52 protein-coding genes and 2 pseudogenes (1 of these 54 only partly in view) are annotated in these 55338 nt (G+C 71.0%); 29 read left to right on the top strand and 25 right to left on the bottom strand.

Annotation, left to right across the window (positions count from 1 at the left end; all coding sequences use genetic code 11):
* The 7 genes and pseudogenes from ACLZOT_RS43950 to ACLZOT_RS43920 all read left to right on the top strand — a co-directional run.
* On the top strand, nt 1-1291 hold the 3' portion of the coding sequence (locus tag ACLZOT_RS43950; protein ID WP_416974859.1) for a 3-isopropylmalate dehydratase large subunit. It extends 86 nt beyond the left edge of the window; only the last 1291 of its 1377 coding nucleotides appear in the window; its start codon lies beyond the left edge, outside the window; the stop codon is at nt 1289-1291.
* Nucleotides 1288-1902 (top strand): 3-isopropylmalate dehydratase small subunit, encoded by a 615-nt coding sequence (gene leuD / locus ACLZOT_RS43945; RefSeq protein WP_416974858.1) that lies wholly within the window; start codon nt 1288-1290, stop codon nt 1900-1902. The genes ACLZOT_RS43950 and leuD overlap by 4 nt, the downstream gene beginning before the upstream one ends.
* Nucleotides 1903-1932: 30 nt before the next feature.
* A complete protein-coding gene (locus tag ACLZOT_RS43940; protein WP_416974857.1) occupies nt 1933-2640 on the top strand; it encodes a Sua5/YciO/YrdC/YwlC family protein in 708 nt (235 codons plus the stop codon).
* A 56-nt stretch (nt 2641-2696) separates the two neighbouring features.
* Complete coding sequence (locus ACLZOT_RS43935) at nt 2697-3245, top strand: nitroreductase (protein ID WP_416974856.1); 549 nt, start codon at nt 2697-2699, stop codon at nt 3243-3245.
* Nucleotides 3232-4398, top strand: a complete 1167-nt coding sequence (locus ACLZOT_RS43930; RefSeq protein WP_416974855.1) for a serine hydrolase domain-containing protein — start codon at nt 3232-3234, stop codon at nt 4396-4398. The genes ACLZOT_RS43935 and ACLZOT_RS43930 overlap by 14 nt, the downstream gene beginning before the upstream one ends.
* A gap of 62 nt (nt 4399-4460) precedes the next feature.
* Complete coding sequence (locus tag ACLZOT_RS43925) at nt 4461-5588, top strand: DUF2332 domain-containing protein (protein ID WP_416974854.1); 1128 nt, start codon at nt 4461-4463, stop codon at nt 5586-5588.
* Nucleotides 5539-6402: pseudogene (locus tag ACLZOT_RS43920) on the top strand (DMT family transporter); the annotation flags it as partial. The gene ACLZOT_RS43925 and the pseudogene ACLZOT_RS43920, both read left to right, overlap by 50 nt.
* 55 nt (nt 6403-6457) lie before the next feature.
* Here the strand turns inward: ACLZOT_RS43920 and ACLZOT_RS43915 are convergent.
* Nucleotides 6458-7531, bottom strand: coding sequence for a LuxR family transcriptional regulator (locus ACLZOT_RS43915; RefSeq protein WP_416974853.1), 1074 nt, complete (start codon nt 7529-7531; stop codon nt 6458-6460).
* Nucleotides 7532-8109: 578 nt separating this feature from the next.
* On the opposite strand from ACLZOT_RS43915, the gene ACLZOT_RS43910 reads away from it, so the two are divergent.
* Both ACLZOT_RS43910 and ACLZOT_RS43905 read left to right on the top strand, forming a co-directional pair.
* Nucleotides 8110-8499 (top strand): hypothetical protein, encoded by a 390-nt coding sequence (locus ACLZOT_RS43910; RefSeq protein ID WP_416974852.1) that lies wholly within the window; start codon nt 8110-8112, stop codon nt 8497-8499.
* Between the two features lie 369 nt (nt 8500-8868).
* Nucleotides 8869-10536: a DUF4157 domain-containing protein gene (locus ACLZOT_RS43905; protein WP_416974851.1), complete on the top strand. Its 1668-nt coding sequence runs from the start codon at nt 8869-8871 to the stop codon at nt 10534-10536.
* Between the two features lie 212 nt (nt 10537-10748).
* Here the strand turns inward: ACLZOT_RS43905 and ACLZOT_RS43900 are convergent, their stop codons facing one another.
* The 4 genes from ACLZOT_RS43900 to ACLZOT_RS43885 all read right to left on the bottom strand — a co-directional run bounded on the left by ACLZOT_RS43900 (nt 10749) and on the right by ACLZOT_RS43885 (nt 12122).
* Nucleotides 10749-10892 (bottom strand): hypothetical protein, encoded by a 144-nt coding sequence (locus ACLZOT_RS43900; protein WP_416974850.1) that lies wholly within the window; start codon nt 10890-10892, stop codon nt 10749-10751.
* A gap of 21 nt (nt 10893-10913) precedes the next feature.
* The gene (locus tag ACLZOT_RS43895; protein WP_416974849.1) at nt 10914-11159 is read right to left on the bottom strand and encodes a hypothetical protein; all 246 of its coding nucleotides are present in this window, start codon (nt 11157-11159) and stop codon (nt 10914-10916) included.
* 114 nt (nt 11160-11273) lie between these two features.
* Nucleotides 11274-11525: a hypothetical protein gene (locus ACLZOT_RS43890; protein WP_416974848.1), complete on the bottom strand. Its 252-nt coding sequence runs from the start codon at nt 11523-11525 to the stop codon at nt 11274-11276.
* 111 nt (nt 11526-11636) lie between these two features.
* Nucleotides 11637-12122: a MerR family transcriptional regulator gene (locus tag ACLZOT_RS43885; RefSeq protein ID WP_416974847.1), complete on the bottom strand. Its 486-nt coding sequence runs from the start codon at nt 12120-12122 to the stop codon at nt 11637-11639.
* A gap of 15 nt (nt 12123-12137) precedes the next feature.
* Here ACLZOT_RS43885 and ACLZOT_RS43880 point away from each other — a divergent pair, with 15 nt between their 5' ends.
* On the top strand, nt 12138-13079 hold the full coding sequence (locus ACLZOT_RS43880; protein WP_416974846.1) for an aromatic alcohol reductase: 942 nt from the start codon (nt 12138-12140) through the stop codon (nt 13077-13079).
* A gap of 35 nt (nt 13080-13114) precedes the next feature.
* Nucleotides 13115-13687, top strand: a pseudogene (locus ACLZOT_RS43875) (transposase family protein); the annotation flags it as partial.
* A gap of 490 nt (nt 13688-14177) precedes the next feature.
* On the opposite strand, the gene ACLZOT_RS43870 reads toward ACLZOT_RS43875, so the two are convergent.
* Together ACLZOT_RS43870 and ACLZOT_RS43865 are read right to left on the bottom strand one after the other, a co-directional pair.
* Nucleotides 14178-14366, bottom strand: coding sequence for a YbdD/YjiX family protein (locus tag ACLZOT_RS43870; RefSeq protein ID WP_416974845.1), 189 nt, complete (start codon nt 14364-14366; stop codon nt 14178-14180).
* Nucleotides 14363-16501 carry a carbon starvation CstA family protein gene (locus tag ACLZOT_RS43865; RefSeq protein WP_416974844.1) on the bottom strand — a complete coding sequence of 713 codons (2139 nt, stop codon included), beginning with the start codon at nt 16499-16501 and terminating at the stop codon, nt 14363-14365. Before ACLZOT_RS43865 ends, ACLZOT_RS43870 begins: the two co-directional genes overlap by 4 nt.
* Before the next feature lie 305 nt (nt 16502-16806).
* Between ACLZOT_RS43865 and ACLZOT_RS43860 the strand changes: the two genes are divergently transcribed.
* From ACLZOT_RS43860 to ACLZOT_RS43845, 4 genes are all read left to right on the top strand, one after another.
* Nucleotides 16807-18348: a sodium:solute symporter family protein gene (locus ACLZOT_RS43860; protein WP_416974843.1), complete on the top strand. Its 1542-nt coding sequence runs from the start codon at nt 16807-16809 to the stop codon at nt 18346-18348.
* Nucleotides 18345-18917, top strand: coding sequence for a sigma-70 family RNA polymerase sigma factor (locus tag ACLZOT_RS43855; RefSeq protein WP_416974842.1), 573 nt, complete (start codon nt 18345-18347; stop codon nt 18915-18917). Before ACLZOT_RS43860 ends, ACLZOT_RS43855 begins: the two co-directional genes overlap by 4 nt.
* On the top strand, nt 18914-19216 hold the full coding sequence (locus tag ACLZOT_RS43850) for a hypothetical protein (protein WP_416974841.1): 303 nt from the start codon (nt 18914-18916) through the stop codon (nt 19214-19216). The genes ACLZOT_RS43855 and ACLZOT_RS43850 overlap by 4 nt, the downstream gene beginning before the upstream one ends.
* Before the next feature lie 176 nt (nt 19217-19392).
* A complete protein-coding gene (locus tag ACLZOT_RS43845; RefSeq protein WP_416974840.1) occupies nt 19393-20106 on the top strand; it encodes an AfsR/SARP family transcriptional regulator in 714 nt (237 codons plus the stop codon).
* A 7-nt stretch (nt 20107-20113) separates the two neighbouring features.
* Here the strand turns inward: ACLZOT_RS43845 and ACLZOT_RS43840 are convergent, their stop codons facing one another.
* The 3 genes from ACLZOT_RS43840 to ACLZOT_RS43830 are packed head-to-tail and all read right to left on the bottom strand — an operon-like array spanning nt 20114 to nt 23646.
* On the bottom strand, nt 20114-21094 hold the full coding sequence (locus tag ACLZOT_RS43840) for an ABC transporter permease (protein ID WP_416974839.1): 981 nt from the start codon (nt 21092-21094) through the stop codon (nt 20114-20116).
* Nucleotides 21091-22626, bottom strand: a complete 1536-nt coding sequence (locus tag ACLZOT_RS43835) for a sugar ABC transporter ATP-binding protein (RefSeq protein ID WP_416974838.1) — start codon at nt 22624-22626, stop codon at nt 21091-21093. The genes ACLZOT_RS43840 and ACLZOT_RS43835 overlap by 4 nt, the downstream gene beginning before the upstream one ends.
* Nucleotides 22627-22635: 9 nt before the next feature.
* Entirely contained in the window at nt 22636-23646 is a 1011-nt protein-coding gene (locus ACLZOT_RS43830) for a sugar ABC transporter substrate-binding protein (protein WP_416974837.1), read from the bottom strand.
* 223 nt (nt 23647-23869) lie between these two features.
* Between ACLZOT_RS43830 and ACLZOT_RS43825 the strand changes: the two genes are divergently transcribed.
* Nucleotides 23870-24895: a response regulator transcription factor gene (locus ACLZOT_RS43825; protein WP_416974836.1), complete on the top strand. Its 1026-nt coding sequence runs from the start codon at nt 23870-23872 to the stop codon at nt 24893-24895.
* Between the two features lie 164 nt (nt 24896-25059).
* On the opposite strand, the gene ACLZOT_RS43820 is transcribed toward ACLZOT_RS43825, so the two are convergent.
* The 4 genes from ACLZOT_RS43820 to ACLZOT_RS43805 are packed head-to-tail and all read right to left on the bottom strand — an operon-like array spanning nt 25060 to nt 28469.
* Nucleotides 25060-25875 carry an ABC transporter ATP-binding protein gene (locus ACLZOT_RS43820; protein WP_416974835.1) on the bottom strand — a complete coding sequence of 272 codons (816 nt, stop codon included), beginning with the start codon at nt 25873-25875 and terminating at the stop codon, nt 25060-25062.
* Between the two features lie 13 nt (nt 25876-25888).
* The gene (locus ACLZOT_RS43815; RefSeq protein WP_416974834.1) at nt 25889-26671 is read right to left on the bottom strand and encodes an ABC transporter permease; all 783 of its coding nucleotides are present in this window, start codon (nt 26669-26671) and stop codon (nt 25889-25891) included.
* A 5-nt stretch (nt 26672-26676) separates the two neighbouring features.
* On the bottom strand, nt 26677-27498 hold the full coding sequence (locus ACLZOT_RS43810) for an ABC transporter permease (RefSeq protein ID WP_416974833.1): 822 nt from the start codon (nt 27496-27498) through the stop codon (nt 26677-26679).
* Nucleotides 27495-28469 (bottom strand): ABC transporter substrate-binding protein, encoded by a 975-nt coding sequence (locus ACLZOT_RS43805; protein ID WP_416974832.1) that lies wholly within the window; start codon nt 28467-28469, stop codon nt 27495-27497. The genes ACLZOT_RS43810 and ACLZOT_RS43805 overlap by 4 nt, the downstream gene beginning before the upstream one ends.
* 305 nt (nt 28470-28774) lie before the next feature.
* On the opposite strand from ACLZOT_RS43805, the gene ACLZOT_RS43800 reads away from it, so the two are divergent.
* Nucleotides 28775-29704, top strand: a complete 930-nt coding sequence (locus ACLZOT_RS43800; RefSeq protein WP_416974831.1) for a PaaX family transcriptional regulator C-terminal domain-containing protein — start codon at nt 28775-28777, stop codon at nt 29702-29704.
* Nucleotides 29705-29818: 114 nt separating this feature from the next.
* Nucleotides 29819-30484: a hypothetical protein gene (locus ACLZOT_RS43795; RefSeq protein ID WP_416974830.1), complete on the top strand. Its 666-nt coding sequence runs from the start codon at nt 29819-29821 to the stop codon at nt 30482-30484.
* Here the strand turns inward: ACLZOT_RS43795 and ACLZOT_RS43790 are convergent.
* From ACLZOT_RS43790 to ACLZOT_RS43780, 3 genes are all read right to left on the bottom strand, one after another.
* Nucleotides 30481-30939 (bottom strand): hypothetical protein, encoded by a 459-nt coding sequence (locus ACLZOT_RS43790; RefSeq protein ID WP_416974829.1) that lies wholly within the window; start codon nt 30937-30939, stop codon nt 30481-30483. The two genes, ACLZOT_RS43795 and ACLZOT_RS43790, sit on opposite strands and share 4 nt — an antisense overlap.
* Nucleotides 30909-31934, bottom strand: a complete 1026-nt coding sequence (locus tag ACLZOT_RS43785) for a helix-turn-helix domain-containing protein (protein ID WP_416974828.1) — start codon at nt 31932-31934, stop codon at nt 30909-30911. The genes ACLZOT_RS43790 and ACLZOT_RS43785 overlap by 31 nt, the downstream gene beginning before the upstream one ends.
* 156 nt (nt 31935-32090) lie before the next feature.
* A complete protein-coding gene (locus tag ACLZOT_RS43780) occupies nt 32091-32216 on the bottom strand; it encodes a hypothetical protein (protein WP_416974827.1) in 126 nt (41 codons plus the stop codon).
* A gap of 79 nt (nt 32217-32295) precedes the next feature.
* Here ACLZOT_RS43780 and ACLZOT_RS43775 point away from each other — a divergent pair, with 79 nt between their 5' ends.
* On the top strand, nt 32296-33027 hold the full coding sequence (locus ACLZOT_RS43775) for a nuclear transport factor 2 family protein (protein ID WP_416974891.1): 732 nt from the start codon (nt 32296-32298) through the stop codon (nt 33025-33027).
* 449 nt (nt 33028-33476) lie between these two features.
* On the opposite strand, the gene ACLZOT_RS43770 is transcribed toward ACLZOT_RS43775, so the two are convergent.
* Nucleotides 33477-34226: an IclR family transcriptional regulator gene (locus tag ACLZOT_RS43770; RefSeq protein WP_416974826.1), complete on the bottom strand. Its 750-nt coding sequence runs from the start codon at nt 34224-34226 to the stop codon at nt 33477-33479.
* Between the two features lie 140 nt (nt 34227-34366).
* Between ACLZOT_RS43770 and ACLZOT_RS43765 the strand changes: the two genes are divergently transcribed.
* Nucleotides 34367-37180, top strand: coding sequence for a BTAD domain-containing putative transcriptional regulator (locus ACLZOT_RS43765; protein WP_416974825.1), 2814 nt, complete (start codon nt 34367-34369; stop codon nt 37178-37180).
* Between the two features lie 195 nt (nt 37181-37375).
* Here ACLZOT_RS43765 and ACLZOT_RS43760 read toward each other — a convergent pair whose 3' ends face one another.
* Together ACLZOT_RS43760 and ACLZOT_RS43755 are read right to left on the bottom strand one after the other, a co-directional pair.
* Complete coding sequence (locus ACLZOT_RS43760; protein WP_416974824.1) at nt 37376-37939, bottom strand: hypothetical protein; 564 nt, start codon at nt 37937-37939, stop codon at nt 37376-37378.
* 66 nt (nt 37940-38005) lie between these two features.
* On the bottom strand, nt 38006-38794 hold the full coding sequence (locus ACLZOT_RS43755; protein WP_416974823.1) for a hypothetical protein: 789 nt from the start codon (nt 38792-38794) through the stop codon (nt 38006-38008).
* 230 nt (nt 38795-39024) lie between these two features.
* Here ACLZOT_RS43755 and ACLZOT_RS43750 point away from each other — a divergent pair, with 230 nt between their 5' ends.
* The 3 genes from ACLZOT_RS43750 to ACLZOT_RS43740 are packed head-to-tail and all read left to right on the top strand — an operon-like array spanning nt 39025 to nt 41532.
* On the top strand, nt 39025-39768 hold the full coding sequence (locus tag ACLZOT_RS43750; RefSeq protein ID WP_416974822.1) for a sugar phosphate isomerase/epimerase family protein: 744 nt from the start codon (nt 39025-39027) through the stop codon (nt 39766-39768).
* 1 nt (nt 39769) lies between these two features.
* Complete coding sequence (locus ACLZOT_RS43745; RefSeq protein WP_416974821.1) at nt 39770-40429, top strand: ThuA domain-containing protein; 660 nt, start codon at nt 39770-39772, stop codon at nt 40427-40429.
* Entirely contained in the window at nt 40414-41532 is a 1119-nt protein-coding gene (locus ACLZOT_RS43740; protein ID WP_416974820.1) for a Gfo/Idh/MocA family protein, read from the top strand. Before ACLZOT_RS43745 ends, ACLZOT_RS43740 begins: the two co-directional genes overlap by 16 nt.
* Nucleotides 41533-41585: 53 nt before the next feature.
* On the opposite strand, the gene ACLZOT_RS43735 is transcribed toward ACLZOT_RS43740, so the two are convergent.
* A complete protein-coding gene (locus ACLZOT_RS43735) occupies nt 41586-42041 on the bottom strand; it encodes an acyl-CoA thioesterase (RefSeq protein ID WP_416974819.1) in 456 nt (151 codons plus the stop codon).
* Nucleotides 42042-42145: 104 nt separating this feature from the next.
* A complete protein-coding gene (locus tag ACLZOT_RS43730) occupies nt 42146-43066 on the bottom strand; it encodes a LysR family transcriptional regulator (protein WP_416974818.1) in 921 nt (306 codons plus the stop codon).
* Nucleotides 43067-43116: 50 nt separating this feature from the next.
* Between ACLZOT_RS43730 and ACLZOT_RS43725 the strand changes: the two genes are divergently transcribed.
* Together ACLZOT_RS43725 and ACLZOT_RS43720 are read left to right on the top strand one after the other, a co-directional pair.
* Nucleotides 43117-44067 carry a nitrilase-related carbon-nitrogen hydrolase gene (locus ACLZOT_RS43725; RefSeq protein WP_416974817.1) on the top strand — a complete coding sequence of 317 codons (951 nt, stop codon included), beginning with the start codon at nt 43117-43119 and terminating at the stop codon, nt 44065-44067.
* Nucleotides 44068-44185: 118 nt separating this feature from the next.
* Nucleotides 44186-44860: a response regulator gene (locus tag ACLZOT_RS43720; protein ID WP_416974816.1), complete on the top strand. Its 675-nt coding sequence runs from the start codon at nt 44186-44188 to the stop codon at nt 44858-44860.
* Between the two features lie 20 nt (nt 44861-44880).
* Here ACLZOT_RS43720 and ACLZOT_RS43715 read toward each other — a convergent pair whose 3' ends face one another.
* Complete coding sequence (locus ACLZOT_RS43715; RefSeq protein WP_416974815.1) at nt 44881-46098, bottom strand: sensor histidine kinase; 1218 nt, start codon at nt 46096-46098, stop codon at nt 44881-44883.
* 167 nt (nt 46099-46265) lie between these two features.
* Between ACLZOT_RS43715 and ACLZOT_RS43710 the strand changes: the two genes are divergently transcribed.
* The gene (locus ACLZOT_RS43710; RefSeq protein WP_416974814.1) at nt 46266-48467 is read left to right on the top strand and encodes an MMPL family transporter; all 2202 of its coding nucleotides are present in this window, start codon (nt 46266-46268) and stop codon (nt 48465-48467) included.
* A gap of 99 nt (nt 48468-48566) precedes the next feature.
* Here the strand turns inward: ACLZOT_RS43710 and ACLZOT_RS43705 are convergent, their stop codons facing one another.
* Nucleotides 48567-49472, bottom strand: coding sequence for a LysR family transcriptional regulator (locus tag ACLZOT_RS43705; RefSeq protein WP_416974813.1), 906 nt, complete (start codon nt 49470-49472; stop codon nt 48567-48569).
* Between the two features lie 117 nt (nt 49473-49589).
* Between ACLZOT_RS43705 and ACLZOT_RS43700 the strand changes: the two genes are divergently transcribed.
* The 3 genes from ACLZOT_RS43700 to ACLZOT_RS43690 all read left to right on the top strand — a co-directional run bounded on the left by ACLZOT_RS43700 (nt 49590) and on the right by ACLZOT_RS43690 (nt 54340).
* Nucleotides 49590-50324: a hypothetical protein gene (locus ACLZOT_RS43700; protein WP_416974812.1), complete on the top strand. Its 735-nt coding sequence runs from the start codon at nt 49590-49592 to the stop codon at nt 50322-50324.
* A 74-nt stretch (nt 50325-50398) separates the two neighbouring features.
* Entirely contained in the window at nt 50399-51625 is a 1227-nt protein-coding gene (locus ACLZOT_RS43695) for an MFS transporter (RefSeq protein ID WP_416974811.1), read from the top strand.
* 363 nt (nt 51626-51988) lie between these two features.
* Nucleotides 51989-54340: a phosphoketolase gene (locus tag ACLZOT_RS43690; RefSeq protein ID WP_416974810.1), complete on the top strand. Its 2352-nt coding sequence runs from the start codon at nt 51989-51991 to the stop codon at nt 54338-54340.
* Nucleotides 54341-54352: 12 nt separating this feature from the next.
* Here ACLZOT_RS43690 and ACLZOT_RS43685 read toward each other — a convergent pair whose 3' ends face one another.
* Nucleotides 54353-54979, bottom strand: coding sequence for an NAD(P)-dependent oxidoreductase (locus tag ACLZOT_RS43685; protein ID WP_416974809.1), 627 nt, complete (start codon nt 54977-54979; stop codon nt 54353-54355).
* Nucleotides 54980-55338: the final 359 nt, after the last annotated feature.

Genomic DNA, 55338 nt, shown 5'->3' with positions numbered 1-55338 from the left:
CCGCCATCTGATCCACGAGGTGACGAGCCCTCAGGCGTTCGCCGGGCTCGACGAGCGCGGCCAGGCCGTGCGCCGGCCCGAACTCACCCTGGGCATCAGCGACCACATCGTCTCCACCGCCCCTGACCGCACCGGCGGTGACGAACCGGTCGGTGACGATCTGCTGCGGGCCCTGCGGGAGAACACCCGCCGGCACGGGATCACCCATCTGGACATCGCCGACCCCAGCCAGGGCATCGTCCATGTGGCCGCCCCCGAGCTGGCCGCCGTCCTGCCCGGCATGACCGCGGTGTGCGGCGACAGCCACACCTGCACCCTGGGCGCCCTCGGGGCGCTGGCCTGGGGCATCGGCACCAGCGAGATCGAGCACGTGCTGACCACCCAGACCCTGGCCCAGCGCCGCCCCGGTGTCATCCGGGTCGAACTCGACGGGACCCTGCCGCGCTTCGTGTACGCCAAGGACGCCGCGCTGGCCGTGGTGCGCGCCCTCGGCGTGGACGGCGGACTCGGACACGCGCTGGAGTACGGCGGTTCGACGGTGACCGGCTTCGCGATGGAGGAACGGCTGACGCTGTGCAACATGAGCGTGGAGGCCGGAGCGAAGATCGGCTACGTCGCTCCGGACGCCGTGACCCTCCGCTACCTCACCGCCGCCGGCGCGTCGCCCGACGCCGGGTGGACGGGGTACGCGTCGGACCCCGGTGCCGAGTACGCCCGTACGGTGCGGCTGCGGGCGGACCGGCTCACCCCGCTGGTCACCTGGGGGCTGCGGCCCGACGAGTCGGTCGAGGTGTCGGGGGCGGTACCGGGCAGCGCCACCGCCGCCGGGGTCCCGGCCGACCGGTTCGAGCGGGTGCTCGGCTACATGGGCCTGCGCCCGGGGCAGCGGCTGCGCGAGGTCCCGGTGGATGTCGCGTTCATCGGTTCCTGCACCAACTCCCGGATCACCGACCTGCGCGCGGCGGCCGAGGTGGTGGCCGGCAACGGCCCGGTCGCGGGCGGGGTGCGCGCGGTGGTCGTACCGGGATCCGCGGCCGTGCGCAGACAGGCGGAGGCGGAAGGGCTGCACGAGGTCTTCCTGCGGGCCGGGTTCGAGTGGCGGCTGCCCGGCTGCTCGTTCTGCGTCGGTGTCAACGGCGACCGGGTCGGCCCCGGCCGGCGCGTGGTGTCCACCAGCAACCGCAACTTCGAGGGTCGGCAGGGACCCGGCAGCCGTACCCATCTCGCCAGTCCGGCGGTCGCCGCCGCCAGCGCGCTGGCAGGCACCCTCATCGGCCCGGAGCAGCTGTGACGGACACCTGGGAGACCCTCACCTCCACGGCCGCCTTCCTGCCGTACGACGACATCGACACCGACACGATCATTCCCCAGGTGGAACTGCTCGCCGCCGACCGGGCCGGGCTGGCCGCCGGGCTGTTCGCCCCCTGGCGGTACACCGCGGACCGCCGGGAGCGGCCGGAGTTCGTCCTGAACCAGGCGCCCTACCGCCGCGCCCAGGTGCTCGTCGCCGGGCGCAACTTCGGCTGTGGCTCCAGCCGCGAGCACGCGGCCTGGGCGCTGGCCGCCTTCGGTGTCCGCTGCGTGCTGGCGGCCAGCTTCGGTCCCATCTTCCACCGCAACTGCCTGCGCTCGCGGATCGCGGCACTCACGGTGCCCGCGCAGACCCTCGACGAGTTGCGAGACGCCCTCGGGCCGACGGCCGGACCGGCGCCCCTGCGGGTCGAGCTGGCCGCGGGCCGGCTCACCGCCGGGGAGCGCTCCTGGCCGGTCGAGGTCTCGCGGGCCGTCCACGAGTACGTCGTCGAGGGGCTCGACGAGGTGGCCCGCAGCCTTCGGGCCGAGCCTCAGATCGCCGCGTACGAACACGTCCACCGGGTGCCCCCGCTGTCGCTCGGCCGCTAGTCACCGTCACCTCATCAGACAGGGCTTCAGATGACCGACTTCACCACGCTCCTCCCCCAGGCGGCGCAGACCGCCTTCGACTCCATCGTGGACCGGCAAGGGCTGGCCATCGTCCCCGCCAACGTCGGCTACAGCTTCCTGGGCCATTCACGCGCCAGCATCGAGAAGATGTACGACTTCAAGGGCCGCAGGTACGACAACCCGTGCATAGCCGCCGGCAGCGGCAAGACCTTCGACTCGGTCATGCGGCCGATGCCGGGCGTACTGCGCGCCTGGATCGAGGAGCTGGCCGACTGGACCCCTGTCGCGGTGGTGTGGCGGCTGGACCCCGACGCCCCCGCCGTGCGGCGGCTGGACCCCTGGGTGCTGTCGCGGTGCCGGATCGACGAGACGATGGCGGTCTTCCTCAACACCGGTCCGTTCGTCGAGCACATGGTCTCCCTCGCCGAGGACCGGGGGATCCTGCTCGTGGGTTCCTCGGCCAACCTGTCCGGGGAGGGCAACAGCTACACCTACCAGGACATCCCCGAGTCACTGCGCAAAGCCGCCGACTTCAGCGTCGACGCGGGGCCGGCGACGTACCTCAACGACCAGGGCCGGGCCACCACCATCGTGAACCTCACCAACTTCACCGTCCGCCGCAAGGGCGTCATGGCGGAGGAGATCCTCGCGGACTACGAGCGGATGGCCGCGAGCCGTCCCGAACTGCCCCCCGCGCTGTCGGTGATGGCCAAGTGAGGCCGGGCAACCCGCCGGCGGCGGGGACCGTGAACCGGCCGCCGCGCGCCGCGCGCATGAGCGTCACCGACGCGCTCACCAGCCGCCGCAGCCACCCCCGGCTCAGCGAACCGGCGCCGGACGACGCCGAGTTGCTCGCGCTGATCGAGGCCGCGGCCAGCGCCCCCGACCACGGCAGGCTCCGGCCCTGGCGGCTGATCGTGCTGCGCGGCAGCGGCCGGGAGAAACTCGGCGAGGCGATGGCGGCGGACCGCCCCCTCACGGAACGGCCCCGGCAGCTGGCCAAGGCGCTGCGCGCACCGCTGCTCGTCAGCATCGTCTTCTGCCCCGTGACCGGCTCCAAGGTGCCCCGGTGGGAACAGCTCAGCACCATCGCCTCCATCGTCTACGGCCTCAGCCTGGCCCTGCACGGCCACGGCTACGCCTCGATCTGGCGCACCGGCGATCTGCTGTCCGCGCCGTCGGTCCGGGGGTTCCTGGACCTGGCGCCCGCGGAGGAACTCCTGGGCTGGCTGTTCGTGGGCACGCCGAGCGACGGTCAGGCACCGGGGCCGCGGCCGGTGATCGACATGGTGACGAAAGTGGCGTTCCATGACGAGCGTTGACGTCTCCGGGGCCCGGACCTCGCTCGCCGCGCCCTCGTGGCCGGAGCCCACGCTGCGCGCGCTGCGCCGGACCGCCGAGCGGATCGTGCAGCGCGGGGCCGCGGTCGGGGTCCAGGCGGCTGTGCGCAGCGCCGACGGCCAGCAGCTCGGCTTCGTCTTCGGGCGTACGCATGACGGGGACGAGCTGACCCGGGCCACCCGCTTCCCGCTCGCCGACCACACCAGGACCGTCACCGCCGCCCTCGTACTGGAGGCGCTCAACCGCGACGGGCATCACCCCGACGAACCGCTGGCGCGTTTCCTGCCCGAGTTCGGCGTCAACGGCAAGAGCGGGCTGACGGTGCGGCAGCTGCTGACGGACACCGCCGGCCTGGACGAGTCGCCGGGCCTGTTCACCCACAGCGGCCAGGACCTGTACAGCCGCTTCGGCCGGATCTGCCGGCTGGCACCGTACGAGGGCTGGGACCCGGACGCCGACGCGTGCTACAGCCCGGTCGCCGGCTACGAGGCGCTCGGTCATCTGGTGGAACGCCTCACCGGGCAGCGGTTCGGAGACTATTTCGACGCCACGCTCGGCCCTCATACGGGTGCGCTGGGTTTCCTGACCGACTTCCAGGGCTACCAGCGCCGGCAGGCGGCCGTGGCGGCTCCGTGGACGCTGTACGCCGAGATGCCGCAGTCCGGCGGTGCGCGTCCGGTCCGGCCGCGCCCCGGAGAGCCGAAGCCGTGGCCCTTTCCCATCGGCGGCAGTCCCGCCGTCGGAGCGGTGGGCAGCGCGCGGGACGTGTGCGCGTTGTGGTGGGCGCTGAGCCGGGCGGAGAACGGCGAACCCGGCCACGGGGTGAGCCCGGCGACGGCCCGGCTCATGGTCACCGGTCGCCGCGGCGTGCGCTACGACCGCTACCTGGACCGTGAACGTGACTACGGGCTCGGCGTCATGACCGATCTCGCGAAGGGCCGCCCGTGGGGCTACCCGGCCGGGCTCACCGGGAGGTCGTACGGTCATCTGGGCCTGTCCCAGGTGCTCGGCGGCTATCTGCCCGAGTACGGTGCCGCTTTCGCCCTCGTCGTCAACGGCCGCACCAGCAGGCCGGTCGAATTCGCGGCGATGCGGCTGGTCTTCGACGCATTGATCGGAAACCTCAGAGGGTAGGGACATCTCCTGGCCCCCGATCGGCCACCCCCAACCGCCCACACAGCACCTACAGGGACCCCATGAAACGTGATGTGTCCGTCCCCCCGCCGGACGCCGGACCCGGCGCGGTCTTCTCCTGGTTCGCGGGACTGCGGGAGCGTGACTCGCAGTTGTACGCCCGGCTGTCCAGGCTGGCCGGAGCGGATCCGGGCCTGCTGGCGCCGGTCCTGCCGCTGCCGCCCGGCTCCAACATGCCGCTGCTCTTCTTCGCGTCCGTGCACCATGTCGTGCTCGACGGGGCGCGGCACCCGCTGGCCGACATCTTCCGCGCCCCGGGCCGGGAACTGCCCGCGGACGCGGTGCTCGCCGACGGGCTGGCGTCGTTCCTCAAGACGTACGCGGCCGAGGTCTCGGACCTCATGGCCACCCGTGCCGTCCAGACCAACGAGGTGAACCGCTCGGCCCTGATCGCCCCGGCGATGCGGGTGGCCCGGGAGCTGGCGGGCACCGAGCTGGCCCTGGTGGAGGTGGGTGCCAGCGCGGGGCTCAACCTGCACTTCGACCGGTACATGACCTACTACACCCACCGCTCGCGGCCGACCGTCCACGTCTCGGGCCCGCCCACGGCCGCCGTACAGCTGAAGTGCGAGCTGCTCGGTGACCTGGTCCCGCCGCTGGGCGGCGGAGTCCACCCGGAGCCGGGGATCGGTCCCGCGCTGCGGATGGGCCTGGACCTGGCGCCGGTCTCCGTGCACGACGACACGGAGATGCGCTGGCTGCACGCCTGTGTCTTCCCCGATCAGCCTGAGCGCGCCGCCCGCGCCCGCGCCGCGACCGCCGTGGCGAGGGCCCATCCGGTCCCGATCCACGCCGGTGACGTCCTCGATGTGCTGCCGAAGCTGCTGAGCGGTGTCCCCCGGCATCTCACCCCGGTGGTCATGCACACCTGGGTGCTCGCCTATCTCTCCGACCGGCAGCGCGCCGACTTCGCGGCCCTGCTGGCCGAACAGTCCCGTGAGCGCCGTGTGCTGTGGCTGGGCGCCGAGTGGCCCCAGTACCTGCCCGGCCGGCCGGCCCTGCCGGAAGACGAGGGCACGGTCTGGTCGCTGGCCGATCTGGACGGGGGCGAGGCGCGGCACCACACCTTGGCGTACGCCCATGAGCACGCCACCTGGGCGACCTGGTGCCACAAGACGTCCATCGAGTGAGGGCGGGAAGAGTGACGTGAGACGCATCAGCTGGCCCGTCCGTCTGACGGTGCTGTCCATGACCTGGGGGATGTCCTTCCTCTTCGTCAAGGTCGCCGTCGAGGTACTCCATCCTCTGCAGATCGCCTTCGCCCGTGCCGTCTGCGGGGCGGCCGTCCTGCTGGCCGTGCTGGCCGTGACCGGGCACCGGCTGCCGCGCGGCGGCCGGCTCTGGTGGCACCTGGCCGTCGCGGCGCTGCTCACCAACACGGTGCCGTTCGTGCTGTTCTCGTACGGGGAACAGCACGTCCCGGCGGCGGTCGCGGGCATCTGGAACGCGACGGTCCCGCTGGTGGCCCTGCCCGCGGCCCTGCTCCTCGTGCCGCAGGAGCGGGCCACGGCCGCCCGGCTGGCAGGGCTCGGGGCGGGTTTCGCCGGCGTCCTGGTCGTCCTGGGCGTATGGACCGCCCCTTCGGGCGGCGGGCTCACCGGAAGTCTGTACTGCGTCGGTGCCGCGGTCAGCCATGGTGTCGGCTTTCCCTACATCCGCCGCTTCCTGGCCGAACGGCGGGAGAGTCCGCTCGCCCTGGTGGCCGGGCAATTGCTGTGCGCGGTCGTCCAACTCGCCCTGGTCCAGCCGCTGTCGGGGGCCGTTCCGGTGCGGCTGCCGTGGGACGTGGTCGCCAGTGTGCTGGCCCTCGGCATCCTGAGCACCGGTGTGGCCTATGTCCTCAACTACTCGGTGATCCGTGACGCCGGAGCGGTGGCCGCCTCCACCGTCACCTATCTCATCCCGGTCTTCGCGGCTCTGGGCGGCGTGCTGTTCCTGGGCGAACGGCTGTCCTGGAACCAGCCGCTCGGCGCCTTGATCATCATCGTCGGCGCGGCACTCACCCGCGCTCCCGCGCGTGCTCCGACGGATGCGGAGCTTCGAGGAAGCAGTAGTGGCACATGGCCTCCTCCGGGCTCCGTTGCTGGAGGGACTGGGCGGCCAGCACGCCGGCCTGGAAGCGGCTCTCGGCCCCGAGGAGTCTCATGATGTCGGCGATGTGCCGCCGGGTGGTCCGCAAGGACATGCCGATCCGGCGGGCGATCACCTCGTCCTTGAGGCCGGCCGACAGGAGCTGGATGATCGTCGGGTCCACCTCTTTGGCGATCTCCTCCAGGTTCTCGGGCGCCGCGGGCTGGTAGGGCATGGCGTGCGCCCAGAACTGTTCGAAGACCTGGTGCAGAAACGCGACGATGGACGGCTCGGACGTCACGACGGCCGCGTTCTCGTCGCCGAGCATGGGGACGAACGCGAGCCGGTCACGGTCGAAGATGATCATCCGGCCGACGACCTCGTGGTGGGTGCGGTACTCGGCGCCGAGTTTGCCGGCCTGGGCCACGTACACCTGGCTGGGACCGTTGAACCGGGCCGTGTGGTGGTAGAGCGTACGCATCCGCACGCCTCTGGACAGCAGCGCGCTGTCGCGGGAGGCGGCCTCTGCCAGGGCCTCCGGCTGGCGGTGCCCGCCGGGCTGCATGGTGACCATCTCCTCACGGCATTCCGCGGTGGCCCGGTTCAGGGCGGCCCGGACCTCGTCGAGGCTGGAGATGTTCTCGATCGAGGCGGCGGTGCTGTGGCGGCGGTGCTCGAACTGGTTGCGGAGCCGGGAGAAGTCCTCCGCCAGCCGCTCCAGCCGCAGCTGCTGGTGCTGGATCTCCTCGTGCAGCGGCCTGGTGTGCAGGAGTGCGGCGGCGTCCGGGTCGACGGCCCAGGCCACTGTGGCGTCCTTCTCCAGGCCGACGCGCACCACGTTGAGCCGGACCAGCCGTTCGAAGGCCCGGGATGCCTGATCCGGGCTGATCCCCAAGTCACGGGCGACGGCCTCGAAATCGACGTACTTGTTGTTCAGAACCCATCCGTAGACCTCGATCGCGTGTTCGTCGAAGAGCGGGCTGCCGAATCCACCTGAACTCATGAAGTCGCCTGACTCTCGTTCCATCAGCGGTCGCAAAGCGTTGTCGGGGCCGGCTCCGGTACCCGGAGCCGCACAGTTCAGGGCGTACTGCAACGCACCGAAGGTCGACGACAACTCGCCCTGGCCAATAGACCTGACCGTAAAATCGCCCGGGCTACCGGTCAATGTCGCCAACGGGCAATTTGCGGCCAGCCTGTTGCAAAGAATTCGACGCCACGGCCGTCCTGGCCAGGACGGTGTCGGGCCGGTCCTCCGCCAGTGCCGGGCCGGTCCTGGGCCGGTGCCGGACCGGTCTTGTGCCGGGCGCTCAATCCGCCCCCACGGGTTTGTGACACCGACGCGGCCGACCGGGGCGTGGCGGTGCGCGGTGCCACGGGCGAACGGTGTCCTCGGAACGCAGACGGCTGGGTGGTGAAGTGGGCGCGGAGGGCCGAGAGGCCGACCTGACCGGTCTCGACGAGCCCGGTGGCCCCTGGCGGCGACCTCGTCCCCAGGGAACTTGTCGTCCTGAAGCAGGAGTTCGGAATGCTGATCGAGGTCAGGATCCGCGGCTCGGCGCCTTCCGCGGCGCGCAGGCCATGGCGTACGGCGTACAGGGCGCGGCCTCGGCCGTCCAGGTGCTCGCCTCGGCCGGGGCGGCGGACGGTCATGTCGTGGCGCGGCACCCTGGTCCCGGGCTCCTTCTCGTTCCGGTTCCCGTCGGGGCGGACATCGAGCCGGGCCGCATCTCGTTGAACATTCTGCGGGCTTCCCGCCGGCATCCGCGTCACCACATCTCCGGTCCCGTCGATGACCTGGCGAACCAGCGGGCCTTCAGTCCGGCGGCGTACGCGTCGGTGACCATGGCCGACGCCTGCTGCGGCTTCGTCGCGAACGCGGTCTCCTCACTTCGGGCATCCCGCTACGCGGCCGCCCCAACGTCGTGGCTGTCCGGGTCCCGCAGACGACTCATCCGCCTCACCACGTAGGACACGGCCAAGAAGCCGAGATTGTCCCGGTGTGAAGAGGGAAGGCCGGCAGCCTCATGCAGGGGCGAGATCAAGCCAAGGAGAACCGCTGCATAGCGGGGGTTGTTGAAGGGTCCTAACGTTCCATCACGGGTGTGTCGCTGGGCTTCCTGCCGCTGGAGTGCGATCCCTGACTGCCGATTCGGCGTTGTGTCCCGCCGCGAGGATCGGTTGACCTGCGGTAGAAGCACGTGATGCCCCCAGCTGACGCAGCAGACAGTCCGCTGGACGGCCTATCGGATCGGCTCGGCCATCCCCACTGACCACTGGCACTTCATCCGGCCAGACGCAGCCGCGGGATCGTCAGGCTTCCCACACGAGAGGAAATCCGTGCGCGCGAACGGCAGTTCAAGGAGCAACGAGGAGGAGACCAGCCGGTCATCGGCCAGCGCGTCCACAGGCCGCGCCGCGACGCCGTTTCCCCCGCTCCTGGCCCTCCAGAGCAGCGTCGGCAATGCGGCGGTCGTCCAGATGCTCCGCCGGGCCGGGCATATCCAGGAACAGGACCGGCACGAGCACGACGCCGAGTGCGGGCATCAGCAGGCCGAGCCACCCGTACAGCGCTCCACCGTTCCCGATGTCCTGCGTTCCCCCGGACGTCCTCTCGACGACGACACACGCGCGGAGATGGAGCGCGGGCTCGGGGCGGACTTCTCCGACGTGCGGGTGCACACCGGAGAAGCGGCTCGCCGGTCGGCTGCCGAGATCGACGCTCGGGCCTACACCTCGGGCAGCCACGTGGTCCTCGGTGAGGGCGGCACGGACCGGCACACGCTGGCCCACGAGCTGACCCACGTCGTACAGCAACGCCGAGGGGCCGTCTCGGGTTCCGACACGGGGCAGGGTTTCCAGGTGTCCGATCCCGCCGACAAGTTCGAACGCGAGGCCGACGCCACCGCGTCCCGCGTCGTGGCACAGGCTTCGCCCGTCCCGGCGGCCCCGGCGCCCTCGTCCTCAGGAGCCACGGGCCGTCAGCAGGACACCGGGGTCCAGCGTGCCCCGAACAAGAAAAGAAAGCTCGGCCCGGCCCCCGGCCAGGGAACTCTCATGCAATTCGGCGTCACCGCGCCGCTCGCGGCGGAGCAGGAGCGCGCGGGGGCGTCAGATGAAGCCGGGCGGAAGGCCATGTTCATAGCGGCACTCACCGAGAAGTTCAGGAGTTCGGGCGAGTGGACGGTCAGCGCAAACGGAAAATACGCGATCAGGAATGAGACACAGTCGGGGCCGCATGATTACCAGAACGAGCCGGAGGTGGAGAGTCTTCGCTGGATCAGCACTGTCATGAAAAGGTATCTGATAGCCGACGGCATGGATCCCACCGAGGTTCAGGCGGCAATAGGCGACAAGGGCGATCTGATCATTTCCACCAACAAAAAAGAGGTGAACGAGTATCTGAACAAGCGGCTCGGTGACGGGAGGTCGCTGATCGGCACCGCGCTCGAAAGTGGACCGGTCACAGAGCAGGGATGGGAGAAGGAGCGGCCTGCGGGAAGCCCGTCGGACGAAAAATCCAAGGAGGCTGCCGTAGGTCGGGAGAGGCGCCACTTCGAGAAACTTGGACTGCTGACCAGTCAAGAGGATGCCGAGGTATCGGCAAGGTACAGAAGAGTTCTGGACGCCTTTGGGACGGGTGTAGTGGTCGCCAGTGACGGTGATCCCGGCCTGCATGCGGAACGCCGTATCAAGATCCGTAACGGAAACAAGACCCCGGATTACCTGGCAGGCACCAAACGGCCATGTGCCACATGTTTCAGCGAGCTCTACCCGGAGGCATCGGAGGGAGATATCGACAATCCGAACGCGGTGCGACCAGGAATATTCTTTTTCGATGAATGGTCGAACGTCGGCATTCCGGAATACCAGGACAGTCTCACTCGAACTCCGAGCCAGCGGGCGAATGACATGTTCAATCGAATCAATAAAAAGGTCCCGCGCACGCACGTGAGCAAGGCGAAAAATGGTGCGATTGTTCGCGGGACTGGATCGGATTCGGATTGAACTCGATTCTTCGGCGGGGTTTGGTCGTTGAGCAAGGGTCTTCAGCGGTGACGCTCCGACACTCAAGGCGGGCGAAGGCCCGCTCGACGGGCCGAGTGGGGCGTGTGCGCGGTTGACGTCGGCTTGTCCGGTGGTCAGCGGCCGTCCGAGGTGTCGTTTGAAAGGCACCTGGAAGATCCCGTCGGTGGCGAGGGCCGGGACGGTCAGGCGGATCAGAGACAGGGGCTTCCTTCCTCCAGCGGCCGGGCTTGCCCCGCTTCGTCGGCCTGCCCGGGGGTCTCTTCCTGCGGCACGGCGTCCGGTTCGGGCTCGGGATGGTGGGCGCGTTGGACGGTCAGGAACGCCAGGGCGAGCATGGAGTTGTTCTCCTCGATCCTTCACCGTACGCCGGGCCGGCGTACGGCCTCGCCGCGGTGGTGGAAGAGGAAGCAGGCGTACTCGAAGTCGATGCGGCCACCGGCGAGTTGCTTCTTGGCAGTGGAACGGCGGATCAACAGCTGGCGGGCGAAGCCCTCGGCGGAGTCCCGGCCCGGCAGGGGCACCCCGAACCATGTCCAGTCGGCCGGGATTGCGCGGGCAGCGAGGAGGGCTCCGATCGCCTGGTCCAGGGCGCGGGTCGGCAAGGAAGGGCCAGCACGGCACTCCGGACGAAACATCATCACGCAACGGCCCCTGGGCATCCTCTATGGGGTCCGTCCAGCCAGCGCGCACCTTGAAAGCGACCAGCCGGGGTCCCCTCAGGTGCCGTCGCCACGCACAGCGGCCCGCAGGTCCACCGGACAGGCGTGGAAGCGGTGAGCGGTGAGCAACTCGCCCTGCCCGTCCAGGACATGAGGATGACCGGGGCGCTTGTGCGGCTTTCCGGTGAGGGCGGTGTACGCGATCTCGGCGGCCTCGGCGTCGAAAGCCGCGTCCGTGCAAGTGATCGTCGTCCACGCGGCCTCGTCAATGGCGGCGCTGCGCCCACCGGACCTTCTCGCGCTGGGCAACCGTGAAAGAGAATCGTGTGCCCGGCCAGCAGGGTGTGAACGGCTTGGACGACGTCGCCCACAGGTCGGGGCGCCATGTCCCTCCCCCCCCCGGGTCCCGGGGGTTGCGAGTCACGCTGGGGTCAGCAGGTCTGCGTGGCCCGTTCGCCGGAGGTAGTCGATCACCGCGTCTCGGCTCTTCTCCAGGCACACGATCCTGTTCTCGACGACGCGCAGCTCGCGAGCGAGCTCCTCTGCCAGGGTCTGGGTGCACGCGCCTGCTGCGTCCTGGGCCGAGGGAGCCTCGATGTCCAGCACGATCTTGATCATCCTCGTCGACAGGCCGGCCTCGACGAGCGCCCGGACGTGACGTGCATGCTCGACCTGGTCCTCCGAGTAGTCGCGGTAACCGTTGGCCGACCGCGACGACTCGATGAGCCCCTGCTGCTCGTAGTAGCGGAGCATCCGGGCCGGGGCTCCTGTCTTCTGGGCGGCCTCGCCGATCTTCATCCCTCGCTCCTCCTCGCCAGCCGGCGACTTGACCTTGACACTGATGTCAAAGTTTACGGTGACTCTCAAGACCCCAGCGACCAGAACACACTGGGGAAAGACGAACACGAGAGCGATCTTCAGATGACCAACGACAGCTCGATCCCCACCTCCCGGGACATCCTCATCATCGGAGCCGGGGAGCTCGGCATGCCCGTCATCCGCAACGTCGTCCGACGAGCGAAGGACGTGGAGGGCTCTTCCGTCAGCGTGCTCCTGCGGGCCGGCGCCATCGCGTCCACGGCACCCGACAAGCAGCGCGACGTCGCTGAGATCAAGAACCTGGGGGTGAAGATCGTCGAAGGCGACCTCGTGAAGAACACCGTCGACGAGCTCGCCTCCGTCTTCGCCGACTACGACACGGTCATCGGGTGCACGGGCATCACCGCCGGCCTCGAAACCCCCATGAAGGTCGCCCAGGCCGCCCTCCAGGCGAAAGTCCCGCGGTACTTCCCGTGGCAGTTCGGCGTCGACTTCGACGTCATCGGCCGAGGGAGCCCGCAGGACATCTTCGACTCCCAGCTGGACGTCCGTGACCTGCTCCGGTCCCAGGACCAGACCGAGTGGGTCATCATCTCCACCGGCATGTTCATGAACTACCTCTTCGAGCCCGGCTCGGGCATGGTGGACCTGCCCGGCGACACCGTCAACGCGCTGGGAAGTCTCCAGACGGCGGTCACCGTGACGACACCCGAAGACATCGGCGTCCTCACCGCGGACATCCTCTTCGCCGAACCTCGCATCCGCGACGAGATCGTCTACCTCGCCGGTGACACCATCACCTACGGCGAACTGGCCGAGACACTCGAGACCGTGCTGAAGCGTCCGTTCCACCGTGAGGTGTGGACGGTTCCGTCGCTGCTCGACGAACTGGCCGCCGACCCGGACAACATGACACGGAAGTACCGGGCGGTCTTCGCGCAGGGCCGCGGCGTCGCGTGGGCGAAGGACGACACCCACAACGCACGCCACGCGATCCCCGTCACTGGCCTCCGCCAGTGGGTCGAGGAGAACCTCGCTGGCTGACGCATCCCCGGCCCCTGCGCGCGGGCGGCATCGGCCGCCTCGCAGCGGGTTTTCGCGTCGGGATCGCGACGGTCCACCGGTACATACGCGAGGCCGTCGGCCTCCTGGCCGCTCAGGCGCCCACGCTGGAACAGGCCATGACGACGGTGCGGAAGACGGCGTACGTGATCCTCGACGGAACCGTGCTGCCGATCGACCGCATCACCGCCGACCGCCCGTACTACTCAGGGAAGAAGAAGCACCACGGGATGAACGTGCAGGCCCTCGCGGATCCAGCCAGCCGTCTGATCTGGGCCGCGGACGCGCTACCCGGAGCCGTGCACGATCTGACCGCGGCCCTGACCCATGGCATTCCCGCCGCTCTCGCCGCCGACGAGATCAAGTGCTGGGCTGACAAGGCGTACCAGGGCGCGGGCCCTGCTGTCCGCGTCCCGTTCCGAGGCAGGAATCTGCGCGGCCGACGTCGGCGTCACCACCACGATCAAGCCAAGATCCGCAGCCTCGGAGAACACGCCATGGCCAGCCTCGAATGCCGGCGGCTCCTGCGGAAGCTCCGTTGCAGCACCACCCGGATCACCGTCGTCGTCCGGGCCGTCGCCGTCCTCTGACTCACCACTTGATCAAGACGGAAAAGGCTCATGGTCCCGTGAGGGCAGAACGCGAATTCGGTGCGCACGCCTATCCGGCCTGTCGCGTCCATGGCCCGGAGCGTGTTCACGGCCTCGACCATCAGGCGGGCGGAATCGGCCGAGCCCTCGGACCTGTTTCGCCTTCGGGGCGATGTCCGGGGATATCACCTGGTCCTCGTCACGATTCCCCTTTCGATCCGGCTCTGTCTTGGCATACGCAGCGCGCCGGAACAAGGTCGGCTCCGGGTTTCACCGGAAGGTTTCTGCCCACACGATCCGGTCCCCCGCCGGGACGGCGGATCGAGCGATCGGCTCAAGACCGCCGGCCCCACGTCGTCACGGGCCATGGCGAACCGGCCGCCGTAGCGCGTGGCTCCGGTACAGCGCGGTGCGCGCAGACCGAACGCGACAGTCCGTCAGGGCCGGTGGAACGGCGCGGGCGAGCGCTGTTCCACCGGCCCTGGGCGAGTCAGCAGCAGCGGCCCTGTGTCCGGTTCTCCTGCTGGGCGGTGCGCAGTATTTGATACTCGCGGCGGGTCGGCACCGGGGCCAGCGGGTGGTGGCGTAGATGCCGTTGGCAGTAGCGGTCGTACTCCGCTTCTCCGGTCAGCTCGCGCAGGTACCAGCGGACGGCGCGCGCCCAGCGGCGGACGGTCATGGGTGGGCTCCGGCCAGCGGTTCGGCGGTCCGGTCGGGTACGTCGATGCGGGACTCGACGTACGGCGCCTCGGTGGTCGGCGCCGGGGCGCCGGACCGTACGGCGCGCACGCAGACGACCGCCGCGTTGCCGAGCACGAGGGCGACCAGCACCAGGAAGAGGCTGATGAGGACGCCGTCGACGGTGGAGTTGGTGATGACGGTGTGCATGTCGTCGACGGTCTTGGCCGGGGCGAGGATCTTTCCGGCGTCGAGGGCGTCGGCGTACTGGGACCGCTGGGCGAAGAAGCCGATCTTCGGGTTGTCGGAGAAGATCTTCTGCCAGCCGGCGGTGAAGGTGACCGCGGTGATCCAGGCCAGCGGAGCGCCCGTGACCCAGGCCCAGCGCAGCCGCCCGGACTTGATCAGGACCGTGGTGCAGACGGCGAGGGCGATGGCCGCGAGGAGCTGGTTGGCGATGCCGAAGAGCGGATAGAGCTGGTTGATTCCGCCGAGCGGGTCGGTGGCGCCGGTGTAGAGGAAGTAGCCCCAGGCGGCGACGACCAGCGCGCTGCACAGCCAGATGCCGGGCTTCCAGTTGACCCGGCCGATGGGCTTCCAGACGTTGCCGAGCATGTCCTGGAGCATGAAGCGGCCGACCCGGGTGCCGGCGTCGACCGTGGTCAGGATGAACAGCGCCTCGAACATGATCGCGAAGTGGTACCAGAACGCCTTCAGCGCGCTGCCGCCGAAGACGCTGGAGAAGATCTCGGACATGCCGACGGCGAGGGTCGGGGCGCCGCCGCTGCGGGCGATCAGGGTGTGCTCCTCCACCGCCTTGGCCGCCTGGGTGAGCTGGTCGGGGGTGATGGTGAAGCCGAGCCCGGTGACCGCGTGGGCCGCGGACTCGGCGGTGGTGCCGAGGAGTCCGGCGGGGGCGTTCATCGCGTAGTAGAGGCCGGGGTCCAGGGTCGCGGCCGCGATCAGGGCCATGATCGCGACGAACGACTCCATCAGCATGGCGCCGTAGCCGATCATGCGGACCTGGGACTCCTTCTGGATCAGCTTCGGTGTCGTACCGGAGGAGATCAGGGCGTGGAAGCCGGACAGGGCGCCGCAGGCGATGGTGATGAACAGGAAGGGGAAGAGGGAGCCGGCGAAGACGGGGCCGGTGCCCGAGGTCGCGAACTTGCTGACGGCGTCCGCCTGCAGCTGCGGCGCGGCGACGACCACACCGATCGCGAGGAGCGCGATGGTGCCGATCTTCATGAAGGTGGAAAGGTAGTCGCGGGGGGCGAGCAGCATCCACACGGGCAGCACGGAGGCGACGAAGCCGTAGCCGATCAGGCACAGGACGAGCGCGGTCGGGCTGAGCGTGAAGACGTCGGCGAGGGAGGAGTCCTGGATCCAGCGGCCGCCGACGATGGCCAGGAGCAGCAGCACCACCCCCATGACGCTGGCCTCGATGACCCGGCCGGGACGGATCCGGTGCATCCAGAAGCCCATGAACAGGGCGATCGGTATGGTCATGCCGACCGAGAAGGTGCCCCACGGGGAGTGGGCGAGGGCGTTGACCACGACCAGGGCCAGCACCCCGAGGAGGATGATCATGATGGCGAACACCGCGATCAGGGCGGCGGTTCCGCCCACCCGGCCGATCTCCTCGCGTGCCATCTGGCCGAGCGACTTGCCGTCCCGGCGCATGGACAGGAACAGCACCACCATGTCCTGGACGGCTCCGGCGAAGATCACCCCGGCCACGATCCACAGCGTGCCGGGCAGATAGCCCATCTGGGCCGCGAGCACCGGCCCGACGAGGGGCCCGGCGCCGGCGATGGCGGCGAAGTGATGGCCGAGCAGCACGCGGCGGTCCGTCGGCTGGAAGTCGACGCCGTCCTCCAGGCGTTCGGCGGGGGTGGCCCGGCGGTCATCGGGTTCGAGCACCCGACGGGCGATGAACCGCGAGTAGAAGCGGTAGGCGATGGCGTACGAACCGAGCGCGGCGACCACCAGCCAGATGGCGGAGATCCGCTCGCCCCGGGCCAGGGCGAGCACGCCCCAGGCGGCGGCACCGAGCAGGGCGACGACGGTCCACAGAGCGATCGACCGTGGGGATGTCCGTTCCTTTTCCGGCGACTCAAGGGTGGCTGCGGGCATGGCGGCTCCAAACCTGGCGGGTGTGGCATCGGACGGGGACCGCGGCCAGCGACACCGGTGCGGTGCGTGGACGGGCGGCGAGCGGTGGCAGTGCCCCGGCCTCGCCTTCCGTACCGGGCCATGACCGTCCCGCGTCATGGCCTGCGCACCTCTCCTGCTCGCTGTCGGTCTGTGCAAGAGTTGCCGGGCCCACGGAAGCGGATGACAGCGAATCCCAAAAAAAATCCCGCCGGTTCCGTGTCCTCCGTTCCGGCAGACCACGCAACTCTTGCGTGAGGGATCAGGCACCCCAAGGACGGTGACCCATGGCCAGCGGCACCATGACCGCGTCGTTCCTCGCCGTGATCGGCGGGGCGTCGCTGCTGGCCGTCACCGCACGACGCCTGCACCCCAGCGACCGGCTGCCGTCCCTGGAGGGCTGGGCGCTGGCCGACCGCCGGCTGGGCCCGGTGTGGACGTGGTTCCTGCTGGGCGGCACGATCTTCACCGCGTACACCTTCACCGCCGTACCGGGTCTGGTGTACGGCAACGGTGCGGCGGCCTTCTTCGCGGTGCCGTACACGGTGCTCGTCTGCCCGCTCGCCTTCGTGCTGCTCAGCCGGCTGTGGACGGTGGCCCGTCGGCACGGCTACGTCACCGCCGCGGACTTCGTGCGCGGGCGGTACGGGTCGCCGCCGCTGGCCCTGATGGTCGCGCTGACCGGGATCCTGGCGACCGTGCCCTACCTCGCACTCCAACTGCTCGGCATCCAGGCGGTGTTGACGGCCGGCGGGTTGTATCCGCGGGGCGCGGCGGGGGACTTGGTGATGGTGGCCCTGTTCGCCGGGCTCGCGGTGGCCACCTACCGGCACGGGCTGCGCGCGCCCGCCGTGATCTCCGCGCTCAAGGCGGTGGCCGTCTTCGTGTCGCTCACCGCGGTCACCTGGCTGGTGCTGGAGCGGCTCGGCGGCCCGGGTGCCGTCTTCGACGGAGCGGCCGAGCGGATCGGCGGCTCCGCGCTGCTGCTGACCCCGCCCCAGCAGCCCGCGTACGCCACCCTCGCGCTGGGATCGGCGCTCGCCCTGCTCATGTACCCGCACGTCCTGACGGCGGGGTTCGCCGCCGACGGACCGGACACCCTGCGCAAGGTCTCGGTGGCGCTGCCCGCCTGGACGGGGCTGCTGGCGCTGTTCGGGTTCCTCGGCATCGCGGCGCTCGCGGCCGGAGTCCGGGTACCTCAGGGCGAGGCCGAGACGGCCGTACCGATGCTGGTCGACCGGCTGATGCCGGCCCCGCTGGCCGGGCTGGTGTTCGGGGCCATCACCATCGGGGCGCTGGTCCCGGCGGCCGTGCTGTCGATCGCGGCCGCCACCGGCTTCGTGCGCAACGTGTACGTCGAGTACCTGCATCCGACGGCCACGCCCAAACGGCAGGTCCGGATCGCCAAGGCCGTGTCGCTCATCGCGAAGGCGGGTGCGGTCGCGTTCGTGTTCGGGCTGCGCGACCAGGACGCGATCAACCTCCAGTTGCTCGGCGGGGTCTGGATCCTGCAGATCTTCCCGTCCGTGGCCATCGGGCTGTTCACCGGGCGGCTGCATCCCCGGGCGCTGCTCGCCGGCTGGGGCGTGGGCATGCTGGCCGGAACCCTGCTGGTCGTCCGCGAGGGTTTCTCCTCGATCGTGCCCCTCGGTTTCGGGCGGCTGGAGGTCTACGCCGGCTTCGCGGCGCTCCTGCTCAACCTGACCGTCGCCGTGGCCGGCACCGCCCTCCTCGAACGTCTCGGCGTCCCGCGCGGCGCCGACCTGACCGACCTGCCGTCCCGCCTGACGCTCAGGCGGCGCCCGGAGACGGAAGCGAACCAGCCATGAGACGCAGACACCCGATACCGGTGGCCGAGCCACGCGTGGAGACCCGGACCTTGACCCCCGTACCGGCCGACCCGGCGGAGCGGGAACGCGAGTCGGAACTCGCCCGGCTCTTCGAGCTGCACTACACCCCGATGCTGCGGCTGGCCACGCTGCTCGGCGCGGACGACCCGGAGAACGTGGTGGCCGAGGCGTACTACGAGATCTACCGGAAGTGGCGCCGGCTCAGGGACGCCGCGGCGGCGGAGGCGTATCTGCGCTCCACGGTCTGCAATCTCACCCGGATGCGGATACGGCACCTCCAGGTCGCCCGCAAGCATGTGGAGAACCCGCCCGAGGAGACCGTCGTCTCCGCCGAGAGCGCCGCGCTGCTCCGCGACGACCAGCGCGTCCTGATCGGCGCGCTGCAACAGCTGCCGGCCCGGCAGCGTGAGGCGCTCGTGCTGCGGCACTGGCTCGGGCTGAAGGAGGGGGAGATCGCCGCCGCGATGGGCATCTCCGGCGGTTCGGTGAAGACGCACACCGCGCGCGGACTCGCCGCGCTGACCCAGGTGATGGAGGCCCGGCGATGAACGACACCGATCCGGACCGCACGGAGCGGGAGCTGGCCGAGGCCCTCGCCGCCCTCGCCGAGGGCGTACAGGGCGCCCCGGACGCCTACCGCACGGCCCGCGGCGAGTGGCTGCGCCGCGAACGCCGACGCCGGCTCGTCCTCGCCGTGGTCATCGCCGTCGTGTTCACCCTGGCGACGCTGATCGGACTGTGGGTGCTGAACCAGGCGCCGTCGCGTTCGGGGGTGATCTTCACCGGCAGCGGACCCGCCGACGCCGGCCCGCTGTTTCCCGGGCCCGGCTCGCCCCGAATTCGGTAGATCAGCACAGCGGGGGAAGTATTTGCGGCACGGAAAGACATCAGGTCACTTCTGTGGCCGAAAGAGCAGAAGCCGAAAGAGCAAAAATGTATTTTTTTGTACTCGGTCCGCTGAAAGTAGTAGCCGACAACACCCCCATCGCTCTTGCCGGAACTCACCAGCGCACAGCCCTCGGGATGCTGCTTCTGCGTGACAATCGCGTCGTCACCACCGACCGGCTCGTGACCGCCCTGTGGAGAAACAACCCGCCCGCGACCGCCGGCAAGATGGTGCACAAGGCGATGGCCAGGCTCCGCGCCCTGCTGGCCGGCTCGTCCGCCTCCAGAGCCGAACTGGAACTCGTCACCGGCAAGGGCGGCTACACGCTGCACGTCGACCCCGCGCGGCTCGACTGCACGCGGTTCTTCACCCTGATCGGCCGGTCCCGGCAGGCGTACCTCGCCGGATCCCCGGTCACCGCGACCCGCGCCCTCACGGCGGCCCTGTCCGTCTCCCGGGGGCCGGTGCTGGAGGACCTGGCCGAGTCGGGTATGTCCTGGCCCGAACTGCGTGCCCTGGAACACCGGCGCCAGACCGTGCTGGAGGACCTCTTCGGCATCGCGCTGTCCTGCGGAAGCCACCGCGACATCGTCGCCGACCTGGTCTCCCTCACCGAACTCCAGGTCCCCCACGAACGCATGACCGGCCAGTGCATGGTGGCCCTCTACCGGTGCGGACGGCAGCTCGACGCCCTGGCCGTGTACCGCCGTACCCGGCTCGCGCTCCTCCAGCGGCTCGGCCACGAGCCGGGCCAGGACCTGCGCGATCTCTACCTGCGCATCCTCAACCAGGACACCTCCCTCGACTGGAACCCCGACAACTCCCCCGTGCCGGCCTGCACCGCCTGGTGACCCCCGGTCAGCGGGCCGCGCGTGGCGCCACGTACGCCAGGGCCGCGCCCGCGATCAGGGCGCTGCCCTGGGCCATCTGCTGCCAGAACGTGGGGACGTCCAGCAGGGTCAGGCCGTTCTGCAGGCAGCCCAGGAACAGCACGCCGAGCAGGACGCCGAGGATCGAGCCGGAGCCGCCGGTCAGGGCGACCCCGCCGACCAGGACGGCGGTGAGCACGGCCAGTTCGAAGCCGACGCCGGAGGTCCCGGCGACCACGCTGTCCAGCACCGACGCCTTGATCGCCCCGGCCAGGGCCGCGGCGGCGCCGGTGACCACGAAGAGCGCGAAGGGCGTACGGCGGACGTCGATGCCCGAGAGGTGCGCGGCCTCCCGGTTGACCCCGATGGCGAAGACGTGCCTGCCCGCCGGAGTGAACGCCAGGAACAGCGCGCCCGCCACCAGCACGAGTGAGGCGATGACGACCGGCGCGGCCACGCCCGCGATCCGGGCCCCGCCCAGCCAGGCGAAGCCGGTGCCGAAACCGCTCAGCGGCAGCGGGAAGAGCTGCTGGTCGAGCCCGCGTACGGCGGTGAGCATGCCGAGCGTGACGATGAAGGCGGACAGCCCGAAGTAGCAGCACAGGACGCCGTTCACCACCCCCACGGCGGCGCCGGCGGCCAGCGCGCCCAGGACGGCGACGCCGGGCGACTGTGCCTGTCCGGCGAGCCACCCCGCGACGAGTCCGCCGAGGGCGAGGGTGGAGCCGACCGACAGGTCGAGGTAGCCGCTGATGACCAGGAGCGCCGTCGGCACCGCGACGATGGCCAGCGTCGCGGCGTCGGTGGCGATGCCGCGCAGGTTCGCCGGGTCGAGGAAGCTGCCCGTGGACAGTTCGAAGGCCGGCACCAGCACGGCGAGTACGGCGAGCAGGGGCTGGCGCCGCAGGGCGGTGAGTCCGCCCGAGGTGAGCAGGCGGGGGCGGCCGAGAAGGGAGTCGGCGGTGGTCATGGCGTTCCTTCGGCGGGTTCGGTGACAGCGGTGGCGGCACGTGGTCCGGCGTGGTGGACGGCCGACAGCAGGGCCTGTTCGGTGAGGCCGGTGCCGGAGAGTTCGTTCACGACGCGGCCGGCGGCGACGATCAGGCAGCGGTCGGCGAGCGCGACGACCTCCTCGGGGTCGCTGGAGGCGAACAGCACGGCGGTGCCGCGCTCGGCCGCGAGGGACGACACGACGTGGTAGATCTCCTGGCGGGCTCCGACGTCGACGCCCTGGGTCGGTTCGTCCAGCAGGAGGACGTCCGGGTGGCGGGCGTCGTTGATCCACCGGCCGAGGACGAGTTTCTGCTGGTTGCCGCCGGAGAACGCGGCGGCGGGCAGCCGCGGCCGGGCCGGGCGCAGGGCCACCGCCTCGGCCAGCGCGGTGAACACCCGGCGCTCCGCGGCCAGGGAGCGCGCCCCGAGGCGGGCGAAGTTCCGGACGGAGGGCAGCAGCACGTTGTCCTGGGCCCCGAGCACCGGGAACAGCGCCTGGCGTCGGCGGTCGGCCGGAACCAGGGCGATCCCCGCACCGAGCGCGTCGGCGGGCCGGACCGGCGCGACGGGCCTGCCGCCGACCCGGACCGTTCCGTCGGCGGCCCGGCGTCTGCCGTACAGCGTCTCCAGGATCCGCGTACGGCCGGAGCCGGTCAGTCCGAACAGGGCGACCCGTTCGCCTTCGCCGACGGTGAGGCTCACCGGACCGAACCCGGGTCCGCGCAGTGCGTCGACGGTGAGGCGGGGTGGACCGGGGACACGGGTGGACGCGGACGGCTCCTCGGTGGGGCGGCCGGCTATCGCTTCGACCAGTTCGCGCCGGGTCTTTCCCGCGACCGCCGAATGGTGGGTGACCCGTCCGTCCCGCAGGACGGTCACCTCGTCCGCGAGCCGCTCGACCTCCGCCAGGAGATGCGTGACGTACACGATGGCCAGTCCTTGCGTGCGCAGGTCCTCGACGCGCTCGGCCAGGGCGTCGCTCTCGGCGGTGGACAGAGCGGCGGTCGGCTCGTCGAGGACGAGGACGGAGGCGCTGCGGCTGAGGGCCTTGGCGATCTCCACCAACTGCCGCTGCCCCATGGGGAGTTCTCCCACCCGTTGGCGCGGGGAGCAGGTGGCCGCGACCCGTTCCAGCAGCCCGGCGGCGACCTCCTCCTGAGCGCGCCGGTCGATACGGCCGTACCGGGTCCACTCCTGGCCGAGGAAGATGTTCTCCGTCACCGTGAGCGTGTCGACCACGCTCAGCGACTGGAAGATGATCGCCACACCCGCGTCGATCGAGGCGCGTGGAGTGAGCCGGGTGTGCGGCGTCCCGCCGATCTCGATCGTGCCCGCGTCCGGCGTCAGGGCCCCGCCGAGGCATTTGATGAGGGTGGACTTGCCGGCGCCGTTGTGGCCGAGCAGGGCGTGGACCTGTCCCATCGGCACGGTCAGGTCCACGCCGTCCAGGGCGCGTACTCCGCCGAAGGACTTGCTCAGCCCCCGGATGCGCAGGTTCACCGGTGTCATGGCGGACCCCTAGCCGTTCTGGGCGAGCAGGTCGTCGATCGTCGCGGTGTCGCCGTGCCCGACCAGGGCGATCGGCACCTGGACGCCGGGGTTCGCCTTGCCTGCGGCGACCGCGCGGGGCACGTCGACGACGGCGTTCGCGATGTCGTCGGGCGCCAGGGCGGCCGAGGCCCGGTAGAAGGTGCCCTGTCTGATGGCGAGCAGGGAGGGTACGGCGCCGTCCTGTCCGCCGACGAAGGTCCGGGCGTCGTCGTTCTTGCGGCCCGCCTGCTGGAGTGCCTTGAAGCCGCCGTACGCGGCGGCGTCGGTCACCCCCAGGAGGAGGGCGAGGTCGGGGTGCTTGGCGAGGATCGCGCGTGTCTTGGCGAGTCCGGTGTCGGGGTCGATGGCCTGTTCCTGGGCGACCACGTCCACTCCGGGCGCGGCCTTGGTGAACGCGTCGATCATTCCCTCGGTGCGTTCACGGCCCAGTTCGATGGTGTTGTCGGTGAGGAAGGCGATCTTGCCCTTCCCGCCGAGCGTTTCCCCGGCCCATGTGGCCGCCGCCTCGCCCAGCAGGGTGCCGCCCTCGCGGAAGCTGAACTTGATGTCGGCGCTCTGGTGTTCCAGGGTTCCGCCGTACGTCACCCAGATCAGCCCGGCGTCCAGTGCCGACCTGGCGATCGGTTCGGCGGCCTCGAAGACCATCGGGAACGACACGATCGCGGGTACCTTGCGCGCGACCCAGGTGGTCAGGTTGGTGGCCTGGGTGTCGGCGCTGGCCGCGTCGCTGGTCGTCAGCAGGGAGATGCCGTGTTTCTTCGCGGCGGCGGTGGAGAGCTTGACCAGGGTGGTGTAGAGCGGGAGTTGGGTGAACGGGTAGTCCAGGCCGATCTTCGTCAGGGGGGTTCCCGCCGCTGCCGAACCGGACTTGGCGGAGGTGGACGTACTCGGCGGTGCCGAGCAGCCGGCGAGGGCGGCGGCCGCGACGGAGTAGGCGAGGAACTGTCTGCGCGAGGCGGCGCGGGCGATGGATGTCATGGCGGGTTCTCCGAGGGGCGGGCCCGTTCACCACGGGCGTCCGGCAGTGCCGAACAGGAAAGCCCCCGGCGTCCCGGCCCGCCATCCGTACAAATACCGAGTCCGGGCGGCGCCGCGGACCGGCAGACGTATTGCCCCGCACGGCCTGTGTCCCTACCTTTGACCCCACACATCGTTAGACCCCGAACGACCTTCGTGGTCCCGAGCCGCTCCGGAGGCTCGAATGCTCAGCCACCGCCAGATCGCCGCGGCCACGCGCATCGGCATGCTCACCCGCGAGTCCGACTCCGGGGCCGCCTGCGAGCAGGCGCTGCGCGAACTGGCCCACGCGCTGCCGCTCGACGCCGCGACGCTGCTCACGATCGACCCGCTGGCCAGGACCCATGTCCAGGTCGCCGGTATCGGCTATACCGCCGAGAACTCCCGTCGGCTCGCCGCCGAGTTCGTCACGACGCCGTGGTACCGCAACGTCGTCGTACGGGAGTTGCCGCCGTCCATCTCCGAGGACACCGAGGACCCGGTGGAACTCGGCCCCCGCTTCCGCCAGGGCTGGTTCTACGCCGAGCGGGTCCGCCCGGCCGGTTTCCGCGACGGGATCACCGGGGCGCTGCGCCACCGCGACCGCCTCGTCGGCCTGGTCCATCTCAGCACGGAGAACGCCGGCGCCTACGGCCTGGAGGCACGCCGGCTGCTCGCCTCCGTCCTGCCCGCGCTCGCGGCACTCGCCGACCCGGTGGCGCGTGCCGGTGAGGCGCACCACCTGCCGGAATCGGACTCCGCGAATCTCGTGACCCCCGACGGGGTCATCGACCTGCCGGGGCGCGACCGCGTCCGGGCGCTGGAGGACCCCCGGTTCCACGATCTGCTCCGCGTCTTCGCCGGTTCGGGCGGGCGCCGGCTGCGGCTGCTGTGGCCGGCCGACGGCACCTGGTGCCGCGTGACCCTCCACCGGCACCGGCCGGACACGGGCCTCGTCGCCGGCACGGTGCTGGTCCACGAGGCCCCGACCGCCATGCCGTACGGGCTCAGCGCCCGGGAGCTGGAAGTCCTCACCCGCGCGGCGACCGGACAGACCAACCAGGCCATCGCGCAGGCTCTCTTCCTCTCACCCCGCACCGTGCACAGCCACATCGAACACCTGCTGCGCAAGACCGGCGCCGCCTCCCGCGCCGAGGCCACCGCACTCGCCGTCCGCGACGGCCTGCTGCGGCCGGGTCCGGAGCAGGCCGCGTTCTTCGTCGAACGGTGAGGCGCGCGCCCGGACGGCCACCGGATCCTGAACGTCGCGGTGCCGCCGGGACGGCGTACGAGGCAGGAGGTGGCGCCGTGTCCAGGCGTGCCGGAATGCACCACCATGCGTCGGCGGCTTCGGAGTGCTGCCGGGCATCGTGGGTGGTCGGCCGGGTCACCTCGTCAGTGTCCGGTGCGGACGGCCGGGGTCGGAGGCCGGTCCTGGGGTTCGAGTTTGGCTCGCTGGATCTGTTCGTAGACCTGTGCGCGGAGTTCGGCGAAGCGTGGGGTGGAGCGGGTGTGGAGCTGGTCGCGTTCGTCGGGGAGGTCGATGCGGAGGTCCTCCTTGACGACGGTCGGTGATTTCGACAGGACGATCGTGCGCTGGCCGAGGTAGACGGCCTCGTCGATGTCGTGGGTCACGAACAGGACGGTGACGCCGAGGTCGCGCCACAGGCGCCGGACGAGGTCCTCCAGGTCGGCGCGGGTCTGGGCGTCGACGGCGGCGAACGGCTCGTCCATCAGGAGGACTTCGGGTTCGTACGCGACCGCGCGGGCGATGGCGACGCGTTGCTGCATGCCGCCGGAGAGCTGCCAGGGGTAGGCGGTGTGGGCGTCCGCGAGTCCGACGACGTCCAGCGCGTGCTCGACCAGCTGGGCCTGGCGTGCTTTGCCGAGTTTCTTGCGGCGCAGGGGCAGCGCGACGTTCTGGTGGACGGTCATCCAGGCGAACAGGGAGCGGCCGTACTCCTGGAAGACGACGGCCATTCCGGGTGGTGGGCCGGTGATCGGCCGGCCCTGGAGGCGTACCTCACCGCCGGTGGGGTCGAGCAGGCCGGACATGCACTTGAGCAGGGTGGTCTTGCCGCAGCCGGACGGCCCCACGAGGCAGACCAGTTCGCCCGCGTCGAGGGAGAAGGTGACGTCGCGCAGCGCTTCGACCGTGCGGCCGTGCCCGGTGTAGGTCTTCTGCAGATTCCGTATGTCGAGCAAGGACATGGACACCTCCGGGTCAAGAGTCTCGCTGGGCGCGGCGCGAGCCGTGGTACCAGGCCAGGGCCCGGTTCTCCGCGAACTGGAAGAGCTGGGACAGCAGGAAGCCGAGGAGTCCGAGCAGCAGGACGCCGCTCCACATCTCGGGGATGGCGAACGAGCGCTGGAACTGGACGATCGTGAAGCCCAGGCCGTTGCTGGCGGCGAACATCTCGCTGATGACCATGAGGATGATCCCGATGGAGAGGGCCTGCCGCATCCCGGTCAGGATCTGCGGGCTCGCCGAGCGCAGCACGAGGTGCCACAGCCGGGACCACCCGGAGATCGCGTAGGAGCGGCAGGTGTCGTCGAGGACCTGGTCGACGGCGCGGACGCCTTCGGCCGTGTTGAGCAGGATCGGCCAGAGGCAGCCGCTCGCCACCACGATGATCTTCATGGTGTCGCCGATGCCCGCGAACAGCATGATCACGGGGACGAGCACGGGCGGGGGAACGGCGCGGAAGAGTTCCAGGACCGGTTCCAGTACGTCGCGCAGGATCCGGCTGGAGCCGACCGCGAGGCCCAGCGCGACGCCGGCGACCGCGGCGAGCAGGTATCCGGCGGTGAGCCGCAGCAGGCTGGGCAGTACGTCCGACCTGAGCCGGTCGGGGGTCCAGACCTCGGTGAACTTCTCCAGGATCGTGGCGAGCGGGGGCAGGTAGAAGTCGGTGCTGCCGGCGCTGGCGAACCACCACACCGCCAGCAGCACGGCGGGCAGGGTGACGGCGAGCAGGACGCGGCGTACGGCGCTGCGGGCTGACATGGTGTCTACCTCTCGGTCCGCTGGGACTGGTGCCAGTGCAGGACGCGGCGCTCGACCGCGCGCGCGGCCAGGTTGACCGCGACGCCGACGAAGCCGGTCGTCAGGACCAGGGCGTACACCCGGGGCACCGCGCCGGAGGACTGGGCGACGGCGAGCTGCTGGCCGAGGCCGGGTGAGCCGATGACGAGTTCGGCGGTGATGGTGAGGACGAGCGCGACGGTCGCGGCGAGCCGTACGCCGGTCATGACGTAGGGCAGCGCGGTGGGCCACAGGACGTGTCTGATCCGTCCCCAGGCGCCGAGCCGGTAGCTGCGGGCGGTGTCCTGGGCGACCGGGTCCACGTCGTGCAGGCCGGCGAGGACCTGGACGAGCACCTGCCAGAAGGAGGCGTACACGACCAGGAGCAGTTTCGACCGCAGGTCGGTGCCGTACAGCAGGACGGCCACGGGGATGAGCGCGACGGAGGGGATGGGCCGCAGGAACTCGATGGTGGAGGCGGTGGCCGCGCGCAGCAGGGGGACCGAGCCGATGGCCACACCGGCCACCGCTCCGCCCACGAAGGCGATGGCGAGGCCGATCCCCCAGCCGGTCAGGGTGTCGCCGAGCGCGGTCCAGAACGCGCCCTCCCCCAGCATGTCCCAGAAGGCCCGGGCGGTCGTGGAGGCCGGTGGGAGGTAGTCGGGGGAGACGAGCGAGGTGCGGGGCAGCGTCTCCAGTACGAGCACCAGTGCGGCCAGACCGGCCAGTCCGCGCAGGGCGGAGGCGCTGAGGAGCGGCCCGCGCCGGGCGGCCGCCGGCGCGGGGCTGTCGATGTCCGCGAGGGTCATGAGAACAGCGCTCCGATGTCCGGCTTCTTGTCGCCGAAGACGCCGTCCTGCTCGCCGAGTTCGGCCAGCTTCTCCAGGGAGGGGCGGTTCACGGCGGTCGGCCAGCTCGGCAGGATCAGCTTGTCCAGGACGTCGCCGCCGATCTTGGTGTAGGTGGTGAGGATGCGGCGTGCCTCGTCCGGGTGGGCGGTCGCGTACTCCAGCGAGGCGTTCATCGCCTCGGTGAACTTCCGTACGAGGTCGGGGTTCTGCTGGGCGATCTTCGTCGAGGTGAAGTACGCGGCGACGGTGAGCGCGGGGTCGGTCTCCGCGAAGGGGGAGGCGATGACGCGGGCGCCCTGGGCCTGGGCGATGGTGCGGGCGGGTTCGCCCATCCAGGCGGCGTCGACCCGGCCGTCGTTGAGGGCGGCGGGCATCTGGTCGAAGGGGATCTCGACGAACTTGACCTTCGAGGGGTCTCCCCCGGCCTTGCGGACCGTCTCGCGGACCGTCGTGTCGCCGATGTTCTGGAGGGTGTTGACGGCCACGGTCCGTCCGGCGAGGTCCTTGGCCGACTTGAGCGGGCTGTCCTTCTTCACCAGCACCCCGGTGACGTCGGCGCCGACCTTGCCGTTGGAGGCCGCGCCGTTGGCGACCGCCTTGACGGGTACGCCCTTGGTCTGGGCGAGCATCAGGGACGTGGTGTTGCTGAAGCCGAACTGGAACTGGCCGCTCACCACACCGGGGATGATCGCGGCGCCGCCCTGCGCGCTGACCATCTTGAGGTCGATGCCGCGGTCCGCGAAGAAACCCTGCTTCTGGCCCAGATACAGGGGTGCCACGTCGACGATGGGGATGATGCCGACCGTCACCCGCGTGGTCTTGCCGTCGGCCGACGGTGCCCCGGCGCTGCCGGAGTCCGATGAGCCGCATCCGGCGAGGCCGGTGACGGACGACACGACCAGGGCAAGGCCCAGCAAACGCCTGTGCATGGGTTCCTCCTTGAGCAAGAGCGGAACAAGACGGTCTGCCGCACGGGGAGTTGAGGAGAACAGACGAGCCGACCGCATCCGTGCGGGTCGATCGGCGACGGCCTCGGGATCCGGCGGAACCGCTCGGGCGTCGGAGCCGGAACGGCCGGACCAACGTTGTGCACTATCTTGACGACCGCAATCTACACACCTAGGTTCGCCGTGTCAGTCCCCGCGACAAAGGAACTCACCACTCCCCTCCACGCGCCGCCCCACGACGACGAGGAGCCCCGGCCCATGCCGCACACCGCACGATCCGTACGACCGTGGCCACCCGGCGTCCGTCCGGACCGGCCGACCCCGGCCTCCCGCGGATGAACGTGAACGCCGCGCCCGAACGGAGGCCGTACGACCCGGCGAACTCTCCGAACCGCCCCGGAGGGCCCTCGATCCGCCCGCAGTCGCTCCTGCTCGCCTTCTTCGGCAACCACGTCCTCGACGAGGGACCCCTCTACGTCTACTCCGGCAGCATCATCGACATCCTCGCCAGGACCGGAGTGGGAGAACAGGCGGTGCGCTCCACGCTCAGCCGCATGGTCAACCGCGTCCTGCTGACCCGGCGCAAGAACGGGCGCCGCATGTACTTCGGGCTCACCCCGCTCGCCACCGAGATCCTCTGTGACGGCCGGCGCCGCATCTGGGAGACCAGCGCGGTGAACGAGGACTGGGACGGCACCTGGACGCTGCTGGGCTTCTCCCTTCCCGACTCCTGGCACAGCCGGCGGCACGACCTGCGCTCACGCCTGAGCTGGCTGGGCTTCGGCCCCCTCTACAACGGCCTGTGGATCGCGCCCGGCCACGTGGAACTCACGGCCGTCATCGACGAGTTGAACCTCTCCGCGCACGTCAAGATCTTCCACGCCCGGGCCGACGACGCGACCGACATCCGCCTGATGGTCAGTGACACATGGGACCTGGACTCCCTCGCGGCCCGCTACACCTCCTTCGCACAGCACTGGTCCACCGTCGAGTGGTCCGCGTCCGACGCCATCGCCGTCCGCCTGTGCCTGGTCAGCGAATGGCTGGGCATCATCCGCTCCGACCCCCGGCTCCCCGGCCCCTGCCTGCCCGCCGAATGGCCCGCCCGCCGCGCGGAGGAGATCTTCCACCACGTCGCCTCCGGCACGGAGGGGCCCGCCCGCGAGCTGGCCTCCACCGTCCTGGACACCCTTCCGGGCAACGCCTCACCGGTGTGAGTCACCGTCACGGAGGAGTCGCCGTCGCTCCAGCACGCGTTCTGGCCGTACGGCACGGGGCGGCCGCCGTTCGCGGTGAGCCAGGTCGCGGCGCGCTCCAGGGTCCGCCGACGGGTGCCGCCACCCGCCGCGGTCTCCCGCCTGAACGCCCTACCCGAGGACATGATCGACCTCGTCGTGAACCGGGACGACGACATCGTCAGCATGCCGCTGGGCGTTCTGCCCGCGCTCGACGACGGCGCCAACACGATCTCCGATCCGGCCCTGGCCGACAAGGTGCTCTCGGTCGGCGCCGGCATCTCCCGGAAGACCTGGGCCGCCGACCACGGCTCCCGGGTGACGAAGCCGTACGGCCTGTTCCTGTTCTCCTCGCACGGTCCGGCCGAGGACGGACGCTTCACCCCGAACGCCGTCGCGCCCGGCTCGGCGGTCTCCACGATCCCGTCCCGGATGCCCGGCGACCAGGCGTACGAGGAGGGCACCGGCCTCATCGACGTCCCGGCCGCGTGGAAGCAGATCCGGGCGGGGGTGAGCGCCCACGAGTACACCGTGAAGGCACCGGTCGACACGGCGTTGGCCCCGTACCTCTCCCCCGCGCTCGGCTCGCTCACCCCCGACGCATCAGGTCCGGTGCGGCTCGGCACGGGCGCGTCGACGATGGTGCCCGCGCACGTCACCGTCACCGTGCCGTCGGCGCAAGGGCGTTCCGTCTTCGGCGAAGTCCGCCTGGTCATCGCCGTCGGCAGGGGCACCGTCAGGATCGGGACGGTGCCCTCCTAGGCGTGGGCCCCGCCTCGGCTGCCGGGCGCCCCCTGGCGCAGCAGTTCGTCGAGTGCTCCTCGCGTGTCCAACGGAGCCGAGCAGTCCGCCGGGCCATCCAGTGCCGCCGAGATCCGCTCCGCGGCCGTCAGGACGGCATGCATACCGAGGCCCGTCCCGAGGGCGTTGCGGGTCACCAGGGTCAGCACGCCCGATGCCGGTGGATCGCCGCCGCCCACCGGGGCGGCGAAGGCGGTCAGTCCCTCGCCGGTGGTGAGGGTGGTGACGCCTCGGGGGCTCACGACGGCCGGTGCGGGGCCCGGCCCGGTGGCCGCGAGGCCGGGGTCGAGTACGGCGACGGCGGCGGTCCGCGACAGGAGGCCGGCGTTCCCCCCGGCCTGCGTGGTGAGCCAGGACGCCGCTCCGTCGTGGGCGTACACGCACGTCAGCCCGTCCATCTCGGTCGGCGGGCCCACGTACAGGACGGAGACTCCGCCGGTCTCCCGGCACAGTTCCCGTTGCCGGGGCAGAGCGGCACCGCGCAGCCGAGGGCCGTCGAGCGGCTCGACGCCGAGGTCGTACAGCCGGGGCCGAGCAGATATCCGCCGTCCTCCTCGGCGAGGAAGCCGTGGTCGGCGAGGACCGAGATCAGCCGGTGCGTGGTGGAGCGGGGCAGTCCGGCCCGCCGGGCCAGTTCGGAGACGGGCACCGCCGATTCGCCGGTGCGCAGCACGAGCAGCAGGGCCAGACCGCGCAGCAGCATGGACGGGCAGGGAGGCGGCTCGGGAACCTGTGCGGAGAGGACCAGCGCGGCCGTCTGGCTGTCCAGGCGTACGGCGGCGTCGTCCAGCGCCGGGAGGGCCGCGAGCACCGTCTCGTGGTCCCGGCCGACGAGCGTGAGGGCTCCGCGCAGGGAGGTCCCCGGCGGGTTCAGTGCGGCGGTCACCGCGGTGGCGTCACCGCACGTGCTCACCCGGGGGATCTTGGCGGGCTGTTCGTCGGGGCGGTGCATGGCCCCGGTCACCAGGGCGGGCCGGGCGCCGCCCCGGTGCGCGTCATAGGTGATGACGGTGACCTCGCCGACCCGGGTCAGTCTGCCGATGGGGGTGAGCCGGCCGTTCACGTAGCCGGAGTGCACGACGTCGAGGCCGGTGCTGTGGTGCAGGTCGAGTACGAGGGGACCGGACGCCGTCTGGAGTCTCGGGCACAGGCCGCGCGCGTTGCGGGCCAGCAGGAGGAGGTCCTTGCCGAGGCTCAGGTCGCCGCCCGGGGAGCGCTCCAGCATCCGGCACTGTTCGAGTTCCTGGACCAGGCGGTGGGCGGTGGCCAGGGACAGGTCCGTGCGCCGGGCCAGTTGTGACAACCGCAGGGTCCGCTCGGCGGGCCGGAAGCAGGTCAGCAGGCTCAGGCCGCGGACGAGCTTGGAGGACCGGGAGGCGGCAGGGGGGTCGTGGGGGCGCGGAGCCGGCATGTCTCTCCTGAGGTGCGGGAACCGGCGGGTCGGGGCCAGCCGTGATCAGGCTTCTCACCCAGCATGGAATCGATTACACGCCGGGCGAGACCGATCGAGAAGGACCGGTTCAGGTAAACATGCCCCTTCTGTCGGGTCACGGTTTTGTCTGAGGTTTCAAGTACGCGCAGATGGTGAGGGGGCCATCTCGGTGCCGACGCGGGTGGTGCCGTCGGCTTGGTGCCAGATGTGCGCCATGTGCCACAGCGACTCGTCGAGGGCGAGCACCGAGTGCGTGAGCACGCATGACGCCGCTCAGCGCGGTCGCGTCGCGCCAGTCCTTACCTAGGAGCTTCACCCAGGCCGACACCGCGTAGGAGAGATCGGCCTGCAGGGCGTCCTTCACGGCGGGCGATTCCAACAGGCGGACCGCTCCGCGGACTACATCCAGCACGATCCGACGGTGAAGGACGGGGCGGCGGCGCTGAAGGGCCTGGCCACTTCGATCCGCAAGCAGTTCCCCGAGGCGAAGTACGACGTCAAGCGCGTGATCTCGGAGGGTGACCTTGTGATGCTCCACTCCGACGTCGTACTGGTCCCAGGCACCAAGGGCTCGTCCGTCATCGACATCTTCCGCTTCCGGGGCGCGAAGACAGCCGAGCACCTGGACGTGATCCAGAGCGTGCCGGACACCACGGCCAGCGGCAACGACATGTTCCTGGCGCTGAGTTCGCCGCAGGTCACCCAGCCTCTGGACCACCGGCTCACCAAGGCATTCGACGAGCTCATGGTCCACAAGGACCTGACTGCCCTCGACCGGTACTGGGACGCCGGCTACCTCCAGCACAATCCCCAGATGCAGAACGGCGTGGCCGCGGGCAAGGTCGGCCTGGGCGGTTGCTTCGCGACGGCTCCTCAGTTGACGGTCACCCCGAAGCGGGTCATCGCCGAGGGGGACCTGGTGGCCGTCCACAGCCTCTACGTGAACTACCCCGGGGACAGGGGCACAGTGATCCTGGACCTGTTCCGAGTTCGCCACGGCAAGATCCTGGAGCACTGGGACATCACTCAGTCCGTTCCGGAGACCTCGGCCGATGGCAACGGAATGATCTAGCCTCGCACTTTCGCACGTGTGAAGCGGGCAGGCGGTGGAGTGCCGTATCCAGGGTTTCGTCCACTCGGCCATGTGTGTCCGCGGGACAGGCGTTCCGCCTGGTACTGATCGCCCGCCCGCCGCTTGATCGACGCCGGTCACACCGTCCTCCTCGGCCCGCGTGACCGGGAGCGCGCCGAGGCGACCGCCAACGGCCCGGGGCCCGTCTCGCGCAGATCGACGCGAGCACGGTCTTCGAGGTCAACGTCGTGGGGATCGTCCGGGTGACGCGCGCCGTCGGCCCGCATGTACGACTGGCTCCTCAACGGGAAGGACCACTACGCGCCCGGCATAGCCGCGGCCAGGAAAGTCACGGACCTCTTCCCCCACGTCAAGAACTCGGGTCGCGCCCACCGCCCACGTGGTGTACGTGGACGAAGTGGGCAACAAGTCGTGCCCGCCCCGAAGCCTCAGCCCCTCTCGCATCTGAGCCGTGCGCTGATGCAACCGCCCGCCCGTCGGACGACATCGGCGACCCGCTCCAGCCGATGCGCGGGCCCGGCCACGGCGAAGAGCGCCGCGACGGGGGTGTCGCCCGCGCAGTACAGCGGCGCGGCGACGCAGTGCGCTCCGGGTGCGAGGACGCCCCGGTCCACGGCGAAGCCGCGCGCCCGGATGTCGTGTGCCTCCTGCGCCCAGGAGGCCGGTACCGGGCCGGGCGGGAGCCGGTGGCCGGGGGTCGTCGCGGCGCACGCCTTCCCTGCGGCGGTGTACCAGGGCCGGGGAGAACGGTCCGTCGGAGCGGTCTCGCTCCCCGGGAACCATTCGACCAGGAGTGTCCGGTGCCGGCGCAGCACCGCGGTCCCCACGGCGGTGCCCGTCAACTCGGCGAGCCTGCGCGCGGGTTCGGCCGCCGCCGAACGCAACCGGGGATGCGGCTGCCAGTCCTGCCCCAGCTGGAACATGCGCCAGCCGACGCGGTATCCCCCCGCGTGACGTTCGACGGCGCCCAGGGCGGTCAGCTGTTCCAGCAGACGGTGTGCCGTGGCCTTGGGCAGTCCGCTCTCGGACGACAGCCGGGTCAGCCCCGCTCCCTGCGCGCGTTCCACCGCCGCCAGCAGTGCGAAGGCTCCCTCCAGGACGCTGCGCCCGGCACCGCCCGCCGGCGTGCTCGCGCCGTACGGGATTCCGGTGCGTACGGATACGCTGCTTGCGCTCATGATTCCCCCCTGCTCCCCGAGTTCCCGCGCGCACGGCGGTGGTCGGACCTCCGGCGCATCGCCATGCTGGGGGACGAGGGTGGGGCGAGATGTTGTCGATAGGTTGTCGTGACCCGCGAGGGGAGAGATCGAGGGGGCCGATGCCTCAGTTACGTTTGCTCGGGCCTGTGGAACTGGCCGCGCCGGCGTGGACGGCGGAGATCGGACCACCGCAACGGCGTGCCGTGCTCGCGGCGTTGGCCGTGGACGCCGGCCGGCCGGTGGCTCCCGATGTGGTGATCCGGCGGGTCTGGGGCCCGGACTCCCCGGAGGGGGCCCGGCGTTCGGTGTACGCGCACGTCGCCCGGCTCCGCAGATTGTGCGAGGGGACCGCGGGCGACGGGATGAGGGTGACGCGCCGGTCCGGCGGGTACATCCTGGAGGCCGACAGGGACCGGATCGACGTCCACAGGTTCCGTCGGCTGGTCGGCGACGCGCGCGGGGCCGGACTGCCGGACGGGGTACGGGCGCGGCTGCTGGGCGAGGCGCTCGGTCTGTGGCGGGGTGAGCCGCTGAGCGGGCTGGACGGTCCGTGGGTGGTGCAGACGCGCGAGGCGTGGCGGCGTGAGCGCATGGAGGCGACCCTCGCGTGGGCGCGGCTCCAGACGCTCGACGACCCCGCCGTGGCGATCGGCCCGCTGTCCGCGCTGCTCGACGAGCATCCGCTGACGGAGCCGCTGGCGGAGGCACTGATGCGGACGCTCTACGCGGCGGGCCGGGGCGCCGAGGCGCTGGAGTGCTACGCCGCCGTCCGGCGCCGGCTGTCCGAGGAGCTGGGCACGGAGCCAGGTCCGGCGCTGCGTGCCGCCCATCAGGCGGTGCTGGGGCCGAGCGGGCCCCCGATGCGTGCCAGGGCCACGCCCCAGCGGGTGGTTCCCGCTCAACTGCCGGTGGCGGTGCGGGGGTTCACCGGGCGGGCGGAGGAACTCGCGCGGCTGGACGCGTTCTTGACGTCGGCGTCGTCGGCTCCCGTGGTGATCTCGGCGGTGTCCGGCACGGCGGGGGTGGGCAAGACGTCGCTGGCCGTGCACTGGGGTCACCGGGTGCGGAAGTCCTTCCCCGACGGGCAGTTGTACGTGAACCTGCGCGGGTTCGACCCGGGTGGCTCGTCGCGGGACCCGGCCGAGGCGCTGCGCGGTTTCCTGGACGCCCTGGAGGTGTCCCCCGCCAGGATCCCCGTGGGTCTGGACGCGCAGGCGGCCCTCTACCGGAGCCTCCTCGCCGACCGGCGGATGCTCGTCGTGCTGGACAACGCCCGGGACGCCGACCAGGTCAGGCCGCTGCTGCCCGGGGCGCCCGGCTGTCTCGTCCTCGTCACCAGCCGCAACCGGCTCACCAGCCTGGCGGCCGTGGAGGGCGCCCACATGTTCGCGATCGACGTACTCTCCCCCGTCGAGGCCGAGTCCCTGCTGGCCGACCGGCTCGGCGGGTCGCGTACGGCGACCGATCCCGCAGCCGTCGCCGAGATCACGGCCCGGTGTGCCGGTCTGCCCCTGGCGCTGGCCGTGGTGTCGGCGCGGGCAGCTGACCGGCCGGACCTGCCGCTCGCCGTCCTCGCGGGCGAACTGCGCGACAAGAACAGCCGCCTCGACGCGCTCGACGGAGGCGATCACGCCACTCGGGTGCGTGCCGTCTTCTCCTGGTCCTACCAGGCTCTGAGCCCCGCCGCCGCCAGGCTGTTCCGGCTGCTCGGGCTGCATCCCGGGCCGGACATCTCCGCTGCAGCGGCGACGAGCCTGGCGGGTGAGCCCCCGGCGCGCACCCGCCTGCTGCTGGCCGAACTGACGGCCGCCCATCTGCTGGCCGAGCCCGTCCCGGGCCGCTACTCCTTCCACGACCTGCTCCGCGCCTACGCCGCTGAGCTGGCCCGTACCGAGGACGACGAGGACGGCCGACGGCAGGCGGCGTACCGGATCCTCGACCACTGCCTGCACACCGCGCTGAGGGCGCAGCGCCTGCTGGGCCCGCCCGCCGACCGTGTCGTGCCGGCCCCCGTCCGGCCCGGTGTCCTCCCCGAGGAACCGGCCGACCGGGACGCCGCCATGGCCTGGTTCACCGCCGATCACTCCGTGCTGTCCGCCGCTGTGCACCAGGCCGCCCGGGACGGTTTCGACACCCATGTCTGGCAGTTGGCCGCCGCGCTGAGCACGTACCACCAGCGCGCGGTCCTGTGGTCCGAGTGGGCCGCCGCCCACACCGTCGTGCTGGCCGCCGCGGAGCGTCTGGGCGACCGGGCGGCGCAGGCGTGCGCGCTGCGCAACCTCGCGAACGCTCAGTCGTCGCTCGGGCGTCAGGCGGACGCCCGAGCGTGCCTCGACCGCGCGATGCGGCTGTACCGGGAGCTGGGCGACCCGGCGGGTGAGGCCCACACCCATCTGGCCCTCGGCAGGGTCTCGACCCGTCAGGACCGCCGGGCGGAGGCGCTCACCCACTCGCGGCGGGCGGTGGACCTCTTCGCCGTCGCGGGGGAACGGGGCTGGCAGGGTATGGCGCTCAACAACGTCGGCTGGGACCACACGTTGCTCGGCCGCCACCGGCAGGCCGTCGGCCTCGGCCGGCGGGCGCTCGCCCTGCTGGAGGGGACCGGTCACCTCTCCGGCGAGGCCCACACCTGGGACACCCTCGGCTACGCCCACCACCATCTCGGCGAGTACGCGCAGGCGGCGGCCTGTTACGAGCGGGCCGCCCGGCTCTTCCACGAGCTGGGCGACCGCTACTTCGAGGCGGACATCCTCGCCCACCTCGGCGACACCCTCCACGCCGCCCGGGACACCGGCTCGACCCGGGACGCCTGGACCCGGTCGCTGGCCCTCTTCGAGGAGCTCGGGCACCCGGACGCCGCCGCGCTGCGCGACCGGCTCCAGCACCACCTGGGCAAGGATCCGGCCGTCACCGCGCTTCCCGACCGCGACTGAACGGGCCGCGTCCGGGTCGTCGGCCGGTCGACTCGCAGTTGCGGACGGTCTCCGCGTCCCCCGTCGGCTCCGGGGCCGGCGTCCACCAGGTCGGTGCCCGGGCCGCCGTCGACCGCGAAGTCGTCGCCGCCCTCTCCCCGTACGAGGTGGGCATGGTCGCCTCCTTGGACCGGCCGTGGTCGCGGGGGCGGTGGTTCAGCGGACGACGATGTGCACGTAGGCGTTCACCGAGTTGAGGCACTGGTTCCCGGTGCCGTTGTCGTGCGCGTGGTAGCCGTTGTCGGAGTAGCCGTCGTCCTGGTAGCCGAGGACGAGGCTGCCGCCCCGGCCGCCGACCAGGTACTGCCGTCCGACCACGTTCAGCAGGCGTTCCAGGCTGCCGGTGGCACCCGGGATGGTGATGAGGCCGTGGTAGAGGTCGTTGTCCGAGGCCGGGTCGACGTACCGCTTCCAGGTGAGCCCCCTGCCGCCGGTCTGCACGCAGCCTCCTCCGTCGACCGTGACGCGGTCGCCGGGGAGGAACGAGAAGGCGTAGGTCGTCGACGGCGCGGTCACGACCGGCTCGGTGATGGTGCAGTCGATCGGCAGGGTCGTGCTCGAACAGCCGGGGCTGTACGTGAGGTCCCTCAGCGAAAGGTTCGCGGGGACCCGCCGGACGTTGCGGTCGGTGGACGACGTCTGCGCCGAGGCGGCGGGGACGGTGCTCATCGCGGCACCCACGGCGAGGGCTACGGCGGCGGCGGTCAGGATCTTTCTCATGCTGGTTCACTCCTTGGGCAGGGCATCCCGGGACGGGACGGCAGGGGACGGACGTCGGCGCCCGAGCTACGCGGTCAGTTCCGGGAGGGCCGCGGTGGAGGACAGGTAGCTGGTGAAGCGCACGGCCTGGGTCGAGGCGTACGCGTAGGTGGACGCGGGCAGCGGCGGCAGCGGCTGGCGGTACCTGAGCCCGGTCACGGTGACCCAGTCCAGGCCGATGTTGCCGTTGAACGCCGTGCACTGGAGCTGCGCCTCGACGGACCTGGCGCCGGGTTCGGCGTCTCCCCACAGCGGGGTCGCGAAACAGCGCGGGGTCAGCCTCGTGACGACCGTCTGGTTGGCGGAGACGAGCGTCTGCCTCAACAGGTCGGTGCTCAGGCCCGCGTACGTCCGGGCGAACAGGGCGATCGGACCGACGGTGTTCAGGGCGAACCCGAGTTGGTTCACCGAGGCGAGCTGCGAGACGTTGCTGATGTCCGACTGCGCCAGGGTCGCGCAGGCCGTGGCGGACATGGCGAACGCCTGGAGGCTGTCCGGGGACAGCCGGCGGATGTCCGCGACCTCGATGACGGCGCTCCTGGCGCACGCCTGTACGTCCGCCGTCGCGACGGCGTCGACCTCGTTGAGGATCTCGGTCTTCGCCACGCTGATGGCGTTCTCGATCCGGGTCGTCGCCTCGTCGAGCGTGAGCTTGTGACCGAAGAAGTTCTGGTAGGCGTCGTACGCCTGCTTCACGTAGCCCAGATAGCCGGTGAAGTCCGAGACCGTGTCCGCGCGGGCGGGCTGCGCGCCGGCGAGCGCGACGATCGCGGCGGTCGTCAGCGCGGTCGTGGCGGCCGCCAGCCTTGTGCCCATCGATCTGACGGTTCCAGTCATCGTGCGGGTGCCTCTCGGTAGCCGGATGGTCGGGAACCGGCCCGCCGCACCTGCACGGGCGCCGGACCGCTCCGGGCCAAGGTCCCGCTCCGACGGCCGCGCGTCACACCGCGTTCCGCTGAACGGACCGCGCCCGCCTCCGTCGCCCCCTGTCGCCGGATCCCGGTTCGTGTGAACCTCCTTGCAGATCAACACTGTTGAGGAGCCGCATGTCGAACCGTGCCATATCCCTCCAGCTCTACACACTCCGCTCCCTCCTCAAAGAGGACCTGGAAGGCACACTCGCCCGCGTCGCCGAGATCGGCTACACCACCGTGGAGCCCTACGGCTTCGTCCACCGGGCGGAGCGAGTGGCGGACGCGCTGACCGCGTACGGGCTGTCCGCGCCGACCGCGCACGTGCCGCTGCTGTCGGACGACCGGCCCACCGTCTACGCCGCCGCACGGCGCCTCGGCGTCGGCACGCTCGTCGTGCCGATCGCGGCGCCCGAGCGCTGGCAGACCCGGGAGGGTGTCGAGGGCCTCGCCGCGGACCTGAACCGGGTGGCCGTCGAGGCCGCCGACCACGGGTTCACCGTCGGCTACCACAACCACCACTTCGAACTCGAACTCCGGCAGGACGGCACACACGTCCTGGAGATCCTCGCCGACCGTCTGGCGGACGAGGTGGTCCTCGAAGTCGACACGTACTGGGCGGCCGTCGGCGGCGCGGACGTACCCGCGCTGCTGGGCCGGCTCGGGGACCGGGTCGCCGCCGTGCACGTCAAGGACGGGGACCTCACCAGGAACACCAAGGCGCAGGTGGCCGTCGGCGACGGCGTGCTCCCGGTCGCGGAGATCCTCGCCGCCGCCCCGGACGCGCTGCGCGTCGTCGAACTCGACGACTTCGACGGGGACATCCTCGACCCGGTCGCGCGGAGCCTCGGCTTCCTCAGCGCCCTGAAGGAGGGCTGACGTGGCCGCCAAGAACGCCCTCGTCGTCCGCGGCGGCTGGGAGGGGCACGTCCCGGTCCCGGCCACCGATCGCCGCGCCGCCGACCTCAAGGAGGCCGGCTACCAGGTCACCGTCTCCGACTCCCTCGACAGCTACCTCGACGAGGACCTCCTCGCCGGCACCGATCTGATCGTGCAGTGCTGGACGATGGGCGAGATCACCCGCGACCAGATGACCGGCCTGTCCCGGGCGGTCCGCGCCGGGACGGGGTTCGCGGGCTGGCACGGCGGGATCGTCGACGCGTTCCGCTCCGAGCCGCGCTACCACCTGATGACGGGCGGCCAGTTCGTCCACCACCCCCGGGAGCACTCCACCTACCAGGTCAGGCCGCTGCCCGGGGCGGCCGGCCATCCCGTCGTCGAGGGGCTCACCCCGTTCCTCGTCACCACCGAGCAGTACTACCTGCACATGGACCCGGCCGTGGACGTCCTCGCGGTGACCGACTACCTCGACGACCCCGAGCACCCCGAACTCGCCGGCACCGTCGTCCCCGTCACCTGGACCCGGTCCTGGGGCGCGGGCCGGGTGTTCGTCACCGCGATCGGCCACACCCTGGACGACCTGGCCGTACCCCAGGTCCACTCGATGATCACGAAGGGCCTGACATGGGCGACCCGCTGACCCCGCACCCCGTACTCCGCGTCGGCCTCGTCGGCGCCGGAAAGATCAGCGACGCCTACCTCACGACCCTCGCGGAGCTGAAGAACCTGCGCCTGACGGCCGTCGCCGACCTCGACCCCGAACGCGCCCGCACCGCCGCCGGGAAGGTGCCCGGCGCCCGTACGGCGACCCTCGACGAGCTGTACGACGCCGAGGACGTCGACCTCGTCCTGAACCTCACGGTCCCCGCCGCCCACGCGACGGTCGCCCACGCGGCCATAGCCGCCGGCAAGCACGTCTACGGCGAGAAACCCCTCGCGACCACCACCCCCGCCGCCCGCGCACTCCTGGACGCCGCAGCCGAGGCCGGCGTCCGGGTCGGATGCGCACCGGACACGGTCCTCGGCACCGGCGTGCAGACCGCCCGGGCGGCACTCGACGCCGGGGACCTCGGCGTGCCGGTCGCGGCGAGCGCGTTCATGGTCAGCTCGGGGCCCGAACGCTGGCACCCGGACCCGGAGTTCTATTACCAGCCGGGCGGCGGGCCGCTCCTCGACATGGGCCCGTACTACCTGACCACGCTGGTGACCCTGCTGGGGCCGGTGCACCGGGTCGTCGGCATGTCCTCGACACCCCAGGCCGAACGATTCATCGGCCAGGGCTACCGGGCCGGGACGAGATTCCCGGTCGAGGTCGCCACCCACGTCACCGGAGTCCTCGAACACCGCTCCGGCGCCCTGTCCACACTGGTGATGAGCTTCGACGTCTGGGGCAGCGCACTCCCCCGCATCGAGATCCACGGCACGGACGGCTCACTGTCCGTGCCCGACCCGAACCGCTTCGACGGACCGGTCAAACTCTTCCGCGCCGACGCCCAGGAATGGCAGGACCTTCCGGTCCTCGGCGGCTATCGCAACGCCTCCCGGGGCTACGGAATCGCCGACCTCGCCCGAGCCGTCTCACGGGACGAACCCCACCGCGCCGACGGTGAACTCGCCTACCACGTCCTCGACATCATGGAGTCCCTGCTCGCGGCGGCCGAGAGCGGCTCCTCGGTCACGGTCTCCAGCGACTGCGCGCGCCCGGCGGCGGTCCCGGCGGACGCCCGCCCCGAGGAACGCTGACGCCCCTGTCCGCTGTGCCGGCGGCTCCCAGCGGCCGGCACAGCGGACAGGGCTCACACCATGGGCCGCATCAGCCTCCGCGCCACACCCTTGAATCGCTCGGCCAACGGCGCAGGTTCCCGTGCTTGTGGATCGAGATGTACGAGGACACGGGTGCCGAGTGCGTAGGTGACGCTGCCGTCCATCGCACACAGGCGGAATCCGTACGTCAGGCTCGTGTTGCCGAGTCGCTCCAGCCAGAAGTGAACAACGTACGCGCCCGGCCGCCTGACCGGTTTCTGGTAATCGATGCGGAGTTCCTTGACCACGTAACAGGTCTCGGCGGGCATCTCCCAGTCGCCGTCGGGATCGAGACCCTGCCACATGCGTATCCAGGCCCGCTCGACCAGCAGCGGGTAACGGGCGTTGTGCAGCGTGCCGAACGCGTCCATCTCGTCGAAATGCACGTTGACGGGAATGGTTTCGCCGAAGGGAAAACCGGGCGCGGCGGGCGGGATTTCGCTGGCCATCGGCAGATCTCCTGAAGTATCGAGGCGGGTTGCCGATCTCATCGTGGGTGGCCGGGTGTCACGCCCTCGTCGACCGTCCGTCCCTCATCCGAACCGGATGTCGGTCATTCGGCCGACACCGGCGAGTCGTCGACCAGGTGGCGGAGCCAGCGGTGGGCGGGGTCGTCGGTGGCGGTGGCGTGCCAGATCAGGCTGACGCCGTACTCGGGCATGGGCAGGGGCGGCTCGGCGGCGGTCAGGCCCAGGGCGTCGGCGTAGACGGTGGCCGCGTGGGCGGGGAGCGTGGCCAGGGCGGGGAGGGTCGCGAGGTGGAGGGCGGCCCCTGCGAAGTGGGTGGTGGAGGCGATCACCCGCCGGGTGAGCCCGCGGGCGTCCAGGATGTCGTCGACGATGCCGCGCCGGCCGTCGTACGAGATCAGCAGATGCGGGTGCGCCAGGTAGTCGTCCAGGCCGATCGGGGGCGCGAGCGGCAGGAGGCGGGGGTTGAACAGGCAGGCGTACCCGGAGGTGAACAGGGATCGGGTGCGGTGGTCGGGGCCGTGTGCGGGTGCGGCCGCGACGCCGAGGTCGATCTCGCCGCGGTCGAGCATGTCGGCGACGGTGTTGCGGGTCGCCTGCCGTACGGCGAGCCGGATGCCCGGCAGGCCGGCCGTGGCGGCCAGCAGGTGGGGCAGCAGCGCCGCCTCCAGGTCGTCCGACATGCCCAGGGTGAAGGTGCGCCGGGCGGTGGCCGCCTCGAAGCGGTCCCGGTCGGTCACGGCGCCGTGGATCAGCCCGAGGGCGGGGTCGATACGCCGGGCCAGTTCGACGGCGCGCGGTGTGGGTTCGACGCCGGTACGGGTGCGGGTGAACAGCTCGTCGTCGAAGAGTCCGCGCAGTCGGCCGAGGGCCGCGCTTGTCGCGCCCTGGCTCAGGTGCAGTGCGGCGGCGGCCCGGGTGACGCTGCGCTCGCGCATCAGGGCGGCGAAGACCACCAGGAGGTTCAGGTCCGCCTTCCTGAATTCGGTTTCATAGATGTCGATCATCGTAAAGATTAGTTTGCCGCATGACGGTGTGGGTTCCTAGCCTCGAAGGCATGACCGGATCCCCTCGGACCTCCCGCACCGTGACCGTCGCCGTGGTCCAGGCGGCCGCTCCCCTGTTCGACACGCCGACGGCGGTGGCCCGCGCCGGGGAGCTGATCCGCGAGGCCGCCGTCCGCCACGGAGCCGAGGTCGTCGTACTCCCCGAAGCGTTCCTCGGCGGATATCCCAAGGGCCTGGACTTCGGCATGACGGTCGGCAGCCGCACCCCGGCCGGCCGCGACCTGTTCCGCCGTTACCACGCCTCCGCGATCGAGATCCCCGGCCCGGAGGTCGCGGCGCTGGCCACCGTCGTCGGGGAACTGGGCTGCCACGCCGTGGTCGGCGCGGTCGAACGCCGAGGCGGCACGCTGTACTGCGTCGCGCTCTTCTTCGGCCCCGACGGCTACCTGGGCCTGCACCGCAAGCTGATGCCCACCGCCGCCGAGCGCTACCTCTGGGGCCAGGGCGACGGCTCCACTCTCCAGGTCGTCGACACCGGCAGCGCCCGCATCTCCGCGGCCATCTGCTGGGAGAACTACATGCCGCTCTTCCGTACGGCGATGTACGCGAAAGGCGTCGACCTGTGGTGTGCGCCGACGGTGGACGACCGCGACGCGTGGCAGGCCACCATGCGTCACATCGCGCTGGAGGGCCGCTGCTTCGTCCTCAGCGCCAACCAGTACCTGCGCCGTGACGCCCTCCCGTCCGACGTCCACCCCGTCCAGGGCGACGAGCCCGGCACGGTCCTGATCAACGGCGGCTCCGTCATCGTCTCCCCGCTGGGCGAGGTCCTCGCCGGGCCGCTGCGCGACGGCGAAGGGATCCTGACCGCCGACCTCGACCTCGACGACCTCGCCCGCGCCCGCTTCGACCTCGACACCACGGGCCACTACGCCCGCCCCGACGTCTTCACACTCCACGTGGACGAGTCGCCCAAGGCAGCCGTCACCAGCGGCGGCTGACCGGAAGCGGCCGGCGGAATTCGGCGGTGGCGGGACAGGATCGCCCCGTGCCCATGCGCCGTGAAGCGAGCCAGCTTCCCCCGTCCGGCGCAGGACTCGGCATGGCAGGATCTTCCGGGTGAGCAACGCGAAAATCCGTGTCCTCGTCGCCGACGATCAGGATCTCGTGCGCGCCGGATTCCGGCTGATCCTCGATGCGCAGCCGGACGTGGAGGTGGTGGCGGAGGCCGCGGACGGGGCGGAGTGTGTGGACGCTGCCCGGCGGCTGCGTCCCGATGTGTGTCTGGTGGACATCCGGATGCCCCGGCTGGACGGTCTGGAAGTGACCCGGCTGCTGGCGGGCCCCGGGGTCGCGGACCCCGTCAACGTGGTGGTGGTGACCACGTTCGACCAGGACGACTACGTCAGTACGGCGCTGCGCAACGGGGCCTGCGGTTTCCTCCTCAAGGACGCCTCTCCGGCGCTGTTGATCGAGGCCGTACGGGCTGCGGCGCGCGGGGACGCGCTGGTCTCTCCGGCGGTCACGGTGCGGCTGCTGCGGCGCCTGGAGGAGCACGAACGGACCGTCGTCGCCGGGGTTCCGGTCGACGGTGCGCTGAGCGGGCGGGAGCTGGACATCGTACGGCTGGTCGCGGTGGGGCGTACCAATCAGGAGATCTGCGACGAGCTGTTCCTGTCGCTGTCGTCGGTCAAGACGTACCTGGGCCGGATCCAGGGCAAGCTCGGTGTCCGCAACCGGGTGGAGATCGCGGCCTGGGCCTGGGAGAAGGGCATCGTCCGGGCGGCCGGATGAGAAGACGGATCTTCCACGGCTCATCCGTCGGCTGTCGGCGACCGGTCACGATGTCGCAGCAGCGGGAAGCGGGCCGTCGTCCGCCAGCCTCCGCCGGGAGCGGGGCCGGTCTCCAGGGTCCCTTCGAGGGCTTCGATGCGTTCGCGCAGGCCCAGCAGGCCGAACCCGCCCTGGCCGCCGGCGGGCGGCGAACCGCGCCGGGCGGGTGCGGTGTTGAGGATCGTCACCCGCAGCCACGTGGGGTCGGCGTCGAGCCGGACCCGCAGCTGAGCTCCGGGGGCGTGGCGGCGTACGTTGGTGATGGCCTCCTGGACGACGCGGTGGACCGAGGTCTCGACCTCGGGTGTGAACCGTACGGTGCGGGCCGCCGCGGAGATGTCGAGCCGGGTCTGCTCTCCGCCTCCCGTCGCGGCGAACTCCGAGACCATGCGGCCGAGTTCGCCGAAGAGGTCGCCGGGGCGGATGCCGCCGCGTTCCTCTTCGCGCAGCACGTGGACGAGGCGGCGCATGGAGTCCAGGGTCTCCGAACCCGACCGTGCGATGGTGTGCAGGATCGGTTCCACCTTCTCGGGTGAGGTCGCGTGCACCGCGAGGGCGGCGTTGGCCTGCACGATCATTCCCGTGACGTGGTGGGCGATGAAGTCGTGCAGGTCCCGGGCGAGTTCGAGCCGTTCCCCCTGGCGCACCTCGACGATGGTGCGTTCTCGGCGGGCGTGCAGGAGCCGTAGGTAGGCGCCGAGGCTGGTGAAGGCCACGATGCAGATGAAGAGGACGAAGCAGCTGCCGAGGGTCCGTGGGTCGCCGTCCACGCGCAGCGGTTGCAGGAGCACGGCGATGCCGAGGGCGCTGGCCAGGCCGAAGGCGGCACTGGGCCTTTCTACCCGCCGGACGGTGGAGACGATCAGTCCCAGCAGGCCGAGGGTCTCCGTCGTGCCCCAGACCGCGGGCCCCTGGTGGTAGGGGATCGCCGGGGTGAGCGCGGTCAGCGCCAGGGACAGCGCGGCGGCGGTCCCCGCGCGCCAGGCCGTGGAGGGCCGCCGGTCGAGACAGAGCAGGGCCGTCGCGGTGAGGGGTCCGGAGACGAAGGTGGTCAGCCATACGGTGGGCGAGTCGGCGAGGCCGGTGTCGCCGTACACCAGCCGTGACAGGTCCAGCACCCAGACCAGGGCGAAGACGGCGCAGACGCCCACGGTGATGAGGCGCTGTGCCCTGGCGGAGAACGGCAGGTCGGATTCCACAGGGCGCAGCCTACGAAAACCGGCAGGCGAGCCGTGTCGGCCGAATGACCGACGCACCCTTCGGAACAGGGACGGACGGCCGACGAACCGCGGCTGCCCACCGTCACAGGATGGCGGCGGCACCCCACCGTGCCGCTACCGCGATCCTTCGAACGGAGTGCGCTCCCGTGGCCAAATACCTCTACCGGCTGGGCCGGTTCGCCTTTCGCAAACGGCGTGTGGTCGTCGTCTTCTGGCTGGTGCTGCTGGCCTTGACCGGCGCCGCCGCCGCATCCGTGTCCGCCCCCAAGGCGACCTCCTTCTCCCTGCCGGGAACGGAGGCGCAGCAAGCCTTCGACCTGCTCTCCGAGCGCTTCCCGGGGTCGTACGCCGACGGCGCGACCGCGCGCGTGGTGTTCAAGGCACCCGACGGGGAGAAGATCACCGACCCGGCCAACAAGGCCGCGGTGGAACAGGCCGTGACCGAGCTGAAGGGCAGTTCGCCTCAGGTCGCCCGGGTCCTGGACCCGTTCGCCGTGCGGGCGGTCAGCGCGGACGGCACCGCCGCGTACATCCAGGTGTCGTACAAGGTGCCAGGGTTCGAGCTGGACAGCGGAGTCCCCGACCAGGTGTTCGAGGTCGCCGAGCAGGCCCGGCACGACGGGCTGACCGTGGAGGCCGGCGGGGACGCCGTCCGGGAGAAGACGCACACGGGGGCCTCGGAGATCATCGGGGTCGCGATCGCCGCCGTCGTCCTGGTGATCACCTTCGGCTCGCTGGTCGCCGGCGGGCTGCCGCTCATCACCGCGCTGATCGGCGTGGGCATCGGCGTGACGTCGATCATCGCGCTGGCCAACGTGCTCGACCTGGGGAACACGACGAGCATCCTGGCCACCATGCTCGGGCTGGCCGTCGCCATCGACTACGCGCTGTTCATCGTCTCCCGGTACCGGTCGGAACTGGCCCACGGCCACGACCGCGAGCACGCGATCGGCCGGGCGGTGGGGACGGCCGGGTCCGCGGTGGTCTTCGCCGGGCTGACCGTGGTCATCGCGCTGGTGGGTCTGACCGTCGTCAATGTCCCGCCGCTCACCAAGATGGGCCTGGCCGCCGCGGCGACCGTGGCGCTCGCCGTGGTGATCGCGCTCACCATGATCCCGGCGCTCGTCGGCTTCGCCGGGGACCGTCTCCTGCCCCGCAAGGCCCGCAAGGGTGCCACCGCCGGGAAGGGCCGGACCGCTCTCGGTGTCCGCTGGGCCCGGTTCGTGCTGCGGCGGCCGGTGGCCGTGCTGCTGTTCTCCGTGCTCGGGCTGGGAGCGATCGCCGTTCCCGCCACCTCGATGGAGCTGGGGCTGCCCAACGACGGCTCGCAGCCGGCCTCCACGACCCAGCGCAAGGCGTACGACCTGCTGTCGGACAACTTCGGCGCCGGCGTCAACGGCTCGCTCATCGTCGTCGTCGACGCCAAGGGCACGGGCAACACTCCCGAGCAGGCGGTCACCGACCTCACGGCCGAGATACGCAAGCTCGACGACGTCGCCGCGGTGCGTCAGGCCACCCTCAACGAGGCCGACACCACGGCGATCATCCCGGTCGTCCCGAAGTCGGGGCCGGGTGACACGGAGACGAAGGACCTGGTGCACGCGATCCGGGACGCCGGTGGCGCCGTCACGGATGCCTCCGTCTACGTCACCGGCCAGACGGCCATGAACATCGACTTCTCGCAGCGGATGAGTGATGTCCTCCTGCCGTACCTGGCGCTGGTGGTCGGCCTCGCGTTCCTGCTGCTGATCGCCGTCTTCCGCTCGCTCCTCGTCCCCCTGAAGGCGGCCCTGGGCTTCCTCCTCTCGGTGACGGCGACCCTGGGAGCGGTCGTGGCGGTCTTCCAGTGGGGCTGGCTCGCCGATCTGCTCGGTGTCCAGGAACCGGGGCCGATCATGAGCATGATGCCGATCTTCATGATCGGCGTCGTCTTCGGACTCGCCATGGACTACGAGGTCTTCCTCGTCACGCGTATGCGGGAGGCGTACGTCCACGGTGAGGCACCGAAGCAGGCCGTCGTCACCGGCTTCCAGCACGGCGCGAGGGTCGTCACCGCCGCCGCCACGATCATGATCGCCGTCTTCGCCGGCTTCATCGGCGCCGACGACTCCATGGTCAAGATGATCGGCTTCGGCCTCGCCTTCGCCGTCTTCCTCGACGCCTTCGTCGTCCGCATGACCATCGTCCCCGCCGTCCTCGCCCTGCTCGGCGAACGAGCCTGGTGGCTGCCCAAGTGGCTCGACCGGAAGCTGCCCAGCCTCGACGTGGAGGGCGAGGGCCTCAGCAGCACGCCGGATGCGCACGTCCCGGAGGGGGCGGACGGACCCCGGCGGTCCGTACGCACCTGAGGCAGACCCAGGAGAAGGGGCCCGGGGCGGGCGTACGACTGCCTCGGCCCCTCTCCCAGCCTCCGGATACGGCTGCCCGCGCCCGGTGAGTCAGGTGAGTCAGGTGAGTTGACTGCACGTCATCACGGCTTGCCGCAGCCAGCGGTGGGCCGGGTCGGTGGCTCGTCTGGTGTGCCATGCCTGCTGGTAAGCGAGTCGGGGGAGTTCCAGGGGCGGAGCGAACTTCCGTAGTGTCCTGTGCCGCCGCATCGGCCCGACTGCCCGGGTGGCGACGGTCAGCACGAGGTCGGTGTCTGCCAGCAGGTCGACTGCCGCGCTCCAGTGGGGCAGGGTCACGGCCAGGTGCCGTCTCAGTCCGCGTGCCGCCAGGGCTCTTTCGATCTCGTCGTTCGCGTCGGGTCGCAGGGCCAGCGAGATGTGCGGACGCTCCAGCCACTCCTCGAACGAGAGCCCTCCTTGCGCGGGGAGAACCGCTCGGTCCGCCAGGCAGACGAATGTCTCCTGGAAGAGGTCCTGGATCTCGATGTCGTCGGGTACGTGGGGGAAGATGCCCAGCGCGAGATCGAGTTCGCCGTCCTGGAGCTGCGCGAGCATCGCTTCCCGGCCGGCCTGGCTGATCGCGAGGTCAAGGCCGGGGGCCTGGTCGCGGACGTACCGCACCAGCGGGGGCAGCACGATGTGCGCCGCGTAGTCCGACATCGAGATCCGGAAGCGCCGGCGGGTGCGCGCGGGATCGAAGTCGGGCGAGCCCAGCAGGTCGTTCAGGCTGTTCAGGGCGTCTTCGAGGGGCTGTACCAGTGCCTGGGCGCGTGCGGTGAGGACCATACGGCCGCCGTGCCGCACCAGCAGGGGGTCGCCGAAGTGGGTCCGCAGCTGCCCCAGGGTGTGACTGACGGCCGGCTGGCTCTTGTGCAGCCGCAGTGCCGCGCGGGTGACGTGTTTCTCGGTCAGCAGCGCGTGCAGAGCCACCAACTGGTTCAGGTCGATCCGCCGAAGCTCATCCATGGGGCGAATGATAGGGATGCACAGAAAGTATTTCCATAAACAGCCCTGATGGCGGATGGTCGAAGTGTCGCGGCGCCGCCCGCGGCCGTTCAACCGCCACTCACCTCAGGACTGGACATGACGAAGGCAGATCTCACGCTCTCCTACATCGACGGACGGCCGTCCACGATCGGCATCGAGGCCGTCAACGAGGTGCTGCGCACCGTGGGCGTCCACGCCGGCCGGACGCCCGTACCCGACGAGGCTCTCCCGGTCCTGGAGGCGTCCAGGACCCGGGCGCTCTCTGAGGACGAACAGGCCGAGCTGATCTCGCTGTTCAGCCTGCACCGCGGTGACCTGCTGGCCCACGTCCAGCTCGCCGGGCGCACTCCCGAGACACCGGACGGCGGCCACCTCAACACCTCCGAGCACGGAGTCGCCCCGTACCCCAAGGTCTACGACATGCGGACCATGGACGACGCCGCCAAGCACTTCGTACAGGCGCGCTTCGGCCGCCTCCACGTCAACACCACCGACGACGGCGTCGGCATCGACGAGGTCATGACCGTGGTGTCCGGTGGCCCGATGACCTGGTTCTACCGGCTTCCCGACGGCGTGGTCGTCAAGCTCTCGGTGCCCGCCGTGGAAGCCGGCGACCCGGGCTGGCGTATCAGCTATCCCGGCAAGCGCCCTCACGGCGCGTTCCTGGACGCCGAGCACGGTCTGATCGTCGCGTACGCCCACGGTCCCGAGAAGTTCGTCATGCGCTACGAGGACCCGGGTGCCGAAGGCGCGGAGTCTCTGGGCGCCAACCCGTGGATCGACTTCGGGGGTGACGCGCCCCGGATGCTGGACGACGTGACCGTCGACTGAGTGCCTGCGAGGTGAGCCGGCCGGTCGCCTCATACCCCCCTTTCCATCCACTCTCCACCGCCACAGGAAGCGTCATGTCCACCACGTCCGAACCGGCCGCCGCGCTCACCCCCGCCTCCGCGAACGAACCCGTCCGTCGTGTCCCCGTCCTCTGGCTGGCGCTGCTCGCCACGCCGGTGGCCGCCGCCAACAACGCCGCCGTCCTGATCCTCGGCGACATGAGCCGCTCCCTCGGCATCACCAAGGCGAGCGCATCGTGGCTGGTCACGGTGTTCGCGCTGGCGCTGGCCGTCGCGACGCCGCTGATCGCGACCCTGGTACGACGGCGTGGGACCCGCGTGGCGCTGTGGACCAGCGCGGCCCTCGTCGCCGTCGGGACCGTGATCGTCGCCGCCTCACCGTGGCTGCCGCTGACCCTCGCCGGGCGGGCCGGGCAGGCCGCGGGCGGCGCGGGCATGATGGCCATCGCCATGAACCTCGCCGGCACCGCCCGCCGCATGGGCGTCATCAGCGCCGGCTCCGGGATCCTCGGAGGCGTCGGCCCGCTGCTCGGCGAACGCCTCACCGACGCGGTCTCCTGGCGGGCGGCCCTGTCCATCCTGATCATCACCCTGCCGGCCGTCCCCGCCGTCAGCCGCCACACCACCACGGCATCTCCCACGGCCGAGGGCCGCTTCGACGCCCGCGGCGCGGTCCTGCTCGCCGTCCTGTCCAGCGGCATCGTCCTGCTGCCGTCGAACCCCCTGCCCGCCCTGGCCGTCGCCGCCGTCACCGCCGCTCTTCTGGCGCTGCACATCCGGAGTCGCCCCGACGGCTACGTCCCTCTGGCCGCGCTGCGCTCCGGGCTCTTCCGTGGCTCGGTGCTGATCGCGGTCGTCCTGTCCGTTCTCTACTTCACGCTGCTGTTCGGGATCCCTCAGCTGATCACCGACCGGGCCGGCTGGACGACCGGCTCGGTCGCGGTCGGCCAGATGATCGCCATGATCGCCGGGTCGGTACTCACACTCGTCTTCGCCACTGTCGCCGCCCGCCTGAGCCAGACCGCGGTACGAGCGCTCCTGCTCACGGTCGGGGCACTCGCCGCCGCGGCCGCCGTCCTCGCACACAGCGCGCTCGTCCTGTTCATCGCGATCGGCCTGGCCGTCTCCGCCGCGACCGGCGCCAACGCCACCCAGTCCATGGCCGCGGCCTCCGCCGTCCCCGAGCGTCAACGCCCCACCGGCATCGGCCTGTTCCAACTCGCCTACCTCATGGGCGGAGCCCTCGGCCCGGCCCTGGCAACCGTATTCGTCATCGGCTGAGCATCGGGGTCAGAGGAGCCAGTCTCCGCGCCCTCGCCGTCCGGGACACCTGCGAGGACGACTGCGATGCGGTCGATCAACTCCGTTGAAGTGCCAGCACCATGGGCGGGGTGTCAGGTCGGTGCGCGGGGTCGGCGGGCCTCGGCCCCGCTGGAGCGGGCGTTGCGGCACGCGCCCGAGGAGCTGCGGATACGGCGTCGTTCCGCCGAGGGGCATGCCCGGCGGCTCCTGGTGTCCGCGTCGTTCGCGGCTGACCTGCTGGTGGTGGGTACCCGGTCCGGCGCGGGGTGTCCGACGACTCCGCCTGTCCGGTCGCCGTCGTACCCGAACGGCGCTGAACGACCCCTTGTGAGGAGCTTTCGCATGCTGCGCGACGACGAACTGCGCAATCTGGACGCCCACTGGCGGGCCGCCAACTACCTCGCGGCTGGCCAGATCTACCTGATGGCCAACCCACTGCTCACCGAACCCCTCAAACCCGAGCACATCAAACCCCGCCTCCTCGGCCACTGGGGCACCTCCCCCGGACTCACCCTCGTGTACACGCACCTCAACCGGGTCATCAAGGCGCGCGGTCTGGACGCCCTGTGCGTGTGGGGGCCGGGCCACGGCGGGCCCGCGGTCCTGGCCGGATCGTGGCTGGACGGCAGCTACACCGACACCTACCCCGACGTATCACGGGACGCCGCCGGCATGGAACGGCTGTTCCGGCAGTTCTCCTTCCCCGGCGGCGTCCCCAGCCACGTCGCACCCGAGACACCGGGCTCGATCCACGAGGGCGGCGAACTGGGCTACTCCCTCGCGCACGCCTACGGCGCCGCCCTCGACAACCCCGGCCTGCTCGTCGCCTGCGTGATCGGCGACGGCGAGGCCGAGACCGGCCCCCTGGCCGCGTCCTGGCACGCGAACAAGTTCCTCGACCCCGTCCACGACGGCGCCGTCCTGCCGGTCCTGCACCTCAACGGCTACAAGATCGCCAACCCGACAGTGCTCTCCCGCCTCCCCGAGCCCGAACTCGACGAACTCCTGCGCGGATACGGCCACGAACCCCTCTACGTCTCCGGCCACGACCCGGCACAGGTCCACCACGCACTCGCCGACGCCATGGACCAGGCCCTCGACCTGATCGGCGTCATGCAGAGCACCGCCCGCGAGGACGGGGTCGCCGAACGCGTGCACTGGCCGATGATCGTCCTGCGCACCCCGAAGGGCTGGACCGGGCCGGCGGAGGTGGACGGCGAGCCCGTCGAGGGCACCTGGCGCGCACACCAGGTCCCGCTCTCCGGGGTCCGCGAAAACCCGGAGCACCTGCGGCAGCTGGAGGCGTGGCTGCGCTCCTACCGGCCCGAGGAACTCTTCGGCCCCGACGGACGCCCCACCGCCGACGTCCTGGCCTGCGTCCCCGAAGGCACGCGGCGCCTCGGCGCCACCCCGCACGCCAACGGCGGCCTCCTCCTGCGCGAACTCCCCCTGCGCGACCTGGACCTGTTCGCCGTGCCCGTCGACAAACCGGGCACCTCCCTGCACGAACCCACCCGCGTGCTCGGCGACTTCCTCGCGCAGATCATGAACGACACACGCCTGCGACGGGACTTTAGGATCGTCGGCCCCGACGAGACCGCCTCCAACCGGCTCCAGGCCGTCTTCGGCGCCAGCGGCAAAGCCTGGCAGGGCGACCTGCTGCCCGTCGACGAACACCTCGACCGGCACGGACGCGTCCTGGAGATCCTCTCCGAACACCTCTGCCAGGGCTGGCTGGAGGGATATCTCCTGACCGGGCGGCACGGGCTGTTCTCCTGCTACGAGGCGTTCGTACACATCGTCGACTCCATGGTCAACCAGCACATCAAGTGGCTGCGTACGTCACGGGAGTTGCCGTGGCGGGCGCCCATCGCGTCCCTCAACTACCTGCTGACGTCTCATGTGTGGCGCCAGGACCACAACGGCTTCTCCCACCAGGACCCCGGCTTCGTCGACCACGTCCTCAACAAGAGCCCCGAGGTCGTCCGCGTCCACCTCCCGCCCGACGCCAACACCCTGCTCTGCGTGGCCGATCACGCCCTGCGCAGCCGCGACCACGTCAACGTGATCGTCGCCGGCAAACAGCCCTGCTTCGACTGGCTGCCCATGGACCAGGCCCGCACCCACTGCGCACGCGGCGCCGGCATCTGGGACTGGGCCGGCACCGAGAACGGCGGCGAACCCGACGTCGTCCTCGCCTGCGCCGGCGACGTCCCCACCCAAGAAGTCCTGGCCGCCGCCCAACTCCTCCGCCGCCACCTGCCCTCCCTCACCGTGCGGGTCGTCAACGTCGTCGACATGACCCGCCTCCTCCCCCGCGAGGAACACCCGCACGGGATGAGCGACTTCGAGTACGACGGCCTGTTCACCCCCGACAAACCCGTGATCTTCGCCTACCACGGCTACCCCTGGCTCATCCACCGCCTCACCTACCGCCGCACCGGCCACAAGAACCTCCACGTACGCGGCTACAAGGAATCCGGCACCACAACCACCCCCTTCGACATGGTCGTCCGCAACGACCTCGACCGCTACCGCCTCGTCATGGACGTCATCGACCGCGTCCCCGGCCTCCCGGTCCACGCGGCATCCGTCCGCCAGACCATGACCGACGCCCGCACCCGCCACCACGCATGGATCCGCGAACACGGCACCGACCTACCCGAGATCGCCGACTGGACCTGGGACGCCTGAACACCCTCACGGTCAGTCCGTGATCACAGGGCTTCGGCGGATCCACTCGGTGCCGTGTGCCGCCCGGTGCAGGAAGGCGGCCACGTCCGCGCGGCTGATGGTCGGGTTGCCCTTCATCGGGAGGTGGTCGCCCGCGCTGTACGTGCCCTGGGCGGGGCCGTGGGTCAGGCGGGTCGGGTAGACCACGGTCCAGTCGAGGGCGCTGGAGCGGATGTACTCGTCGGCGATCTTCTTGTCGGCGTAGATCGAGCGGAGCAGTGTCCGGTAGATCGCCTTCTGGGTGCTGCTCGACTCGGCGAAGGTGGCGCCGACGCCGAAGGAGGACAGCCACACCAGGCGGCGGACGTCCGCTTCCTCGGCCGCGCCGGTCAGGGCCGTCGAGGCGCGTGTGAAGAGGCCGTCCGCGCGGATGGAGTTGCCCCTGCCGAGCGCGGAGACGATCGCGTCGTGGCCGCCTGCCGCGCCAGCGATGTCGCGGCGTGAGGTGGCGTCTCCGGTGGCCACGGTGACCTGGTCGGCCATGTCGCCGAGGGCCGCCGGGTTGCGCACGAAGGCGGTGACCGAGTCGCCGGAGCGCAGGGCCAGGTCGATGACGTGGCGGCCCGTGGGGCCGGTCGCGCCGAGGACGAGGAGCTTCATGGGAGGGCCTTCCGTGGGGGTGTGGGGGCGGGGACGGGCATGCGTCTGTCGCGCCGGTGACCGCCGAACGTAAGCGGACAGCTGTCCACTACGAGAAAGCTAGCGGACAGCTGTCCGGTTATCAAGGGTGGCCGGGCGGGGGCTTCGGAGAGACCGGCACGCAAGGGGCGCGGCGGACAGGGCACGCCCACCGGACGACAGCGGCGGGGGGGGGGGGGGGGGGGGGGGGGGGGGCGCGCCCCCCCCCCCCCCCCCCCCCCCCCCCCCCCCCCCCCCCCCCCCCCCGGCCGTGTCACCGCGTCGATTATAGTTGGCTGCCGGCCAGTCAACGCAGGAGTTACAGGATGTCCCCGCGCAGC

Origin of the sequence: Streptomyces sp. 4F14 (genome assembly GCF_048159485.1) — a bacterium.
Classification (GTDB): domain Bacteria; phylum Actinomycetota; class Actinomycetes; order Streptomycetales; family Streptomycetaceae; genus Streptomyces.
Note: the sequence above shows the minus strand (reverse complement) of the source record. Positions and strands in the feature narration are given on the sequence as shown.

Bases quoted from the DNA above. Each gene is read 5' to 3' on its own strand.
- ACLZOT_RS43830 (WP_416974837.1), bottom strand. From the start codon at position 23,646: ATGACATCCATCGCCCGCGCCGCCTCGCGCAGACAGTTCCTCGCCTAC.
- ACLZOT_RS43930 (WP_416974855.1), top strand. From the start codon at position 3,232: ATGACGAGCGTTGACGTCTCCGGGGCCCGGACCTCGCTCGCCGCGCCC.
- ACLZOT_RS43765 (WP_416974825.1), top strand. From the start codon at position 34,367: ATGCCTCAGTTACGTTTGCTCGGGCCTGTGGAACTGGCCGCGCCGGCG.
- ACLZOT_RS43880 (WP_416974846.1), top strand. From the start codon at position 12,138: ATGACCAACGACAGCTCGATCCCCACCTCCCGGGACATCCTCATCATC.
- ACLZOT_RS43940 (WP_416974857.1), top strand. From the start codon at position 1,933: ATGACCGACTTCACCACGCTCCTCCCCCAGGCGGCGCAGACCGCCTTC.
- ACLZOT_RS43730 (WP_416974818.1), bottom strand. From the start codon at position 43,066: ATGATCGACATCTATGAAACCGAATTCAGGAAGGCGGACCTGAACCTC.
- ACLZOT_RS43835 (WP_416974838.1), bottom strand. From the start codon at position 22,626: ATGACACCGGTGAACCTGCGCATCCGGGGGCTGAGCAAGTCCTTCGGC.
- ACLZOT_RS43915 (WP_416974853.1), bottom strand. From the start codon at position 7,531: ATGAGTTCAGGTGGATTCGGCAGCCCGCTCTTCGACGAACACGCGATC.
- ACLZOT_RS43735 (WP_416974819.1), bottom strand. From the start codon at position 42,041: ATGGCCAGCGAAATCCCGCCCGCCGCGCCCGGTTTTCCCTTCGGCGAA.
- ACLZOT_RS43750 (WP_416974822.1), top strand. From the start codon at position 39,025: ATGTCGAACCGTGCCATATCCCTCCAGCTCTACACACTCCGCTCCCTC.
- ACLZOT_RS43810 (WP_416974833.1), bottom strand. From the start codon at position 27,498: ATGACCCTCGCGGACATCGACAGCCCCGCGCCGGCGGCCGCCCGGCGC.
- ACLZOT_RS43860 (WP_416974843.1), top strand. From the start codon at position 16,807: ATGGCCAGCGGCACCATGACCGCGTCGTTCCTCGCCGTGATCGGCGGG.
- ACLZOT_RS43690 (WP_416974810.1), top strand. From the start codon at position 51,989: ATGCTGCGCGACGACGAACTGCGCAATCTGGACGCCCACTGGCGGGCC.
- ACLZOT_RS43845 (WP_416974840.1), top strand. From the start codon at position 19,393: ATGCTGCTTCTGCGTGACAATCGCGTCGTCACCACCGACCGGCTCGTG.
- ACLZOT_RS43825 (WP_416974836.1), top strand. From the start codon at position 23,870: ATGCTCAGCCACCGCCAGATCGCCGCGGCCACGCGCATCGGCATGCTC.
- ACLZOT_RS43850 (WP_416974841.1), top strand. From the start codon at position 18,914: ATGAACGACACCGATCCGGACCGCACGGAGCGGGAGCTGGCCGAGGCC.
- ACLZOT_RS43815 (WP_416974834.1), bottom strand. From the start codon at position 26,671: ATGTCAGCCCGCAGCGCCGTACGCCGCGTCCTGCTCGCCGTCACCCTG.
- ACLZOT_RS43760 (WP_416974824.1), bottom strand. From the start codon at position 37,939: ATGAGAAAGATCCTGACCGCCGCCGCCGTAGCCCTCGCCGTGGGTGCC.
- ACLZOT_RS43700 (WP_416974812.1), top strand. From the start codon at position 49,590: ATGACGAAGGCAGATCTCACGCTCTCCTACATCGACGGACGGCCGTCC.
- ACLZOT_RS43820 (WP_416974835.1), bottom strand. From the start codon at position 25,875: ATGTCCTTGCTCGACATACGGAATCTGCAGAAGACCTACACCGGGCAC.
- ACLZOT_RS43740 (WP_416974820.1), top strand. From the start codon at position 40,414: ATGGGCGACCCGCTGACCCCGCACCCCGTACTCCGCGTCGGCCTCGTC.
- ACLZOT_RS43925 (WP_416974854.1), top strand. From the start codon at position 4,461: ATGAAACGTGATGTGTCCGTCCCCCCGCCGGACGCCGGACCCGGCGCG.
- ACLZOT_RS43910 (WP_416974852.1), top strand. From the start codon at position 8,110: ATGGCGTACGGCGTACAGGGCGCGGCCTCGGCCGTCCAGGTGCTCGCC.
- ACLZOT_RS43695 (WP_416974811.1), top strand. From the start codon at position 50,399: ATGTCCACCACGTCCGAACCGGCCGCCGCGCTCACCCCCGCCTCCGCG.
- ACLZOT_RS43900 (WP_416974850.1), bottom strand. From the start codon at position 10,892: ATGCTCGCCCTGGCGTTCCTGACCGTCCAACGCGCCCACCATCCCGAG.
- ACLZOT_RS43785 (WP_416974828.1), bottom strand. From the start codon at position 31,934: ATGCCGGCTCCGCGCCCCCACGACCCCCCTGCCGCCTCCCGGTCCTCC.
- ACLZOT_RS43725 (WP_416974817.1), top strand. From the start codon at position 43,117: ATGACCGGATCCCCTCGGACCTCCCGCACCGTGACCGTCGCCGTGGTC.
- ACLZOT_RS43935 (WP_416974856.1), top strand. From the start codon at position 2,697: ATGAGCGTCACCGACGCGCTCACCAGCCGCCGCAGCCACCCCCGGCTC.
- ACLZOT_RS43805 (WP_416974832.1), bottom strand. From the start codon at position 28,469: ATGCACAGGCGTTTGCTGGGCCTTGCCCTGGTCGTGTCGTCCGTCACC.
- ACLZOT_RS43840 (WP_416974839.1), bottom strand. From the start codon at position 21,094: ATGACCACCGCCGACTCCCTTCTCGGCCGCCCCCGCCTGCTCACCTCG.
- ACLZOT_RS43865 (WP_416974844.1), bottom strand. From the start codon at position 16,501: ATGCCCGCAGCCACCCTTGAGTCGCCGGAAAAGGAACGGACATCCCCA.
- ACLZOT_RS43870 (WP_416974845.1), bottom strand. From the start codon at position 14,366: ATGACCGTCCGCCGCTGGGCGCGCGCCGTCCGCTGGTACCTGCGCGAG.
- ACLZOT_RS43855 (WP_416974842.1), top strand. From the start codon at position 18,345: ATGAGACGCAGACACCCGATACCGGTGGCCGAGCCACGCGTGGAGACC.
- ACLZOT_RS43770 (WP_416974826.1), bottom strand. From the start codon at position 34,226: ATGAGCGCAAGCAGCGTATCCGTACGCACCGGAATCCCGTACGGCGCG.
- ACLZOT_RS43685 (WP_416974809.1), bottom strand. From the start codon at position 54,979: ATGAAGCTCCTCGTCCTCGGCGCGACCGGCCCCACGGGCCGCCACGTC.
- ACLZOT_RS43705 (WP_416974813.1), bottom strand. From the start codon at position 49,472: ATGGATGAGCTTCGGCGGATCGACCTGAACCAGTTGGTGGCTCTGCAC.
- ACLZOT_RS43755 (WP_416974823.1), bottom strand. From the start codon at position 38,794: ATGGGCACAAGGCTGGCGGCCGCCACGACCGCGCTGACGACCGCCGCG.